Below are 56,658 nucleotides of genomic sequence, written 5' to 3'. Positions count from 1 at the left end.
TTCTGAGCTGTTTACGTGGCCTTCCGGGGTGAAAGTCTGCCCGGATCCAATCGCCTCAAGAGCGCGGCGGAACATATCGCGCTGGCTGTGCTTGGGGACAAACCCGGCGGCTCCCGCCTGAAGGGCGGCGTTGACCGTGCGGCTGTCAGCCATTGAGGAGACCACAAGAACGCGTGCTGAGGTGGCTTTGCCGAGACGAAGCAGGCCGTCAAAGCCGTCGACATCCGGCAGGTTGAGGTCAAGCACAACAAGGTCCGGTGCTGGGTTTGTTGACAGCCAGGTGATCGCATCGGTGAGGCACGGAGCTGTCGCAACCTGTTTGATGGGCGAGATGGCCTGCAGCGTCATCACAAGTGCGTCGCAAAAGAGCGGGTGATCGTCCACCACAAGGGCGCTGGAGAAGCGGGTTTGCGTGGTTGTCGCGTCAGAATGGAGCATAGGGGCAGGTTAGCAGAGAGATGCAGAAGGCCAAGAGGGCCAAAGGTCGTAAAAGGTAAAATGTGCTGCTTTGACTTGGCTTGATGGGCGATGGTTTGCCGTGCCGATCCCGTTGGCTTGGAAAGCGCAAGGGGCTGTGCTTAGGTTGTGGCGGAAGAGGTTGATTTCTCTCTTGGAAATTTTGTGCCACGTTGCGCTAGGAGGGTAGATTTTATGCTGTTTGGTCAAACAGTCGCAAAGTTGATTTTAGGTGCTGGGCTAGCGCTACCACTGATCGCCGGGAGCGCAGCGGCCGACATTCAGGATTTGCTTGGCAGTGTTTCTTATCGAGAGCGGGTGGCGCTGCCGCCGGAAGCTTTGGTGGAAGTCACGCTTGAGGATGTGAGCAAAATGGATGTGGCCTCCGTCGTTGTGGCACGGCAGGTTTTGAAGCCAGAGGGGCAGGTGCCGATTGCCTTTCGACTGGCCTATGATGACGGGATGGTCGCTGAGAACGGGCGGTATTCGGTGAGAGTAATTATTCGAGTTGGTGAGGATGTGCTTTGGCGCAGTACGCAGAGCTTTGCGGCCCTGACCCAGGATGCGCCGGAGGAGGTAGAGGTCATGGTGGAGCGAATGCCGTCTCGTGGAGATGTGGACCTGACCATCGGCAGCTGGCTGGTGGTGGTGATGAACGGCGAGGTGGTGCAAAGTGAGCGTGTGCCCCAGATTGAATTTGGCGCAGATGGTCGCGTGAGCGGGAGCAGCGGCTGCAATCGGTTTACCGGTAGCTACACACGCACGGTCGATCGTTTGAGCTTTGGCCCCTTGGCGAGCACGCGAATGGCGTGCAGTGATGAGCTGAACGCGCAGGAAACGGCTTTCTTCAAAACGCTGACGCAAGTCGCTTCTGTCGGCATCATGGACGGCGGCACGGTGTTCATGGATGAGCAGGGCGCGGTTGTGATGCGGTTTTTGGCGGAATGATCTGTTAATAGCGGTTCAAAGCTGATCCAAATCAAGGATTTGGGAGCTGCCTGTGATAGGTCATCGGGGAACGAGAGAAGGAGCTTTCCTGATGCTGAGACTGGCCACTATTTTGCATATTTTCATTGGCTCGACCTGTGCAGGCGTAGCCGTTATTGCCGCGCTGGTCGCCGGAATGAACACCGGTCTCGGGCTCTTTGGTGCTGCGCTGATCGGCTTTCTGGTGGCTTTTCCGGTGAGCTGGAAAGTTGCGCAGGCGCTTTACGCCCGCTGAGGCAAGGGCGGGCGCCTTGCGGTCAAAGATCCAGCCAGGCTTGCACTGAAGCGATAAACTCGCGGGGTTTTTCAGCGTGCAACCAATGGCCCGCATCGCGAATCTTTGCGAAGCGGGCTTTGGGAAATTTCTCCCGGATGGTTGGGCGATACTCGGTGGCGACATAGTCGGAGTCTGCACCGCTCAAAAAAAGAGTGGGGCCCTCAAAGGCGCCTGGAATGTCTGGAAAGCTGAGGATTTTCGGCATTTCACTGTCCAGAACATCGAGATTTAAGCGCCACCGCTGTTCTTTTACGTCCAGCGACTGGGTAAAAAAGGTCTGCAGCGTTGTGTCTTCAAGGTGCACGGCCAGCTGTGCGATCGCGTCCGCGCGTTTTGTGACCAAAGAAAGATCTACAGCGCGCATGGCTGCAATGTTTTGGTTCTGATCATGGGCATAAGCCACAGGTGCGATGTCGGCCACGATCAACCGGTTCACGAGCGTGGGCTGGCTTAGGGCAAGCAACATGGCCGCTTTGCCACCCATAGAATGGCCGAGCACATCCATTGGTGCGCCTTGGGCTTTGATCACCTCAGCCAGATCCGCGGCCATGTCTTCGTAAGAATGGCTGTCGTGCCATGGGCTTTGCCCATGGTTGCGCTGATCGACGCAGATCACGCGACGTGTGGCAGAAAGCCGTTTGGCGACCGCGCCCCAATTGCGGCCTGAGCCGAAGAGGCCGTGTACAATTAGCAAATCAGGTTCGTCGGTGGCGGTGCCATGGGTGATCAGATTCAACATGACCGCGTGATAGCGCGGCTTGGTCGCGGGTGCCAGCGCTGAGTGTGGTGGTGCAAAGCTTGGAAATTGTTTGTTGAGAGCTCTGTTGCCAAGGCGTCGCGATCTCATGCGCTTGTACGACCCACGCTGAAAATCGGTTTCCCCATCGGGAATTGCGATTTAGGCTAAGCCGATGATGACAGGTGATGAAATTGAAGCAAAGGTGGCCCGTCTCTTGGAGCTGGCGCGCGAGAAGTATGGCGTTCGGGCCAAATCACTTGAGCGTGCCATGCGCAAAATTGGCCGCCGGGCACCAGCCCGTCTGCATCGACAGGCAGGAGTGATCGCGGAGGCTCATAAGCTGGGTCAGCACCCCAAGCTTATGATGCAGGTTGATGGCGCGGCGGTGAAGCGGGCCTTTGTTGAGATTGAAGCGCATTTGAAGGCGGTGGACGTGCGTGAGCGGCGCATTCACCGCATTTTGGATGTGCTGGGTTCCGTGAGCTTCAACCTGATCCTTTTTGCGGCTTGCCTGATCGTATTCTTGCGTTGGCATGGCGTGCTTTAGGAGATTTAGGCGTTTGGCGTTTGGCACGTCCACTGAATGTCTGATGTTCCGATAAACCGACCCATGCGTGCAAGTTCCGCGTCCAATTTGCGCGCTCTCGCGTCCGTCCAGCGCACGCCGGGTTCGGCCCAAAGCTGCGTCACGGTCAACAAGCCTTTCTTTCGGTCAGCCTTGCATTCGATCCGGCCCACGAAGCGGTCGCATTCCAATAGGGGGTAGACATAGTAGCCCCAGATGCGTTTGGCGGCGGGAACGAAGATTTCGATGCGGTAGTCAAAGCCAAAGAGGCGCGAGAGCCTGTCGCGGTCCCTGATCACCGGATCAAACGGGTTGAGGAGGCGAAGGCGGCTCGTGGGGGCTGGTGCGCTATTCAGTTGTACCTCTATATCCGGCGTGGCGAGCATGGGGATCCAATCACGGTTGGCTGTCTGGATTTCGACGGGGATCAGATCAGATGCTTCGACCCAGGCGCGGACATCGGGTGTATCAACGGCCTCCCAAAAGCGCTTGATGTCGCCAGAAGTGGCAAAACCCAATCGCGCAACGGCCTCGCGGCAAAGCCAGTCAATTTGGTCTTCGTGCGGGATATCGCGGGTACGCAGCGCTTCAGGAATGACCCGTTCAGGTAGGTTGTAGAACTTTTTGAAATTCTGCCGATAGCAGGTCGCGAGTTCTCCCGCATACCACATGTAATCGAGTGCGCGTTTGTGTGGTGGGCGGGACCACATCTCCTTTGGGCCTTCGATTTTGGTGTCAAATGCCTCGGTGGAAAGCGCGCCTTCGGCTGTGATGCGGTCTTTGATGCCAAGATCGGCACAGCTGGCCAGCGCATCAGCATACCAGCCTTTTGCATCCATCTTTGCCTTTCGCCGGGCAAATTGCGCGCGCCAATAAGGGTATGTTTCAATCGGCAAAACAGAGGCATCATGGGTGAAATGTTCAAACACGGCGCGATCATCGGCGAGAAGCGTGTTGAGCATTGGCTCCCGATAGTTCTGATTGCGCGACCACAGGATGTGGTGATGTGCGCGGGACAAAACCTGAATGCTGTCGAGTTGCACAAAGCCAAGCTTGCGGATCGTGGCGCGCGGATCAGCGGGACCTGTCGGCGTTTCAGCCAATCCCTGCAAAGAAAGCCAGAGGCGGCGGGCGTCGCGGTTTGAGATGCGTAGAACCATGCGGCGACGCTAACGTGCAGATTGGAACAAAGAAAGAACAATTTGCGGATGGTCAGCTTTTTGCGACCTTCATCAGCCATTTGCGAAAAATGCGTAGGTTTGGGCTGTCACGGCCCGGAAGCGTGACGATGTGGTAGCCCAGCTCCTCACGCATCAAGGAGCAAATATGCGTGAGCGTGCCTGCGACGACGTCGCGCTCGACCAGCGATCTGGGGTGTACTGAAACGCCAAGGCCCGCCAGAGAGGCGGAGATAACAAGTTCGTTGGTTTCCAGAACGGTAAGGTCGATTGTCGAGAGGTCGAGATCCGCATCTTCGATGACGCGGCGCAGCTCCAGCATGTGGTTTTCCATCAGCCATGGAAGATGGCTCACGTCTCGCATGGTTCGGGGTGTTTGGCCTGAGAGGAGTGTCGGTGACGCGACGACCCAGAATTCGCCTCGTGTAAGTAGGGTGCTCTCCAGTCCTGGCCATTGGCCGTCACCAAAGCGTATCGCCATGTCAAACCCGTCGCGGCGGAGGTCAATCAGTGCAGAGTTGGGGGTGAGGCTGACGGTCACCTCGGGGTGCGCCTGCCAGAAACCGCCCATTCGCGGCATCAGCCAGTTGATCGCAAAAGACGGGGTGAGGCTGACGGCAAGCGGCCGTGCGTTGGTTTGTTGGCGCAGGGCGTCTACGCCCTCTGAAATGATGGAAAATCCCTCGCTGAGCTGGCGGGCCAGTTGTTGGCCAGCCTCTGTAGTGGCCACCCCGCGACCTGACCTGTAGAGCAGCGGTTCTGAAAGCTCAGCCTCCAATTGGCGCACGTGTTGGGCAATGGCCGCATGGGTGACGTTGAGTTCGCGTGCGGCGGCGCTGAAGCTTTGATGGCGCGCGGCGGCTTCAAATGCGCGTAGGGCGGAGAGAGAGGGGAGCGTGGACCAGTCCATATGTAATTCCAGCTTACAATATGGAAATCATATTGAATCGCATGAATTGCGAATGTCCAGCAATATCGGATGCAGGAGAACTCTAGGAGTGCATGATATGTTGGGAATTCTTTCAAATACGCTGCGAGTGGCGACACGGGAACAATCTTGGAGTGGGCAGGACGCTGCAAAAGAGGATGCGCCTGTTTTGCCGGATCATTGGCGTGAGCGAGAGACGTGCTTGCGAAAATGTGTTTCTGAGCGTCCAAAGCTTTTTGGCAAGTGACGCAGAATCGCCCGGCGATGCTGCCGGGCGTTTGAAATTTTGGGAGACCCCGAAGGAGCGTGATTAGACCGCAACCGGTGCGCCACTCTCCAGAGACTGCGCAGCGGCGTCTGCAAGAACCTGAGCGCGGAGCCCATCCGTGATGTTGGGCGAGGGTGTGGTGCCCTCTGAAACAGCTTGCACAAAATGGGCCATCTCAGCGCGGTAGGCGGCTTCGTAGCGTTCTAGGAAGAAGTGCTGTGCAGGGGCGCGGCGGAAGCCGCTCTCTGTTGCCACTTCCACGGTGGTTTCCAGCATGTTTTCCGCCCGCAACATACCTTTTGCGCCATGCACTTCGATGCGCTGATCATAGCCATAAGTCGCGCGACGGGAGTTGGATATTTGACAGATCTTGCCGCTTGCGGTGGTGAGTGTGACAGCCGCTGTGTCCACATCACCAACTGCGCCGATTTCCGGGTCCACCAGCGAGGAGCCGACCGCGAACACGCTGACTGGCTCTTCGCCAAGCAGGAAGCGTGCCATATCGAGGTCGTGGATCATCATGTCGCGGAACAGGCCGCCGGAGGTCTTGATGTAGGACAACGGGGGTGGGGAGGGGTCGCGCGACTGGATGGTGACCAGCTCGACGTTGCCGATTTCGCCCGCTGCGATGCGCGATTGGGTCTGTGCAAAATTTGGATCAAAGCGGCGGTTGAAGGCGGTCATAAAGGCGACCCCGGAGGTTTCGACAGCTTTGGCACACTCACGGATACGCTCGGCTGACATGTCCACCGGTTTTTCACAGAAGATCGCTTTGCCGGCAGCGCAGGCGGCATGGATCAGATCATAATGCGTGTCGGTGGGCGTGCCGATGACAACCGCGTCGACATCGGCGCTCTGGATCAGATCCTCAGACGACAGCACTCTGGCGTTGGCTTTGGAAGCCAGATCGGCGGCAGGAGCGTTAAAAGCGTCAGCAACGGCGGTCACTGTGACGCCGTCCAGTTGAGATACCGAGCGGGCGTGAACCTGACCGATGCGGCCACACCCCAGAAGTCCGATTTTGAGCATGTTAGGCCCCTTTGAAGGCGCGCAGCACAGTGCGGGTGGCTGTGACAAGCGGCTCATGTGTGTCCTTGAGGATTTGTACCCGGTCAAAGCGTGCGGAGTCTGCATTCACCGCGTCGCGCATGGCGGCGCCAAATGCCATGCGCAGCTCGGTGCCGATGTTGAATTTGCAGATTTTAGAACCTTGGGCGAGGGCTGTGCGTTGCGCGACAGGCACGCCGGAGCCGCCGTGAATGACCAGAGGCACCTCGGTCACGGCCTCGATTGCGCGGATGCGAGGCTCGTCAAGCCCGCCTTCTTTGTCTTGCTGCAAATGGACGTTGCCAACAGAGATTGCCATTGCGTCAACGCCGGTTTCACGGGCGAATTGCGCCGCTTCTGCTGGGTCTGTCCCGTCAGAGTTTTCGCCGCCGGAATAGCCTACAAAACCGATTTCTCCTTCGCAGGACACACCTGCGGCATGGGCCATTTCCACAATCGCGGCGGTTTCAGCGATGTTTTCTGCCAAAGGCTTGCGTGAGCCGTCAAACATCACGGAAGAAAACCCGCTGTCGATGGCGATCCGGCATTCCTCAGCCGTGTAGCCGTGATCAAGATGCGCCACTACGGGTACGGAGGCGCGCTCTGCAAGGTGGGCGAACATCTTGCCCAAAACCGGCAAAGGTGTGTGCTCGCGGCAGGACGGGCCAGCTTGCAAAATCACAGGCACGTTTTCCGCCTCGGCAGCCGCCACATAGGCGCGCATATCTTCCCAGCCAAGGGTCACGAGACCAGCCACAGCGTGGCCCTGCTTCAACGCCGGTTGAAGCACTTCAGAGAGAGAAACAAGGCTCATTTGAACTTGGCCACCATATCCATGATACCAGGGATTGTGTGCAGCTGTTCCGCGTGTGTTGGCTGGAAGTATTGCTTCAGGCTGCGCTGGGACAGGCCACCAAGGATGGTGAAGTAATACATCTCATAGCCCGGCAGAACCGCACAAGGGTGATAGCCTTTGTCTAGCAGGATCGTGGAGCCATCCATGATGTGATAGGCATCGCCCGGCTTGTTATCTTCGCGCTGAAGCATCTGCACGCCGGAGCCATAGTTGGGCCTGAAACGGAAGTTGTAGGTCTCGTCGTGGCGGGTTTCGATCATCTCGCCATCATCGCCTTTGCGGTCGGTGTCATGTTTGTGGCTTGGGAAGCCGGACCAGCCACCTTGGCCCACGGTGTAGAGCTCACTCACCAGAAGGCGGCCCACTTTGTCGTGGTGGTTCGCGCCAAGGATGTGCTTGATTTTGCGGTGGGTTTTGGTGTCGTCAGAGCCGTATTGCACGAGGTCCAGCTCTGGCACGCGCACGTCGAAAGGCTCAAGAACCTTGTCGTATTTGGCCCCGGCGATGAAGGTTTCTGTGGTGTCTGTTACGCAGGTGATGCGCACTTTGGCGCCGGTCGGAACGTAGACGCCCTCCGGCTCGCCGTCCCAGACATCAACCGTGCGGTTGCCAAGGTTTTCATAGCGAGCGCCTTCGACCTCCACATGCACGGTGCCGGTGGCCGGAACGATACAGGTTTCATAGCCCGGCACGGCATAGTCAAAGCTTTCGCCTTTTTTGAGTTTGACGATGTTGAAATAGTTCAGCGGCACCAGATCGTGTTCTGCGTCCACGATGGGTTTGTTCTTATTGTCATAAGGCGCGATATGCATGGGCCTCTCCTTCAGGGATGCGTGGGGCCGGCGTGCGCGGCGAGGAACGCCTCAAGCTCGGCTGGTGTGGGCATGGCCGGGGCGCAGCCCGGCTGAGAAACAACGATGGAGGCGCAGGCAGAGCCTTGCAGCACGGCGTCTTTTACGGACAGACCGTCCGCGATGCCCGCCAGCAGGCCTGCCATGAAGCTGTCACCCGCGCCGTTTGGTTTGACCGCGGTGACCGGATAGATGCCGGTGCGGATTTCTGCGCCATCTGCGAGGGTGATCGCGCCATCCTCGCCCATTTTGTAGATCACCATTTTGCCGGAGGCGGCGAGCTCGCGGGCTTTGCTAAGCCCTTTTTCGATGCCGCCTGCCATAAAGCCGAACTCCTCGTCATTGCCGACAATCAGGTCGCTGGCGTCGCCTGCGCGCGAGAGCACCTCGGCGGCGACCTCCGGTGAAGGCCAGGAATAGGGGCGGTAGTCGATGTCAAAGATCACCGGCATGCCAGCGGCGCGCGCGTTGTCAAAGGCACGGAAGGTGGAGCCGCGGGACGGCTCGGATGCAAAGACGGTTCCTGCGGTGATCAATGCGCCAAAAGCATTGTAATCCACGCGATCCACGTCGTCATTGGTGACCTGAAAGTCTACTGCGCCGTTGCGATAGATCACATTCTGAAAGTCTTCAATGCAGCTCTCGTAAACAGCGAGAGAGAGGCGATACTCACCTCCAACTGTCCGTAGGTATCGCGTGTTCACGCCGTAGCGCTCTAACCGATTTTGAGCGAAGCGACCCACAGCATCATCAGAGATGGAGGTCACCAAGGCGGCCTCGCACCCAAGTTTGACGAGGCCTGCGCAAATATTGGCGGAGGAGCCGCCGAGGTCGGCGCGAAAGGTCTCTGCCAGTTCCGATTTTGTGCCCACGGGGTCGGCAAACATGTCCATTCCCGCGCGGCCAAAGACCACAAATTTGCGGGAGATGATGGCGTCGATCAAACTCATGTGCGACCCTCGGTATTGCCCGCTTTGGCCACATCCAGCACTTCGGGGTAGGGGTAGTTGAGGCCCAAAAGTTGGCGCATGTCCGGGCTGGCGGTGTCGATAAATGACTGCTGCAAAGCAGCGGGCATATCCTCCATCGGTTTCACCCATTTGGGCAGATATTGGATCAGGATCGCGCTGCGGTCGTGATCTGCGTTGTTGGGCATGGCGCAGTGCCATGTGACGCCATAGAAAAGCGCGACATCCCCCGGCTCTCCGGTCATACGGGCGCAGGTGTCGTAAAACTTGTCTTCAGGCGTTGGGTAGCGCAGCTCTTTTTGGGAGCCGGGCATGTAGGCGGTTGCGCCGCTTTCTTCGGTGAAAGGGTCCAGCAAAACAGAGACCTGCGCGTTCATCGGGAAAGAGCTGTTCAGACCAATGGGATGGGTCTCAGGTTTGTGAAAATCCCAGTAAGGGTAGTCTACATGCGGTTCCTGACCCGGCCCACCGGGCAGGATACGGTTGGCCGCGATGGACCCCATGATGAACTCAGAGCCGAGGAATTGGCGCAGGATGGCCATCAGAGTTGGATGCGCGGCCATGCGCGAGAAAACCTCCCCTTTGGCCAGAAGATTCCAAACCCGCCGCTGCAGGTTGATCTTGCCGTCGTCTTCGGCAGCACCTTGAAAATGTGTGACCTTTGGCGCCTCTTGCTCTGAGTGCTCCATAACGATGGCGCGTGCCTCTGCGATGTCTTCTGGCGAGAACAGGCCAGAGATCCCGACTGCGCCGCCGCCATGCAGAAGCTCTTCAACAATTGTGGCCGGGTCCCCGTTATCTTTGGTGAAGCGGCGCATCAGACACCTCTGCGCTGCTTGGAGCGTTCGGCCTCGATTTCGAGGTGTTTCTCGCGGACCTTTGCGTTTTCGGTTACATGCGGCGTGCCAACTTCCCACCAAGCATGGCCTTCCGTTGTCCACCCTTCGTAGGCGTCCACATCCATGACAATCACATAGGTTTTGTCGCTGGCCTTGGCGCGTTTGAAAGCTTCGCCCAGCTCGGCGGGGTTTGAGACCTTTTCTGACGTGGCGCCCATCGATGCGGCGTGAGCCGCGAAGTCGACGCCGAAGGCTTCGGGGATTGTGGGGCAGTCTTCCAGAAGGTTGTTGAAGCTCTCGTTGCCGGTGTTGTTCTGCAGCTTGTTGATCACCGCAAAGCCGCCGTTGTCGAGCACCAGCACAATCATCTTTTTGCGGCTCAGTACAGATGAGTAGATGTCTGAGTTCAGCATCAAATAAGAGCCGTCGCCGCAGAAGGTGATGGTGTCTTGATCCGGCTCACGCTCGGACTGTGCAATGCGGGCACCCCAGGCGCCTGCGATTTCATAACCCATGCAGGAGAAGCCGAATTCCACGTCTACTGTGCCAATGTCGAGCGTGCGCCAATTGGCGGTGACTTCGGCCGGTAGGCCACCTGCGGCGGCAACAATGCGGTCGCGTGGGTCACAGAGGTCGTTCACCACACCAATGGCTTGGGCATAGGAATTGGGGCGGTTGCCGTAGGAGACATTGTCTTTCACATAGGCGTCCCATTTGGTGCGCTCTTCTTGTGCGAAGTCCAGCCAACTTTGGGGGGTAGACATAGTGAGTGCTGCATCAAGCGCCTCGAGAGCCAGTTTGGCATCGCCGACGACAGGCAAAGACATGTGTTTTCCGGCGTCGTGCCGGGCGGCGTTGATTGAGATGAATTGCGCGTCCTGAGCAAAGGCTGTCCAGCTGCCGGTTGTGAAATCTTGCAGGCGCGTGCCGACTGCGAGGATCACATCAGCCTTCGCCGCAAGCGCATTGGCGCTGTCAGAGCCGGTCACGCCGATGGGGCCGCAGTTGAGCGGGTGTGTTGCCGTCATATTGGCGCGGCCAGCGATGGTTTCGACCACCGGAATTTTATGTTTTTCTGCAAAAGCGGCGAGTTCTGCCGTGGCTTGGGCGTATTGTACGCCGCCACCTGCGATGATCATTGGGCGCTGCGCCTTTGACAGTGCGGCGACGGCATCTGCAACCTCCGCGCTGTCAGCAGCCTGTCGCCGGATGCGATGGACCTTTTTCTCGAAGAATTTTGCCGGGTAGTCGTAAGTCCAGCCCTGAACATCTTGTGGCAGCCCAAGGAAAGCCGGGCCGCAATCGGCCGGGTCCAACATGGTGGCAAGGGCATTTGGCAGTGATTGAATGACCTGCGCAGGGTGCGTGATGCGATCCCAGTAGCGCACAACCGGTTTGAAGGCGTCATTCACCCCGAAAGTCGGGTCGTTGAAGTTTTCCATCTGCTGCAGCACCGGGTCGGGCAGGCGGGTCAGGAACGTGTCACCGCAGAGCATGAGCATGGGCAGGCGGTTGGCGTGTGCTAGCCCGGATGCGGTGAGCAGGTTTGCGGTGCCAGGGCCGGCGGAAGCGGTGCAAAACATAAAGCGCTGGCGCAGCCATTGTTTGGCATAGCCCGCTGCAGCAAATCCCATGCTCTGCTCGTTTTGTCCGCGATACAGGGGCAGCTCTTCACGGACCTCGTTCAGGGCTTCACCAAGGCAAGTCACATTGCCGTGCCCAAAGATGCCAAAACCGCCGCCGCAGACGCGCATTTCCTGTCCGTCAATTTCGATGAACTGATGGGAGAGCCAACGAATAATAGCTTGCGCCGTGGTGAGGCGGATCGTGGAGTTTTTTGTCGTCATTTGAGCGCGAACCCTTTGGAGTTTTCGGGGAGAATTTTACGACCTCCCTCGAATGCAGCTTGCGAGCTTTCGATTCTCACGATACAAGTTTTGCAACCGGTTGCAAACTGAATTTCAAAACGGAGCGCCAAAGGTGACAGAGATTGGCATAGGCATATGTGGCGGTGGCTACATGGGGAAAGCCCATGCGGTTGCGATGTCCGCAGTCGGCGCTGTGTTTAATACGGCATTGCGCCCGCGGCTTGAGATGGTCTGTGCCTCGCGGTCTGAGAGTGCAGAGCGATATCGTGCTGCGTTTGGGTTTGCGCGGGCCACAGCGGATTGGCGGGAATTGGTAGCGGATCCGAAGGTGGAAGCAATTGTCATTGCGACGCCGCAAGAGACGCATCGTGACATTGCTGAAGCCGCTTTAGCTCTGGGCAAGCCTGTTCTTTGTGAAAAGCCCTTGGGTGCGTCGATTGAGGATGGCGCGGCTATGGTCGCTGCGGCTGAGGCGGCAGGTGTCGCCAATATGGTCGGTTTCAACTACGTGCGCACGCCTGCAACGCAATTTGCGCGCCAGCTGATAGCGGATGGCGTGATTGGGAATGTGACTTGGTTTCGAGGGGAGCACACCGAGGATTTCTATGCAGACCCGGAGGCGCCCGCGAGTTGGCGCACCGAAGGCATGGCCAATGGCACCATGGGCGATTTGGCGCCGCATATGGTGAACGCCGCACTCGCATTGTTGGGACCGATTTCAAAAGTTCTGGGGGAAGTCGAGACAGTTCATGCAGAGCGCCCGGGTGGTCGTGTGACCAACGACGATCATGCGCAGATCATGTGCCGTTTTCAGAATGGCGCCATGGGCCATATGTATTTCTCGCGCATCGCAACGGGTCGCAAGATGGGCTACGCCTATGAAATCACAGGGACAAAAGGGGCGATCCGTTTTGATCAGGAAGATCAGAATGCGCTTTGGCTTTATCGTATGGAAGGCCCTGAAGAGACGCGCGGATTTGTTAAAATCCTGACCGGCCCCGCGCATCCGGACTATGAGCCCTTCTGCCAAGGACCGGGGCACGGTACCGGATATCAGGATCAGATCATCATCGAGGCGCGGGACTTTCTGCGCGCGATTGAAACCGGGGAAGCGGTCTGGCCGACCTTTCGCGATGGACATGAGGTAAACCGCGTGATCGCGGCAGCTTTGGCGTCAAGCGAAGCCAAGAGCTGGAAAGATATCAAAGGCTTCTGATTTTCGGAGTGACAAGCAATGACGATGCGAATTGGCAATGCGCCCTGCTCTTGGGGTGTTGAATTTGCGGAAGATGACCGCAATCCAAGCTGGAAAACTGTTTTAAAGCAATGCGCTGAAGCGGGATATAAGGGCATAGAGCTGGGCCCGGTGGGCTTTATGCCAGAAGATCCTGCAATGTTGTCGGATGCTTTGGCGGAGCATGAGCTGGAGTTGATTGGTGGCGTGGTGTTCCGTGCCTATCATGATCCAAGCGCTTGGGAAGATGTGCTCGACGCCACCCATCGGACAGCTAAGGCTCTGAAGGCGCATGGTGCGCAACATCTTGTTTTAATTGACTCAATCTCTCCACGTCGGGCGCCAACTGCTGGGCGTGCGGGTGAAGCGGAGCAGATGGATCAGACTGAGTGGAGCGCCTATCGTGACCGTATTGCGGAAACGGCGCGTATCGGCTCTGAGGAATATGGGCTGACTGTTGGTATTCACGCGCATGCCGCGGGGTTTATGGATTTTGAGCCAGAACTTGAGCGTCTGCTGGATGAAGTGGATGAGAGCCTCCTGAAGATCTGTTTTGACACAGGGCATCATTCTTACGCGGGTTTTGATCCGGTTGCCTTCATGAAAAAACACGTGGGGCGCATTTCCTACATGCACTTCAAAGACATAGACCCGAAGGTCAAGGCTGAGGTGATCGCCAATCGCACGGGTTTCTATGACGCTTGCGGACAAGGGATTTTCTGCAACCTTGGTGATGGGGATGTGGATTTCCCGGCTGTTCGCCAGGTTCTGTTGGATGCCGGATTTGAGGGGTGGTGCACAGTGGAGCAGGATTGTGATCCGCTCTTGGATCCAGACCCTGTCGGAGATGCGCGTAAGAACCGAGAGTATCTGGAAACCATTGGTTTTATCTAAAATGTGGCGTCGGTATCGCGTCTGTAAGGCGTCGGTATCGCAACAGTATTGCGGGGGTGCGATGTCGGTGCATCTCCGCTGACATCATGGGGAGGAGAGAGCTCATGAAAAAGCTGAAATGGGGCATGATTGGTGGCGGCGAAGGCAGTCAGATCGGACCGGCTCACCGATTGGGGGCGCTGGCGGATGGGCGCTTTGAGTTTACCGCTGGCGCGCTGGATCATCGGCCTGACGTGGGCAAGGAATATGCGCAGCGCCTTGGTGTGGCTGAAGATCGTGCGTATGGCGACTGGACTGAAATGCTGGCGGGAGAGCGAGGTCGAGAGGATCGCGTCGATCTGGTCACGGTGGCCACACCAAACTCCACTCATTTTGAGATCACCAAGTCGTTTCTGGAAGCGGGTTTTAACGTTCTTTGCGAAAAGCCTATGACCATGACTGTGGAGGAGGGGGAGGAGATTGTGAAGATTGCCGCTGCCTCGGGCAAGATCTGTGCGGTGAACTATTGCTATTCCGCCTATCCGATGGTGCGTCAGGCCCGCGCAATGGTGCGTGCAGGTGAGATCGGCAAGGTGCGTTTGGTGGTGACAAACTTCAGCCACGGCCACCATGGGGATGCCGCGGACGCTGACAATCCGCGTGTGCGCTGGCGCTATGATCCTGCGATGGCGGGCGTGTCCGGGCAGTTCGCAGATTGCGGGATTCACGCGCTGCATATGGCGAGCTTCATTGCGGATGACGAGGTGGAAAGCCTGTCGGCAGATTTCGCTTCAACCATTGCAAGCCGCGAGTTGGAAGATGATGCGATGGTTAATTTCCGCATGAGCGGTGGCACCGTGGGACGGCTGTGGACTTCTTCGGTGGCCATCGGGCGGCAACATGGCTTTGATATTCAGGTGTTTGGTGAAACCGGCGGGCTGCGCTGGGCGTCTGAGCAGCCGAACCAGCTGATCTACACGCCTGTTGGTGGCCGCACGCAGGTTATCGAAAAGGGTGAGGCGGGGCTCTATGAGGATGCGCAACGGCTGAGCCGTGTGGCGATTGCCCATCCGGAAGGCTTCCCGTTGGCCGTTGCCAACATCTACTGCGATTTGGCCGATGCGATTGCGGGTGAGGTGCGTGACGGTTTGCCGGATGCTGCAGCCGGTGTGCGCTCCATGGCGGCGGTTTATACCGCAGTGGCCTCTGCCAAAGACGGTGGCGCCTGGATGGATGCGCGACCAACGATGTTTCGATGAGGCCTCTTTGATCTTTCTAGAGGTCAATAACGCTACATGTGTGGAGGGGCACGTATACCGCTTTCAATCGCCTTCAATAGGTGCGCGTAAGGTGCCTCTTTCCACAATCGAACAAGGGAAGATCCGCGTTTCCGGGTAGCGCTCTGGATCGTCGAGCATCGCGACCATCAGTTCAATTGATGACGTTACAATTTGTCGGATTGGTTGGTGGATGGTTGTGAGGTCGATGTTCTCCCAGCGCGACATTTCCATGTCGTTGAGGCCAATGAGGCCGATATCTTCCGGGCAGCTCAAGCCGCTGTCGTCAATAGCTGAAAGCGCGCCGATTGAGAGAACGTCATCCCCACAAAAGTACGCTTCTGCGGGGCTGTTCTTGAGCAGGCGAAGCATTTCACGCCGTCCGGCATCAAAGGAATATTGGTCGGCGAATGAATAGCTGACCTTCACATATGGGTGTGCCGACATCTCTGACATGAAGCCGGTGTAGCGATCTTGGGTCGAGGTTGCGCCTTCTGGGCCACCCATGAAGCCAACATGGGTGTAGCCGCGTTCAACAAGCTCGCGGGCGGCCATGCGACCGCATTCTGCGTTGTCGATTCCCACCACATGCACTTGGGGGGAGGAGGAGGCGCGGCCAAAGGAGTGCACCACCGGCACACCCGCATCGCGGAACGCTTTGGCAAAGCCTGGGGGTAGGGTGGAGGAGGCCACCACGACCCCATCCACAGAATACTGACGCAGCATACGCACGGAATTTTCCGGGTCGGTTTCGTCTGTGAGGTTCACCAGAAGGGGGCGTAGGCCGCGATCCTGAAGGCCGCGTGTGAAGAGATCAAAAACCTCCAAAAAAATCGGGTTGTGGAAGTTGTTGGAGATAAGACCGATGAGTTTTGTGCGGCCGGTGGTGAGCGAGGATGCCAGCGCATTTGGGCTGTAGCCCAGCTCGCGCGCTGCCTTTTCCACCTTGCGGCGCATCTTGTCAGAAACGGAAGCGCCGTCCGTGAAGGTGCGTGACACCGCGGAGCGGGAGACCCCGGCGCGTTCTGCAACCTCTTTCAATGTCACGGCCATAATGTTCTGATCCTAACTCTGCGTTTTGGCGTGTCTACTCTGTTTCCCCAGTGAATGCAGCATGAAATGGAAATTCACTTTTTGCAACCGGTTGCAAAGTGAATTGGGATGTGCTTAAACTTGTGTCGGAGAAGGCGGATTGGAGCCGCCTGCGTGCCATGAAGACGTAATTTTGGGAGGAAAACATGACTTCATTTACCAAGAAGCTGGCTTTGGCGGCTGCCGTTGTGGCCGCGCCTTTTGCGCTGGCCAACACTGCCGCCGCTGATGGCGAAAAATATATTCTGGTCAGCCACGCACCAGACAGTGACAGCTGGTGGAACACCATCAAAAATGGCATCGCGTTGGCGGGCGATCAGATGGGTGTCGACGTCGAGTATCGCAACCCGCCAACCGGCGATCTGGCGGATATGGCGCGGATCATCGAGCAGGCGGCGGCTTCTGGGCCAAATGGAATCATCACCACGCTGAGCGACTATGATGTGCTTTCCGGCCCTATCAAAGCGGCTGTGGACAGCGGTGTGGATGTGATCATCATGAACTCCGGTACGCCAGATCAAGCCCGTGAAGTGGGTGCGCTGATGTATGTTGGTCAGCCTGAGTATGATGCCGGCTATGCGGCGGGTGTACGTGCCAAAGGCGACGGCGTTGGCAGCTTCCTCTGTGTGAACCACTACATCTCCTCACCGTCTTCGACCGAGCGTTGTCAGGGCTTCGCAGATGGTCTGGGTGTGGATCTGGGTGACCAGATGATCGACAGCGGCCAAGACCCTGCGGAGATCAAAAACCGCGTGCTGGCGTATCTGAACGCAAATCCAGAAACCGACGCGGTTCTGACGCTTGGCCCAACATCTGCTGACCCAACTCTGCTGGCGCTGGATGAAAACGGCATGGCCGGCGACATCTACTTTGGCACCTTCGACCTCGGCGAAGAGATCGTGAAGGGCATCAAAGCGGGCGTGATCAACTGGGGTATCGACCAGCAGCCTTTCTTGCAGGCGTACCTGCCTGTTGTGGTTCTGACCAACTATCACCGTTATGGCGTGCTGCCAGGCAACAACATCAACTCCGGTCCGGGCTTTGTAACCGCCGATGGTCTTGAAAAAGTTGAAGAGTTTGCGGGCGAGTATCGCTAAGCCACTGGCTTGATAAGTAAAAATAGGCGAGGGGCGCCGCCACATCCGGTGCCCTTTCCCCACCCAGACAAACCAATCCAAAATTCACAGCAGATGGGAGATGTCGCATGACAAACGCGACGCAACCCGCGGCCAATGCCGATGAGCGCATCAAGGAAATCTCGCGTTTCCGCAAAGCGCTGATCCGTCCGGAACTGGGCGGGATCGTTGGCACCGTTGCCGTGTTCACCTTTTTCCTTTTGTTCGCTTTTGACAGCGGCATGTTCAACAGCCAGGGCATTATGAACTGGAGCCAGATTTCGGCGCAGTTCATGATCATTGCGGTGGGGGCCTGTCTGCTGATGATCGCTGGTGAGTTTGACCTCTCCGTCGGGTCGATGATTGGTTTTGCCGGGATGTTGATTGCGATCTTCAGCGTCACTTTGGGCTGGCCGGTCTGGATGGCCATTATCGTGACCTTTGCGATTGCGGTCTCTATCGGCGCGTTGAACGGTTTTATCGTGGTGCGCACAGGGCTACCGAGTTTCATCGTGACGCTGGCGTTTCTGTTTATTTTGCGCGGCTTTGCGATCTATCTGCCACAGACCATTGAGCGTAAAACCATCATTGGTGGCGTCGGTGAAGCGGCAGAAGGCGATTGGCTGGCGGCCGTGTTTGGGGGCAAGATCTTCACCGGATTCTTCCAGTGGATGGGTGATGCCGGGATCATTGCTGTGTTTGAGCGTGGCACCCGCAAAGGCCAGCCCGTGGTAGACGGCCTGCCGATGCTTATTGTCTGGGCGATCCTGCTTGTGATTGTTGGCCACATCATCCTGACCAAGACCCGCTTTGGCAACTGGATCTACGCGGCTGGCGGCGATGCGGAAGCGGCGCGCAACTCTGGTGTGCCCGTCGACAAGGTGAAGATCCTGATGTTCATGTTCACCGCTTTCTGCGCAACCGTCTTTGCCACCTGTCAGGTGATGGAGTTTGGCGGTGCCGGCTCTGACCGCGGCCTTCTGAAAGAGTTTGAAGCCATCATTGCTGTGGTGATTGGCGGCGCCTTGCTGACCGGGGGCTATGGCTCCGTGATCGGGGCTGCTTTGGGAGCGCTGATCTTTGGGGTGGTCCAGCAGGGGCTGTTTTTTGCAGGCGTGGAGAGCTCGCTGTTCCGCGTGTTCCTCGGAGTTATCTTGCTGGGAGCCGTGATCCTGAACACCTATATCCGTCGCATCATTACGGGGGAGCGTTGATATGAACCCGGAAAAAGCCCCCATCATTCAGATGCAAAACATCGCCAAGCACTTTGGTCGCGTGATTGCGCTCGCCGGTGTGTCCGTCGATGTATTTCCAGGCGAATGTCACTGTCTACTCGGTGACAACGGCGCGGGGAAATCCACCTTCATCAAGACCATGTCTGGCGTACACAAGCCGACCAAAGGGCAGATCCTGTTTGAAGGCAAGGAAATGCATTTTGCCGATCCACGCGATGCGATTGCGGCGGGGATCGCGACAGTTCACCAGCATTTGGCGATGATCCCGCTGATGTCGGTGAGCCGGAACTTTTTTATGGGCAATGAGCCGGTGAAGAAGATCGGTCCGATGAAGTTCTTTGACCACGACTATGCCAATCAGGTCACGATGGAAGAGATGCGCAAGATGGGCATCAATCTGCGCGGACCAGATCAGGCTGTTGGGACGCTTTCAGGCGGTGAGCGGCAGACGGTTGCCATCGCGAGGGCGGTGCATTTTGGCGCAAAAGTTCTGATCCTTGACGAGCCGACGTCCGCGCTTGGGGTGCGTCAGACGGCCAATGTGCTCGCCACCATCGACAAGGTGCGCAAGCAGGGTGTCGCGGTGGTGTTTATCACGCATAATGTGCGCCATGCTCTGGCCGTTGGCGATCGCTTTACGGTGCTCAACCGTGGTCAGACGCTCGGCACTTCGCAGCGTGGGCAAATCACGCCGGATGAACTGCAAGATATGATGGCCGGTGGTCAGGAACTAGTGGCGCTGGAAGACAGTTTGGGCGGCACGGTTTAAGCTTTCTGCCTAAACACTTCAGAGGCCCCGGCGCTATCGCGCTGGGGCTTTTTGGTTGGATAGCTCAGGTCAAAGCGACGACGAAACGATCGGGGATATCCACAATCGCGCCGGGTTGGGTGACCACATGGGCGGCGAGTTGGTGGCCCGTATGCATGGCTGCTTGAATGTCCTTGCCAAGGCAGGTGGCGGCGAGAAAGCCCGCGTCGAAACTGTCGCCTGCCGCGGTGCTGTCCTCCATTTTGGAAGCCGGGCTAGGGTTTGTGAGTGGAGCGCCTGTTGCGATTTCGCGTGGACCGTCGGGGCCACGCTTGAGGGCGCCATAGGTGAGTCCGTAAGACCGCAGGCGGGCGAGGGCTGCATTCTCGGAGGTGTCCTCAAAGAGCGCGATTTCGTCATCCACGGAAGGTAGGGCGATGTCCGTGCGTTTCCACATTTGTGTGTTGATGTCGCGGGCGACCTTAGTGCTTTCCCAAAGGCGAGGGCGGTGGTTGCTGTCATAGGCAACGAGTCCGCCATCCGCACGGTAGATGTCGATCCAGTTGAGGATCGCGGTACGCGTCTCAGGTGGCAGGATTGCCATGCTGATGCCTGTAAAAAGCACCAGATCAAAGCGATTGAGGGTGGAAAGCGGCACGTCACAAGGCTCGGAGAAAAGCGTGCGGGCGGCGGAGGCGGAGCGCCAATAGCTGAAGCTACGCTCCCCATTTTCGTCGGTTTCGATGGCGTAGAGGCCTGGCATCTGGCCTTTGCGGGTTTCGATGCAATCGGTTTTTATGCCGTGCCTTGCGATGGTGCTGCGGATGCGATCTGAAAAGGTATCATTCCCGAGGGCCGTGACATAGGTGGTCGATACCCCTGTATTTGCGAGAAGTCTGTTAAGATAATAGGCCGTGTTAAACGTGTCTCCTGCCACGCCGAGACGCGCAGTGGCTTGATCTTGCAGGGCCATTTCGATCATCACTTCTCCAACACAGGCGATGGACCGGATCGGGCGGTGGTGTGTGAGCATGAGTGGTTCCTGCGCAGCAAAGTGAGGCTGTGTGAAACGCTACGAGCAACCGCTGAGATGGCAAGGGTTTTGCGGTCCCTTTGGGGATGTTTCGCTGAGATGAGATGTTTTTAGAGCGCCTGAAAAACAGGAGGCTTTGCGCTTTTTGCGGCCAAAACTTGGGCTGAACGCATAAGTTCGTGCCCTGATATTGCTTGCCGAAACCGGTTTCGGAAAAAATAGTCATGCCATGTCAGCGATTCGAAACCCTTCCGAAAAAGATATGCGCGCACCGCAGAACCGCGCGGGCCGTCGGGTGACGATCAATGATCTGGCAGCGCATTTGGGCATGTCCAAAAGCACGGTTTCGCGCGCTATGAACGGCTATGCCGATATTTCTGAAAGCACCCGGAAGCGCGTGGCGAGCACTGCCCAGAAACTCGGATATCAACCGCTGAGCCATGCGCAGGCGATCCGCACGGGGCGGGTGCGGGCGTTGGCTTTGGTGCTGCAAATGGATGAGCCGGACCGGCACAATCCGTTTTTGCAGGAGTTCCTGATGGGGGCGTGTGAAACCGCAAGTGGTTTTGGCTGGACAGTGACTGTTTCGACAGCGACCTCAAATGCCGATATGCAAAACGTGCTTGGACGGCTGGTTGATGAGCGTAAAGCAGACGGATTTATTCTGCCCCGTACCGAAGTCAAGGACGCGCGGATTTCGCTGTTGCAGGCGCGGGGCGTGCCGCACGTTTTATTCGGGCGCACCGAACATGGCGTGCCAACCGCGCAGCAAAAAAGCTCCTGGTATGATATTCTCGGAGAGGCGGCGATGTGTAGCGCGGTGACGCGGCTTGCCGGGCTGGGCCACGAGCGCATCGGCTATGTTGGCAGCACTGCAAACTTTAACTACACCCATCTGCGCCGAGAAGGGTTCAAGGCCGGGCTCGCGGCTGCAGGGCTGACGTATGACGCCGCGCTTCTGCGGGAAGGGGCGCGGACACGCGAAGAAGGGGCTGAAGAAGTCCATGCGTTGATGCGGCTTGAGCGTCCCCCGACGGGCGTGGTGTTTGCCACCGATATGGCAGCGCTTGGCGGTTATGATGCCCTCAGCGATTTGGGCCTTCAGGTCGGGCGTGATGTGTCTGTCATCGGCTATGATGGGGTGCCTGAAGCGGATTATGTGCGACCTGGCTTGACCACCTATCACGTTGATACGCGAAAGGCTGGCGCGCGACTTGCGGAATTGCTGATCCGCCAGATCCGGGGGGAGTCTCCGGAGACACTTCGAGAGGTGTCTGATGCCATCCTGGTGGAGCGGCAGTCAGATGGGCCACCCGCGCTGCGCCCGGATCAACTCGCAGAAAAGATTAAAAATACCCAATAACGACAACACGGGAGGACAATCATGTCACGTCACTTTACTTCGAAACTGATGGTAAGCACCTCGCTTGCCCTGGCCTTGACGGCGATGTCGGTACAAGCCGATACGATCCGCTTCTGGACCACCGAAGAGCAACCTGAGCGGCTTGCCAAACAGCAAGAAATGGCGGAGCAGTTCAAATCCGCGACCGGCACCACTGTTGAAGTCATCCCTGTCACGGAAAGTGATCTGGGTACGCGTGCCACAGCAGCCTTTGCCGCGGGCGACCTGCCGGATGTGATCTATCACACTTTGCAATATGCGCTGCCTTGGGCTGAGGCGGGCATTCTGGACACAGAGGCGGCCTCTGAAGTCGTCGAGGATCTGGGTGTGAGCACCTTTGCACCTGGCGCGGTGGCGATGGCGGATTTCAATGGAGAAGTGGCCTCTGTGCCGGTTGATGGCTGGACGCAGATGGTGGTCTACCGCAAAGATCTATTTGATGCGGCAGGCCTTGAAGCGCCCAGCAGCTACGCCAATGTGCTGGCGGCACTTGAGAAGTTGCACAATCCGCCAGAGATGTATGGCTTTGTTGCTGCCACCAAAGTGGATGAGAACTTCATGAGCCAGGTGTTGGAGCATGTGTTCCTTGCAAATGGGGTCAGCCCGGTTGGCGCAGATGGGTTCCAACCGCTGGATGAAGCCAAGACCACCGAGGTTCTGGATTTCTACAAGGCAATCTCCAAAGCCTCGCCTCCGGGTGAACTGTACTGGAAGCAGTCACGTGAGCTGTATTTCGCGGGTAAAGCTGCAATGATCATCTGGTCCCCGTTCATTCTGGATGAGCTTGCAGGCCTGCGCGATAGCGCTCCGCCCACCATCACGGACGATCCAACCTCCAACAAGCTGGCGGGTATGACTGGTATCGTGACCAATTTCTCCGGTCCTTCCAACCCAGATGGGGCTGCTTGGGGTGACGTGCGCTACTTCGGTATTACATCGGATGCAGACACCGATGCGGCCATGGATTTTGTGAAGTTCGCAATGGATGACGGCTACACCCAAACGCTGTCGATTGCGCCTGAAGGCAAGTTCCCGGTGCGTCGCGGTACGACGGACAACCCGACTGCCTTTGCGGATGCATGGTCCAAACTGCCGGTTGGTGTGGATCGCAAAGCGCCGCTTGGTGAGCTTTACGATCAGGCGATGATCGACGAAATCGTTGGCGGCCTTGATGTGGCTCAGCGTTGGGGGGTGGCGGAAGGCCAGCTGTCTCTTGCGTCAAAGATCATCAATAGCCAAGCGATCAACCGCATTGTGCGTCAGTATATCGATGATGAGATCGACGCGGCCGCTGCGGTTGCCGCCATGAACGACGCCCTGTCCAAGGTTCAATAACCAAAGACATAATTGCAGCGGCCTGCCGATGTGCAGGCGGGCCGCTCGCGCTCTTTTCTCTTGAGGTTCCCCATGTCTACGGCTCTCCCGCCGACAGGCACGGGCGCATTAGCCAAACGCGAGGCACGGCTGGCTTGGGGCTTGTTGGCTCCGACGCTGATCAGTGTTGCTTTGGTTGTGGTGTTGCCCCTGCTGGCTGTCATTTGGATCAGTTTCAAACCCTTTGCGCTGTCTGACCTGCGCCCGCCTGCGCCGATTGTGCGTGAGAGCCTGCGCGGCAGTGGCGATGACCTGCGGATCGAATACCGTGTGCGGAACTCGTCGCAAGCAGAGACACTCAAAGGGGTAACCCTGTCCGATCGTCTGCCAGAAGGTGTTGCCCTTGTTGGGGATCTGCCTGAAGCCTGCACGGTGACCGGCCAGGATCTGTTCTGCGACTTTGGTGACATGGAAGGGGGCGAGCGGGAACGGCTCCGTTTGCCCATCACGTCCGAGCTGGACGAGGATGCGCTGGAAGCGGCGGTGGAAGACAACGAGCCGGTCATGTCCGGTGCCGGCAAGAGCGTTCTAACAACCCCGCAGTTGTCGATGGAGAACTACCAGCGTCTGTTTGATGGCGGCGAATTCTGGACGGTTTTTGGCGTGACCATGTTTTACACCGTTTTTGGCACGGTTGGTGCGTTGGTTATGGGGCTGTTTGCAGCGCTTCTGCTGAACAAGAGTTTCCGGGGACAAGGGATCATTCGGGGGCTTTACCTGTTCCCTTATGTCGCGCCGGTGATTGCGGTGGCCTTTACTTGGGTGACGCTGTTTGACCCGTTCTCTGGCTCTGCAAATGCGTTGCTCATTCAGATGGGCGTCACGGAAAGCGCGATCAACTTCTTTGGCGAGCGTCCACTGGCGCTGATTATGGTGACGGTGTTTGAGATCTGGCGCTATTTCCCGCTGTCGTTCCTGTTCATTCTTGCACGGATGCAGAGCATCGACTCCTCGATGTATGAGGCAGCGGATATGGATGGCGCGTCACCTTTCCAGAAGTTCTGGCTGCTGAGCCTGCCACAGCTGTTGGGCATTCTGTCGGTGCTTTTCCTGCTGCGCTTCATTTGGACCTTCAACAAGTTTGACGACATCTTCCTGCTGACTGGCGGTAATGCGGGCACGCGGACTCTGACGGTGAACGTCTATGAGCAGGCCTTTGCGATTTCCAACATCGGTGCGGGGGCGGCGGTGGCGGTGGTGATCCTGCTGTGTCTGCTGTGTTTTTCCTTCTTCTTCTTCAAATTCATCAGCCGTGAGGAGGGCCTCTAAATGCGTAAAGGGTTTATTACTGGCCCCGTGCTTGGGGCACTTTGGCTGATTGTTATGGCAACAACGGTTGCGGTGGCGATGTCATTTGCCACCGGGGCGGCCTTCCGTCCGCAGTTGTTGCTTTGTCTCGTGTGGGGGGCGGCGGCGGGGCTGATCTATGTGCGCTTCCCGTCGCAGTACGCGCCCGTGCGGTTTGCGATCAGCGCGCTTATGGCGATTGCCATGGCGTCGCCGGTTGGACCGGTTGTGACCGGCGAGGGTGTTTCCTTTTCAGCCATCATCGTGGCAATGGTTACTCTTGCGGCAGGTATGCATTTTGCCATGGCCGCGATCTTGCAGGACACGCCGTTTGGCGCGCTGACACGGCATGAGTATGAGGCGGCGGTGATCCGCTTCCTCACTGGCTTTGGCTATATCTTTTTCACCGCGATTGTGCTGATCCCATTCTACGTGATGGTGATGACAAGCCTGAAGTCGCAACAGGCCTTGCTGCAAAACCCGCTCGATTTCTCAATTGAAATCAGCAAGGGCGCAGAGCTGTTCCGGAGTTATGTGGAGCTGTTTCGCGACTTTAATTTTGGCACCTATCTCTGGACGTCCTTCTACGTGTCGGTGCTGACAGTGTTCATCACCTTGGCGTTCAGCGTGCCTGGGGCATATGCGGTGGCGCGGTTCCGGTTCAAGGGGCAGAAGGCATTCTCGCGTTCGATCCTGCTGATTTATATGGTGCCGATGATCGTTTTGGCGCTGCCGATCTACATCGCCTTTTCGATGACGGGGCTACGCAACTCGATCCTTGGCATCGTAATGATCTATCCGGTTACGACCATCCCCGTCGCGCTTTATATGCTGCAGGGGTATTTTCGGGGACTGCCAACCGAAGTCGAAGAAGCCGGTCTGATGGATGGGCTGTCGCGTCTCGCGGTGATCTGGAAGATCACGCTGCCGCTGAGCCTGCCGGCGCTGGCCTCCGTGTCGCTCTATGTATTCATGATTGCGTGGAACGAGTTCCTGCTCGCTTTCATGCTGCTGGATGATCCATCCAAATTCACGCTCACACGCGGTGTGGCGATGCTCAACTCTTCTGAAATTCCCAGACAACACCTGATGGCGGGTGCGGTGATCGCAACCTTGCCAATCATGGTGCTGTTCCTAGGGCTCGAACGCTTCATGACCAAAGGCCTGACGGCCGGGTCAGTCAAAGGATAAGAAAATGACTTCCGAAAACACACTTACCGATCAGGCCCAACAGATCCTGATCGACAACGATCGGGGCGGCTACACCGTGCCGACGGCGGGGCTCTACCCCTACCAGTGGAACTGGGACAGCGCCGTGGCAGCGTTTGGATTTGCACAGTTTGATGTCGAGCGCGCTTGGGTCGAGCTCGAGACCCTGTTTCAAGGTCAATGGGCCGATGGCATGGTGCCGCACATCCTGTTTCACAAGAATGATCCCGGCTATTTCCCAGGCCCGGATGTCTGGGCCTGTGAGGGGCCGATCCCGTCATCAGGCATTATTCAGCCACCAATCGCTGCCACAATGGCGCGGTTTGTCTGGGAGCGGGACCGGGAGGTTGGGCAGACGCGTATGGCGGCGCTTTATCCAAAGATGCTGGCTTGGCACAATTGGATCATGCGCTGGCGTCTGCATATGGGCGCGGTTTGCACCACTCACCCGTGGGAAACCGGTCGTGACAATGCGCCCGACTGGGACAAGACCATGGCGCGCATGGATGCGTCTGATGTGGGGGAATACACCCGGCGTGACACCGCCCATGTGAACAGCGAAGATCGCCCGACCAAATTTGACTATGACCGTTACATCAAACTGGTGCAGCTTGGTCGGCGGCTGAAGTGGGATCAGGCGGCGATGATGGCGGAAAGCCCGTTCCGTGTGGCGGATCCGACCATGACGTTTACCACTTTACGTGCGGCGCGTGACTTGCATGCAGTCGGCGAAGCGCTTGGCAAGGACGTGTCGCAGATCGCAGCGGATATCAAGCGGTTGGAGGCTGGTGTCTCAACGTTGTGGAACAAGGATCTTGGCGGGTTTGACAGCCGAGATGTGCACAGCGGCGAGTGGGCGGGGTGTGTATCAAATGCATCGTATCTCTGCTGGTTTGCAGGCGTCGAGAACCCGGCGATGCTGGCGCGGTTGCGTGATGTTCTGGAGCGGGTGCCGTATCCGGTGCCAAGCAATGATCCCGATGCGGAGACCTTTGATGCGCGGCGGTATTGGCGTGGCCCAACCTGGGCCATTGTGAACATGCTGATTGGTCTTGGTCTGAAGGACATGGGCCACGAAAAAGAAGCGCAGGCTTTGGCAAAGAAGACTGCCGATTTGATCGCGAAACACGGATTTGCTGAATATTTTGATCCATTTAGCGGCGATGCTGCGGGCGGCGGGTCCTTCACCTGGACCGCAGCGGTATGGCTTGCATGGGCGGGGAGAGACTGATGGGGAGTATCCATCTAAAAGCTGTAGAAAAGTGGTTTGGTGACATTCAGGTCATCAAAGGGATCGATCTGGACATTCAGGACGGTGAGTTCGTGGTCTTCGTTGGTCCGTCAGGCTGTGGCAAGTCGACATTGCTGCGGATGATTGGTGGCCTTGAGGATATCAGTCGCGGCGCGTTGGAGATCGACGGAAATGATGTCACCGATCATCCGCCAAGCAAGCGTGGTCTGACCATGGTGTTTCAGTCTTATGCGCTCTATCCGCATCTGACCGTTGCTGAAAACATGGGTTTTTCCCTGAAAGTTGCAGGGGTTAGCAAGGATGAGATTGCGCGTCAGGTTGGGCAGGCGGCAGAGATCCTGAAGCTGACAGATTATCTGGAGCGGCGCCCGAAAGACTTGTCTGGTGGGCAGCGGCAGCGGGTTGCGATTGGACGGTCGATTGTTCGGGATCCAACAGCCTTTTTGTTTGATGAGCCGTTGTCAAATCTTGATGCCGCTTTACGGGTCGAGATGCGCTATGAGATCGCCAAACTTCACCAGAGCCTGAAGCGCACGATGATCTATGTGACCCACGATCAGGTCGAAGCGATGACGCTAGCGGATCGCATTGTGGTGCTGGAGTATGGACATATCGCGCAGGTGGGCACTCCGCGCGAACTCTATGAAAAGCCTGGGAATTTGTTCGTGGCGCAGTTCATCGGTAGCCCGAAAATGAACATTCTGGACTGCCGCGCCGCCGCAGGGGATGCACAGTATCAGCTGGCAATCGGTGGCAGCGGCCCCTTTGGCAAAGCCAGTACGGCGGCCAAGGTTGGCGTGCGTCCTGAACACGTTGAGGTTTGCGCGACGGGTGCTGGCCAGTGTGACGGCACCATTGAGGTGGTCGAATACCTCGGCGCAGACACGTTTCTTATTCTGGACGTTGGTCAGGAAGAGAAGATCGTGGTGCGCGTGACGGGTGGAGATGTGCCTCATCATGTCGGAGATCAAGTGGGGTTGAGCTTCCCAGAAGCGGCGTGTCATTTCTTTGATGGCGACGGTCAGCGGGTGGGTGATTAGCGTTAACACTTGCCAAAATGGAGGGTCTGTATCGCGTCGGTATTGCGACGTTATCGCGGCGGTGGATTTTCGCGTTAACCAATTGGGGCGTGGCGGCCCATCGCTGGTGTCAACAACGCGTGGCTGAGACCATCACACAGGGGGCTTGGACATGGTATCCATCGGCCTCGTGTCGGCCCAGCATCTGGACGCGTTCTGCAAGTGAGGCCCGAATGGCGCCGCGGGTGTCTTCGGACTGTCCGCTCAATAGCACCGCGGCGCGCACGGCCCCTTTGTCAAAAACGTCAAAAATATCTGAGGGCGATTTTACCAACAGCTCTGAAGGGACATCTTGTGATGTGATGTCTTCAAAGCCTGCCGTTGTCAGCGTTTCTCTGACCAGGCCATGATCGGTGAATTGGTGTGCGTCTGGGCCGTCAGGCAGTTTGATGGAAGTGTCGGCCAATCGGCCATAAGCTTCAAACAACCACCCGAGGGCACCTGCGGAACCTTGGCCGCACCAGATCGAGAACGCGAGGCGACCGCCGGGTCTGAGAACGCGCGCGATCTCTGCAAAGCCGCGTGCCGGGTCGGGAAAGTGGGGAACGCCGAAACCGACAGTGACCGCGTCAAAGGATTGATCGGCGAACGTCATCTCCAGTGCGTTGCCTTGGACAAAGGTTGCGCTGGGCGCAGTTTCTTTGGCGAGTGCAAGCATGGCTTCAGAAAAATCCAACGCCACAACGGAAGCTCTGGCTGCGAGGAGTTCAGCGGCGACAATGCCGTGCCCGGTGCAAAGATCGAGAATATGTGTGTCAGGTCCAGCAACTACCGCAGCCGCAAGATGGCGCGCAGTCAATCGCGTGGCCGTGGCGAAACCGTCGGCGTAGCCGCGTGCGATTTTAGGGTCTGTCCAACCCTTAAACTCCATGTCTTCGAAGGTGCTTTGGTTGGGCATGTTCTTCCCTGACTGAGCAGCAGATGCTGTGCATTGCATGCCCGACTAAGCAGACCAGCCTCTTATTGAAGAGCGTGCAGTCGTCTGCTTGTTTTCATTCAGCATCTATACCTTTGCTTTAATATTCTACATTATCCGACGAAAGCGGCCAAGAAGGCCGTTTTCCCGCGAATTTTGCGGGTTGGTGGGGTGGGCAGTCCGGGAATTGGATGATATGCCCCCGCCAACCGCGCATGGCGCACCTCGATTTTGACCCGATTCTGGAGACCTTTTCATGACCCGGATGCATCGCCGCCGTTTTCTGACCATCGCCGCAGCCAGTGCTGCTGTGCCTGCTGGCCTGAGCCACGCTGCTACCGTTACCGAAACCGCCAAATGGCAGGGTGTGGCGCTGGGCGCGCCTGCTCAGATGTCTCTGGTTGGCCTGACCGAAGCACAAGCCGCGCCGATTGTAGCAGCCGTCACCGCAGAGCTTGATCGTCTTGAAGGCATCTTCTCTCTGTACCGTGACAGCGCGCTGACCCAGCTGAACCGTGACGGTGTGCTTTCCGCGCCTTCCGCTGATCTGCTGAACGTTCTTGAGCTGAGCGATGCGCTGAACAAAGCCAGCGGTGGCGCGTTTGACCCAACCGTTCAGCCGCTCTGGCTGGCGAAAGGTGGTCAGGGCGATGTGACCGATGCCAAGGCACGTGTCGGCTGGGACAAGGTTGCCTTTGACGCCAATGAGGTGCGTTTTGGTGCAGAAGGCATGGCGCTTACGCTGAACGGTGTGGCGCAGGGCTATGTTACCGACCGTGTTGCCGCGATCCTGCGCGATGCAGGTCTGAAAGACGTTCTGCTGGACATGGGCGAAGTCGCAGCGCTGGGTCACCGCGCAGATGGCGCCAAGTGGACCGCAGGCGTGAGCACTCCGGCAGGCGACGTTGTTGCACGTGTCAAGCTGACCGATCGCGCGCTGGCAACCTCTGCACCGATGGCGACCGTTCTGTCCGGCAGCGATGCACATATCTTCCGTCCTGACGGCCAGGAAGGTGCGCTTGATCTGGCATCTGTGTCTGCACCATCCGCAGCGGTTGCTGACGGCCTGTCCACAGCGCTTTGCCTGGTGGATGAAGCCACTGCACATGCCATGGTGGCCCAGTTTGCAGGCGCGCGCATCGAGACCGCCGCTTAAGAGACACTCGTCTGCAAAGACTGAGATTTCAGAACACCGCTTGCAGCTTCTGCAGGCGGTGTTTTTTATTGCAGCGGCTTCATTGCATTTGCGATTTTTTGCCCAGCTCCTGCTCTTTTCGTTTTGGTTAAGGTTTCTGTTAACCAACTCTCTTCTACTGAGGGAGAAGAGAAAAAGCGTCCGGGAAGAAGGGGCTCGCCGATATGGCCAACGCGTTGGAAGAATTCACAACAAATATGCGTTTGGATAAGGATGATCTGGCTCTGCTGGAAAGCATTGGTGCCAAGTTGGCGCCTGAATGGGATGCGGCGCTTGAGATTTTCTATCGCGAGACCGACGCGGAATTGACCGTGGTTGCGGCCGCCAAAGCGGCCATGAAAGACCATTGGCAACGCCTGTTGAGCAAAGATGCCGAGGCGTCCTTTGCAACGTCTGTTGAGCGACTGTGCGCCCTGCATTTTGAGCAAATGGCGCTGAACCTTGACGGCTACTTGGCGGCCCATGCGCGGGCATCGTCCTATTTGCAAAAAGTCTTGATCCAAAAGGCGGGCCTGATGATTTTTTGGGGCGACAAAAAGCGTCTCGCCAAGCGGGCAGCGCTGTTGTCGCAAATCATGCAAATGGATCAGGCCGCGGCAGCGGTGGCTTATACCGCTGCGAAGAAAAACCAGCAGACGCAGGCATTTGCCTATCTTGAGGCGGGAATGCAGCGGGTCGCGGGTAAGGATTTGTCAGAAGACATTCCCGCTCCGGGTGAAAGTGATTTCCCGGAAGCCTTTGACGGGCTTCGAGTGGCGTTTAATGAGTTGCAGCGCGGGCTGCGGTCGGTGATGAAGACCATCAAATACGCAACAGATGACCTGAACCTGACCGCGTCAGAAATGAATTCCAGCGCGGGTGATCTGGCGCGGCGCACGGAAACGCAGGCCGCGACCTTGGAACGTACGGCGTCGTCCATCTCGGAGATCAGCACGCGGCTGCAATCGTCTTCTGAGGCCACACAAAAGACTGATGTGATGATGCGCCAGACCCATGCGCAGGCCAAAACCGGTCAGGAAGTGATGGGGGAGACGGTCGGTAAGATGCAGGAAATCGCCCAGAGCTCGGCCCAGATTTCCCAGATCACCGGCGTGATTGACGACATCGCCTTTCAGACGAACCTCTTGGCCTTGAACGCCGGTGTTGAAGCTGCGCGTGCGGGAGACGCGGGGCGCGGCTTTGCCGTTGTGGCCTCTGAAGTGCGCGGGCTTGCGCAGAAGGCAGGGGATGCGGCGAAAGAGATCAGCGAGTTGATCAAGACATCGTCAGAGCTGGTGGAGACCGGTGTGACGCTGGTGGACAGAGCGGGGCATGTGCTTGAGGAAATCGTGGAGGACGTGGAAAACGTCTCGGCGCTAAGCTCTGAAGTCGCGCAATCGACCAGTGCCCAGTCAGACGGGCTTTCGGAGATCGCGCAGGGGCTTGGGCTTCTTGATGAGGCCACACAGCAGAACGCTGCGCTGGTGGAAGAGGTGGTCGCCGTGGTTGACAATATGCGGCGCGACACATCACAGGTGGCAGATATGGTGAAAGGGTTTGAGACCCGCATGTCACATGAAGAAATGCCTGTGGAGATTTTTGCAAGCATAAGAGCCGCTTAGAGCTCTTTAAGCATCAGCGCGGATTGGGAATGCAAAAGGGCGCGTGATGCGCCCTTCGTTGTGGTTAGAGTTTTTTGCGGTCATCCACGATGGTCATTTTCGCCAGCCCACTTTCCCCAAGCTCAATGGTGGTGAACGGGCCGCCAATGCACATCTGAGCCGGATCGCTTGGATCTGCAAGTGGCGCGGCAGCGAGGATTTCGGGCGCAAATTGTTCGGCATTGTCCTGTGGCCGATACCCGAGGTGGGACGCGCCGGCATTGTTGACGGGCATGCGGTCGTTGTTGGAGATGCCGTACACGATGGAAAAGCCCGTTGTCGGCGTATCAATTGCACGGGTCACAAGTCTGATCAGGTCGTCATAGCTGAGCCAAGTCGCGAGGGAGCGGGTGCTGACCACTTTGGCGCAGGAGAAGATGCGCATATGTACGCTTTCCAGTCCGCGTTTCTCCCAATAGAGGCGGCCGAGGTCTTCGGCGAAGCACTTGGCGAGACCGTAGAAGCTGTCGGGGCGGTGGGGGGCGTCAATGCCAATGCAATCGGCGGACGGGTACATGCCAACCGCGTGCACCGAGCTCGCGTAAACCACTCGGCGCACTCCGTGCCGATGTGCGGCTTCCCAGACGTTGTAAGCACCGATGATGTTAGGGCCGAGGATCTCATCAAAGGGGGCTTCATCCACGATTGCGCCAAAATGGACCACCATATCAGCGCCTTCTAAAACTGCGCTGATTTGCTCCAGCGAGGCAAGATCGGCCTGCATGTAGCTTTCGCCGGGATACAGGGTCCCGATGTCTTCGGCGATATCGGTGGAGACAAGCTCGTCTGCCATTTTGCTGAGCGGTTCGCGCAGATAGGAGCCTAGGCGGCCAGCGGCACCGGTGAGGACGAGCTTTTTCATGGTCAGGATCCTGTGTTTGGAGCTTTGAGGTCGGCGAGCCGCTGGTCTGCGGACTGGGCAAGAAGGCCCGTGTCAGATCCGCATGCGACAAAGGTGAAGCCTGCGCCAAGCAGGCGGCGGGCAAAGGCCAGATCAGAGATCACAGTGCCAACCGGGATCTTCTTGCCAATCAGGCGCATGGCTGCGGGCAGGATTTTTGCCCAAACCTGATCATGCATCGGTTGGCCGAGATGGCCCATATCTGCGGCGATGTCAGCAGGGCCAAAGAAGATCCCATCCACACCGTCAACGGCGGCAATGGCTTCGATGTTTTCCAGCGCTTCAAGGGTTTCGGCCTGCACAAGCACCGCAGTTTGGCTTTCGACCTCAGCAAAATAGCTCTTATCCCGGCCATAGGCGGTGGCGCGGGTTGTGCCGCCCACACCGCGCACGCCGCGCGGCGGATAGCGCGTGGCCGCAACAGCAGCCTCTGCCTCTTCGACGGTGTTGACCATTGGAAAAAGCAATCCGGGCGCGCCCATATCAAGCAGGCGCTTGACCTTCACGGGGTCGTTCCAATCCGGGCGGACAAGTGCTGTGGTCTCAAATCCTTCCAGCACCCGCAGCTGATCCATCACGGTGGAAAGCTCATTGGGAGAATGCTCCATATCAATGAGCGCCCAGTCATAGCCGGAATGCGCCACGATTTCTGTGGCCTGTGCGTTGGCCATGCTGAGCCAGATGCCGATTTGCGCATTGCCTGCGCGAATTTCGGCAAGGAAGGGATTGGGAGCTACCATCAGATCACGGCCTTTTCGACGATTGGTGTGTTTGTGAGCACACGTTCAAACGCAAAAGGCGACATGTCCAGAGCGCGGTATTCGCCGTAGGTGAGCCATTCCGCCATTGCGCGGCCCATTGCGGGGCTTTGCTGTAGCCCGTGGCCGGAGAAACCGTTTTGGAACAGGAAGTTGCTGATTTCTGGATGGGGGCCGAGAATAGCGTTTTGATCCAGGGTGTTAAAGGCGTAGTGCCCAGCCCACTCGGTGACCACTTTGATAGCCTCAAACTGGGGGATACGGGTGGCGATAATGGGCCAGACATGATCCTGCCAGCGGTTGTGATCCATGTGGAAGTCATCATAGGCAACGGCTGGGTCAGGGTCGGCAGCACATCCTGCGAGATAGGTCTCTGGTCCGTCCTGGCGGAAGTGAACCCCGCTTGGATCGATCGTGAGCGGCAGTTCCATTGGCAGGGGTTGCTCTGCGGAGAAAATCCAGGTGAAGCGCTTGCGTGGTTCTACCGGGAGCGCGATGCCTGCCATTTCGGCGGTGCGCGCGGCGCGCGGCCCTGAGGTGTTGACCACCTGACCACAAGAGATCACATCGCCGGAGGCTAGCGTCACGGATGTGATTTTGCCTGCTTCGCGTGCCATGGCGACAACTTCGCCCTGCACATATTCTACGCCGCGTTCGCGTGCGGAGCGGCGAAACCAGTCAAACACCACGCCGCCATCCCAATAGCCTTCGTCCTTGGTGTTGATGGAGCCAAGCTTGATGTCTTCGACGTTGTAAAACGGGTAGCGTGCGGCAATTTCTTCAGCAGTGAGCAGCTCGGTTTCGGCACCAGCCTTGCGTTGGATTTTCTGGTTTTCGCGCAGTGTTTGGGCAAAGGCGTCATTGTCGGCGAGATAGAGATAGCCGTAGCTTTGAATGTCGAGTTCGGGAACGCGGTCATCCCCGCCCATGTAGCTGCGCAGGTTTTTGACAAAATCTGCCGCGAATTGCGAAATCTCTACGTTCAGTTTGTTGGAGAACTGCTGCCGCATGCAGGAGTTGGTGTGGGCGGTGGAGGTGAATTCGTAAGACGGATCCTTTTCGACCACCAAGACGGACCCATTGAAATCGGGGTTGTCGGACAGAAACCACGCGGTGGAGGAGCCCATGATGGCCCCGCCAATGATCACGACGTCATAAGATGTTTTGGTGGGTTTGGTTGCCCAGGTGCCAGTCGCCATTAAAGAGTGTCCCCCCGTTTTGCCCGTGTCAGGGCCTCGGCAATATCTGCGTCCGAGATGTTGTAGTGCTGTGCGGCGTGCTCTGGTGTGATGTAGCCAAGGGCCAGATCGCGTTTCACCATGTCGGCATCGCGCGCTTGAGGGTTACCGTAGCCAGCGCCGCCGGGGAAGGCCATTTGCACAACTTCGCCGTGTGAGATGAAATGTTTGCCTTTGCCCGGGATCGGGGTGCCGTCATCGCGTTGGATGGTGGTTGCGCCCCCTGCAAGGCCGTCGCGGCGTCCAAGTGCCGGGTGGTCCACACGGTCCAACATGAGCGAAATGTCAAACTCGTGTCCTTCGCGGGCGCCGACGTCCATATATTGCCCGAGACCGCCGCGATACTGACCCGCGCCGCCGCTGTCCGGGCGCAGCTCCTTGCGCCAGATGATCACCGGGCCGACCTGTTCGGTGGCTTCCACGGGCATGGTCATCACACCAGATGGGAAGGCCGTAGCGCTCATGCCATCCAGCGCCGGGCGCGCGCCGGAGCCACCGGAGTTGAAAGTGAGCACTTCGGCGCGTGTGGCGTCTGGCGGGGCGGGCGCGTCCATTCGGGGCCGGAGGGACAGTTGGAAATTGCACAGGCACCCGGCGCCCTCGGCAGGAACCACACCGGGCAGGAGTTTGTCGAGCGCGTTGTAAACCGTGTCAGGCACCATATGGCCAATCACGTGGCGCAGGGCCACTGGGGCCGGGAACTTGGCATTTACAATACTGTTTTCCGGCGCAGCGATCTCAAACGGAGCCAGTGAGGCGGCATTGTTCGGGATTTCCGGTGCGATGGCGCATTTGAGCGCGTAGCAGGCGTAGGCCTTGGTGTAGACCAGAGGGACGTTGATGCCTTTTTTGTCGAGGCCGGACGTGCCGTCCCAATCACTGACAATACGGTCTTTCTCGATGGTCAGCGTAACATGCAGATCAATCGGTTTGTCGTAGCCGTCGATGCGCAGATGCCCGGAGGCGGTGCCGGGGGCGAGGGCGTTGATGCGCTCCAATGTGGCTTGGCGTGAGTTGGTCAGGATGAAGTCGGAGATGCCGGTCAGATCCGGCAGATCAAACTCCTGCACCATGTCGATCAGGCGACGGTGGCCGATATCGTTGCAATTGGCCAAAGCGTAGATGTCGCCGACCAGCTGATCCGGTTCGCGTACATTGCCGCGAATGAGCGCGATTAAAGTCTGGTCCACTTCGCCACGGTTGGCGAATTTCATGATCGGGATGTAGAGCCCCTCTTCGTGGACATCATTGGCATCCGCGCCAAAGCCACGACCGCCAATATCGGTGACATGGGCCGTGCAGGCAAAGAAGCCGATGAGTTGCCCTGCGTAAAACGATGGTGTGACCACCGTGATGTCATGTTTGTGGCCAGTGCCCTCCCAGGGATCATTGGTGAGGTAGACATCGCCTTCGCGCATGTTGTCGCGCCCGATACGGCGGATAAAGTGCCCCACAGCATCGGCCATGGCGTTCACATGGCCCGGGGTGCCGGTGACAGCCTGAGCAAGCATGTCCCCGGCGGCGTTGTAGACACCAGCAGAGAGGTCGCCCGCCTCACGCACAGACGTTGAAAAGGCTGTGCGCACCAGCGCCTGTGCCTGTTCTTCGACGACGGAGATCAAGCGGTTCCACATGACCTGATAGGCGACTTTGCTGTGCCCGGTTTCTGGACGGTTCATTGGGCGGTCTCCTTCAGGCGGACATCCAACGTGCCGTCGCTATGGGTGCAGACATCGCGGCTGCTTGGGACAACAACGGTGGTTTCATCCTCTGTGATCAGGGCGGGGCCATGCGCCATGTGGCCTGCAGGCAGATCAGAGCGCGCGAGCGCGGCGGCGTCTACCGTTGCGGCGCGTGCCGGATCAAAGAGGGGGCGTGTTGTGGTTGCGTCAACTTTGATCAGTGCGCCAAGTTCAGTGAGCGGTGTTGTGGCAGCTTGCGCGGTGTAGGCGTTGACGCTCCAGACCGTGATTTCGACCTCCATTCCCTCGACTGCACGGCCAAAGAGGGCTTCGTAGTCGGCCTCAAAAAGGCGGAGGAAGGTGGCAGCGTCAGGGGCAGCGGCTTGCTCAGCTGTCAGGGAGATTGGAATTTCCCAGCCCTGACCCGCATAGCGCATGTAGATCTTGTGATCGCGCAGGATTTCGGCATCTGCATCGCAGGAGCGCACAAATCCTGTGGCTTCTTCAGACATCTCGGCAAAGAGGGTTTTGACCTGCGTCGGATCAAAGGCGTTGAGGCGCATGAACACAGAGCGGTTGGCCTCAAAACTAAAGGGCGCGCGCAGGAAGCCGATGGCCGATCCAACACCGGCCCCTTTGGGTACGAGGCAGCGGGCGACACCGAGCTTTTCGCAGAGCCTTGCTGCGTGAAGCGGGGCTGCGCCTCCAAAAGCGATCATGGTATATTCGCTGAGGTCTTCGCCGTTTTCGACCGCATGGACACGGGCGGCATTGGCCATGTTTTCATCGACAACCTCGGCCAGCCCAAAGGCGGCCTCAATCGCGTCCATGTCCAGAGTATTGCCGATGACAGTGTCCAGAGCCTTTGCAGAATTGCTAGGGTGTAGCGGGATTGAGCCGCCGGCGAAATTGTTGGGATCAAGCTTGCCAAGGATCAGATCCGCATCGGTCACAGCTGGGTTTTCACCGCCACGCCCATAGCAGGCCGGGCCGGGCTCTGACCCTGCGCTTTCGGGGCCAACGCGGATCTGGTTCATGCCGTCGACATGGGCGAGCGAGCCGCCGCCCGCGCCGATTTCCACCATGTCGATCACGGGAATCGAGATGGGCATGCCTGATCCCTTTTTGAAACGATAGGTGCGGGCCACTTCAAACACGCGGGCGGTTTTTGGGGTTTGATCCTTGATCAGGCAGATTTTGGCGGTGGTGCCGCCCATATCGAAACTCAGGACCTTGGAAAGCCCGTGTTTGGCGGCGATGTCTGCGGCGAAGATCGCGCCACCCGCCGGGCCGCTTTCCACCAGCCGCACAGGGAAGTCAGCCGCGCTTTCCAGAGACATGATGCCGCCACCTGAGTGCATCAAAAAGACAGGGCAAGCCGCGCCTTCGTCTGCCAGGCGGGATTTCAAACGGCCGAGGTAGGACTTCATCAGCGGTTTGATGTAGGCGTTGGCGATGGTGGTGTTGAAACGCTCGTATTCGCGCATCTGTGGCGACACTTCGCAGGATAGCGAGACCATCACGTGGGGCAGCTTTTCCGCCAGAACTTCGGCAATCAGGCGCTCGTGGGCATCGTTCACGTAGGAATGCAGCAACCCAACCGCGATGCTTTCATATTCCGCTTCGGCAAGCTCATCGGCGAGTTGTTCGATCTCTGCGCGGTCCAGCGGGATCAGAGGGTTGCCGGTTGCGTCCATGCGTTCGCTAACCACATAGCGTCGGTTGCGCGGCAGCAGTGGTTCGGGGAGCGTGAGGTTGAGATCATATTGTTCAAAGCGGCTTTCGGTGCGCATTTCGATGACGTCGCGAAAGCCCTTGGTTGTGATCAAAGCTGTCTTTGCGCCGCGCCGTTCGATCAGAGCATTGGTGGCCAGCGTGGTGCCATGGATGATCTGCGTGATAACCGCTGGGGTGACACCTGCTTTGGCGCAGACCTTGTGCATCCCGTCCACAATGGCGTTTTCCGGGGCGGCGTAGGTGGTCAGCACCTTTGTGGAGTGCCGATCTTCGCCGATCTCGAGCACCACGTCGGTGAATGTGCCGCCAATATCTACGCCCAAGCGGGCCGCTGGTGTGGGCATGATGCGCCTCTTTGCTGTCTTACTAAGATCAGCCTAGTGGCAGGCGGGTCATGAAATCCAATTATTAGATTGAATGTGAACGATAAAGAAAATTTATCCTTTGATTGCGCGCGCGTGAGTTTTAGCCTCAATCTGGGCGAGCTCTGCAGCGGCGCTGACAAAGCTGGGGCAGGTGTCCGCATCAAAGCGGGCAAAGAATTGCAGGGCGTCTGGCACCCAGAGATAGCGCAAGGGCAAGAGCGTGCCTTGGGCGAGATCATCGCGCACCATCGCTTCGGGCAGGCAGGCCACGCCAAGGCCGTCGCGCGTCATCTGGTGGCACGCCGCAAGGTTGGATGACGACACATGACGGACCGATATGTCGGGGAAGGCGGCAAAGTGCTCCTGCATCTGGCGGTAGGGAATGGTGCCGCGGGCGTGGGTCAGGACGGGATGTTGCGCAAGGTCGCGCAGCGAGAGAACTTTGGTGCCCATCTCCAGCTTCGGCGATCCCACCCACATCATCGGCAGTGGGCCTAAATCGGTGTTGCCCGTTGTCTCGTAGTGAAAGGGGCCGTTCTGCAATGCAAGATCAATGCGCCGCTCCAGCAGGGCATCAGACAGATTGAGGGAGAGATCGACGGTGAGGTCGACGTCGATGTTGGGGAAGCGGGCCTTCAACGCGGCGAAGAAAGCGCCCAGCCATGTGTGTACGATCATTTCGGTGACACCAATGCGCAGGGTGCCATCAAACAGGCTATCGTCTTCTGCAGACAGTAAAAAACCATCCATTGCCTGTAAAACTGCGCGCGCCTGTATGAGAAGCTTCGTTCCTATTGGCGAGAGGCGCACGGAGCCTGCGTCGCGGGACATCAAGCGGTGACCAATTTGCGCCTCAAGCGTGGTGATACGGCTGGAGATATTGGGCTGCGTTGTGTTGAGTTTGTCCGCTGCGCGGCGGAAGCTTTGCAGGTCGGCCACGGCCACGAAGGCCTGAAGCTGTTTGAAGCTGATCTGAGCCACGTGCGTGTCCTGTCGGCATGTTCTTGTGGAACTTAGTGCCGCGCAAACTGCGTGGAAAGCAATGGGGTTTTTGAGGGCTTTGCTGCTGGCTGAGAAAAGTCTCAAAAAGGGGATTGTCAAATTTAGAACGTTCCAATTATGGTGTGACTCGGAAATTAGATCGTTCCAATTTGGTTGCGAGTGATCTGACAGGGAGGCGAAGTTTCTATGCGTTGGGTTTTTGTCGGGGCGAGCACGATCGCATCTCAATACATGTTGGGAGCGGTGCGCGCTCAAAAGGGCGGTGACGTCGCTTGGGTTGTGAGCGGTTCGGCGCAGCATGGCGCGGACTGGGCGTCGGCCCACAATGTGCCGAAATCCACGACGGATCTTGCCGAAGCGCTGGCTGATGAGAGCTGCGATGCGGTTTATATCTCCTCCACCAACGAGAAACACTTGCCTCAGGCCATGGCGGCCATTGCCGCGGGCAAACATGTGCTTTGTGAAAAACCTCTGGCGATGAGCGTTGCGGATGCGGCGGATATGGTGAAGGCCGCTGAGACGGCAGGCGTTACCTTTGCAACGAACCACCACCTGCGTTGCTCCGGCACGCATCGCGCGATGCAAGCGCTGATTGCGGAGGGCAAGATTGGCAAAGTGCTGTCGCTGAGGATTTTCCATGCGGTGCATTTGCCGCCGCATTTGCAGGGATGGCGGATCAATGACGCCACTGCGGGTGGCGGTGTGATCCCCGACATTACGGTACATGATGCGGATGTGGCGCGGTTCTTGCTGGGTGAAGACCCTCAGCGCGTGGTGGCACAGGTGGCGGCCTCGGGCATGGGCGAGGGTGTGGAGGACAGCGCCATGTCCGTCTGGACCATGCCAAGTGGTGCCATGGTGATGAGCCATGAGAGTTTTACCCATCCTTTTGCGGGCAGCGGATTGGAGGTGCATGGCACCGAAGGGTCGATTTTCGCAAAGGACGTGATGACACAGGAGCCGGTTGGCGATGCGGAGCTGGTTACTGCTGCAGGACGTGCAGCTGTCGAGGTGTCTCGACACAACCTTTATGAACAGGGGCTTGCAGATTTCTACAGCGCTGTCGCCGGGACCGGGCGCGCCGCAGCGGATGGGCAGGATGGCGTGAAGTCTTTGGCGGTTGCCATGGCGGTGCGCGACGCAGCACAGACCGGTCAGGCAGTGGATGTGGACTACGGAGATCTGGCATGAGCAAACTGGTTTCCGCAAGCGATGCAGTCGCACGTATCAAAGATGGGGCTGTTGTGACGGTGTCCTCAAGCTCGTCGCTTGGCTGCCCTGATCTTGTTTTGAAAGCCATCGGAGCGCGGTTTGAAGCCGAGGGACATCCGCAGAACATCACGTCAATCCATCCGATTGCCGCCGGTGATATGTATGGCGTCAAAGGGATGGATTATCTGGCGCAGGATGGACTGCTCTCGCGTGTGATTGCAGGGTCTTATCCGTCTGGTCCCTCAAGCCTTGAGATGCCTGCGATCTGGGAGATGATCGTTGAAGATCGGGTGGCGGCCTACAATGTGCCATCAGGTATCCTGTTTGACATGCATCGCGAAGCGGCGGCGAAACGGCCCGGGGTGCTGACGCAGGTTGGATTGCAGACCTTTGTCGACCCCGTGCGCGAAGGCTGCGCGATGAACGACAAGGGCGCGGCAGCACCGATTGTGAGCCGAGAAGATTTTGGCGGGCAAACCTGGCTGCATTTCCCAAACATCGCACCGGATGTTTGTATCTTGCGGGCGACCACAGCGGATGAGCGCGGCAACCTGACCTATGAGCACGAAGGGGCCTATCTTGGCGGCCTCGAACAGGCGATTGCCGCGCGTAACAATGGCGGGCTGGTGATTGCGCAGGTGCAGCGGATGACCGCGCGCGGCAGCCTGCGGCCACATGATGTGCGGGTGCCGGGACATCTTGTCGATCTGGTGGTGATTGACGCGGACCAAAAGCAGACCTGTGAGACTCCTTACGATCCAGCGATCAGCGGGCAGATCATGCGCCCGTGGGACAGCTTTGCTTTGGCAGACTATGGCGTTGAGAAAGTGATCGCGCGCCGGGCGGCGATGGAGCTTGCCAAGGGACAGACTGCCAATCTCGGCTTTGGCATCAGCGCCATGGTGCCGCGTATTCTGCTTGAGGAAGGCCACCCGGAGGCGGTGACCTGGGCGATTGAACAGGGTGCTGTTGGTGGCGTGCCATTGACCGGATTTGCCTTTGGCTGTGCGTCCAATGCAGATGCGTTTGTGCCAAGTCCGCAGCAGTTCATCTACTTCCAAGGGGGAGGGTTTGATATGTCCTTCCTTTCCTTCCTTGAGGTTGATGTGGAGGGCAATGTGAATGTCTCCAAACTGGGTAAGAAGCCTTATTTGACAGCAGGTTGCGGTGGCTTTGTTGATATCACCGCGCGGGCGAAGAAGATCGTCTTCTCGGGCTGGTTCGAGGCCGGGGCGCAGATGGACCTGTCTGAGGATGCGCTGAAGGTGGCAACGCCCGGTAAGTTTACCAAGATGGTGGATCAGGTTGAACATGTGACCTTCTCCGGTACGCGGGCGCGGGAGACAGGTCAGGAGGTGCTTTACATCACCGAGCGCTGTGTGATCCGGCTCACTGATCAGGGACTTGTTGCTACGGAGATTATGCCCGGCATTGACGCTCAGGCGGACATCGTGGGGCCAACCGAGGGCCGTGTGACGGTGGCGGAGAACGCTGTTGTCATGGACAAAAAGCTGTTGAGCCAAGCACCTATGGGGCTGTCGCTGTGAGCGGGGTCGCGCTTGAGGTCAAGGGCGGGGTCGCCACGCTGACGCTTCAGAATGACGCGAAATACAACGCGTTGGATGTGCCCATGCTGGAGGCTCTTGAGACCCATATTGGCGCGATTGAACGAGACAGCGCCGTGCGTGTGCTGATTTTGACAGGCGCGGGGCAAAAGGCCTTTTGCAGCGGTGCGGACATTGCGGCCTGGGGCATCCTGAGCCCGGCCGAGTTTGCGCGCCATTGGGTGCGGGACGGGCATCGTCTGTTCGATCGCATTGCGAGACTGTCCAAACCAACAATCGCTGCGATCAATGGCCATGCTTTTGGCGGCGGCTTAGAGCTGGCAACGGCCTGTGATCTGCGGATCGCGGCGCCCAAAGCGCTGCTGGCGTTGCCTGAGGCGCGTGTGGGGATTATTCCCGGCTGGTCGGGCACCCAGAGGTTGGTGCGGCTGATCGGTGAGGTGCTGGTTAAGGAAATGGCGTTGTTTGGGCGCCGTATTAGTGCTGAACGCGCTCAGCAGGCCGGATTTTTGGCGGAGATTGCCGAGGATCCGCTGCAAGCGGCGCAGGCATTGGCAGAAGAGCAGATGGCGCTTTCGCCGCGCGCGGTTGAGATCACAAAATCCATGATTTTGGCGGGAAGCGGTGAGGACAGCGGTGCGATGATTGAGGCGCTGGGCAGCGCCGCCATTGCCGCGAGTGACGACAGAGACGAAGGCGTGGCGGCCTTTATGGAAAAACGCGCTGCGCAGTTTACGGGGAAATAGAGAATGAACGAGCTTGCGATACGGCCTTCGGTTGGCTTTGTGCCCGCAGCGGATCCTTTTGAGGGACGTCATCTGATTGATGGCATCTGGCAGGGCAGCGCAGATGGTGGGACGTTTGAACGGGTGTCTCCTAGCCATGGCGTCGTGGTGAGCCGTTCCGCGATGGGTGGTGAAGTCGAAGCAGAGGCAGCGATTAAAGCGGCGCGCAAGGCTTTTGATGCAGGTGTCTGGAGCCGTATTTCCGGCAAGGAACGCGCCACCGTTTTGCTCAAAGTGGCGGACCTGATTGAAGCCAATGCAGATCGTATGATTGAGCTTGAGGTGCTGGAAAGCGGCAAGCCGATTGCGCAAGCGCGGGGCGAAGTGACCGGAGCTGCGGATTTGTGGCGCTATGCGGCAAGTCTTGCGCGGAGTGTTCACGGTGATAGCCACGATACGCTTGGCGAAGACATGGTGGCGATGGTTTTGAAGCAGCCTATTGGGGTTGTGTCGATCATCACACCTTGGAACTTCCCTTTCTGGATCCTGAGCCAGAAACTGCCTTTCGCGCTCGCGGCGGGCTGTACCTGCGTGGTTAAGCCCTCTGAGATGACGCCAAGCACAACAGTGATGTTGGGGGAGCTTTTGATTGAGGCGGGCTTGCCTGCGGGTGTGTGCAACATCGTGTTGGGGCACGGGGAGCCGGTTGGCAGCGTGATGGCTGCACATAAGGACGTGGACATGGTCAGCTTCACCGGGTCCACCCGTGTGGGTAAGCTGATCAGCAAAGTTGCAGCGGATACACTTAAGAAAGTGGCGCTGGAACTTGGAGGAAAAAACGCGCAGGTTATTTTCCCAGATTGTGATCTGGACGAAGCCGTGGACGCGGTGGTGTTCGGCACCTACTTCAACGTCGGACAGTGCTGTAACGGCTCGAGCCGCGTGATTGTGCATAAGGATATTGCGGAAGAGTTCGTTGCCCGCGTCGTCGCGCAGTCTCGCAACGTGCGCTTTGGCGACCCGATGGATGAGGCCACTCAAGTCGGTGCGATTGTGACAGAAGCGCATAAAGCGCAGATTCACCAGCATGTGGAGGCCGCACAGGCCGCCGGCGCGAAAGTTGCCTTGGGTGGCGGACCGCTGTCTGTGGACGGATTGGACGGTCAGTTTTACCAACCAACTGTTTTAACTGATGTGAGCGCTCACATGGGGGCTGCACAAGACGAGATTTTTGGTCCAGTGTTGTCTGTGATGACATTTGACACGCTTGAGGAGGCGGTCACGTTGGCCAATGGCACGGATTACGGTCTGTCTGCTGGTGTGTGGAGCAACAATGTCCACACCTGTCTGGCGTTTAGCCGTCGTGCCGAAGCGGGCACCGTTTGGACGAACACATGGATGGATGGATTTCCTGAGGTCACATTTGGAGGGGCCAAGCAATCCGGTCAGGGGAGAGAGATCGGACGCTATGGCTTTGAAGAATTTATGGAGGTGAAATCGGTTGTGATGCGGATCGGGAATACCCGGGCGCGTTGGGTGACCGACACAAACGACGAATAACGAAAGAAACTTCGCAGATTGGGAGGATAACATGCGAATTTTTACAAAAACTAAGGCCGCCGTTGTGGGCGCACTTCTGGCCAGCACCAGCATGGTGCAGGCGGCAGACGTAGAGGTGCTGCACTGGTGGACGTCCGGTGGTGAAGCCGCCGCGCTGAACGTGCTGAAGCAGGATCTGGAAGGCCAGAGCGTGGGTTGGCAGGATATGCCGGTCGCCGGCGGTGGTGGTGAACAGGCGATGACTGTTCTGCGCGCACGGGTTACTGCGGGAAACCCGCCAACCGCCGTACAGGCGCTGGGCTTTGATATTCTTGACTGGGCCAACCAAGGTGCGCTTGCAGATCTTAATGAGGTTGCGGCGAAAGAAGGTTGGGACGAGGTTGTCCCTGATGCGTTGAAAGCCTTTGCCAAGGCAGACGGCAAGTGGGTCTCCGCGCCGGTGAACGTGCATTCGACCAACTGGGTCTGGGCCAATAAGGCCGTGCTGGACGCCAATGGCATTGCGCAGCCTACCTCATGGGATGAGTTTGTGTCCGCGGTTGAAGCTCTGAAAGCTGCAGGCGTGACTCCGATTGCGCATGGTGGTCAGGCTTGGCAGGACGCTACCGTATTTGACGCGGTCGCAATGGGTGCGCTTGGTCCGGATGGCTACAAAGCGGCCTTCATCGATCTGGACAGCGAGACCCTTGGCAGCGACGCCATGAAAACAGCCTTTGATCGCATGGCCTTCATCCGAGACAACGTGGACGACAACTTCTCCGGCCGCGACTGGAACCTCGCGACTGCGATGGTGATCAACGGTGAAGCTGGTTTCCAGATGATGGGAGACTGGGCAAAGGGTGAATTCCTGAACGCGGGTAAAGTACCGGGCGAGGATTTCCTGTGCTTCCGCTTCCCTGGTACGGCGGAGCAGGTCACGTTTAACGCCGACCAGTTCATGATGTTTGACCAAGGCGGCGAAGTTTCTTCGGAGCAGGCGGCGCTTGCAAGCGCCATCCTGTCGCCAAGCTTCCAGTCCGCATTCAACGTGGTTAAAGGCTCTGTACCAGCGCGTACCGATGTGTCTGACGCGGACTTTGACGCCTGCGGCAAGCAAGGCATGAAGGATCTGGCTGCGGCAGCTTCCAGCGGCAATCTGTTTGGTTCCATGGCGCATGGCCACGCGGCACCAGCCTCTGTGAAAAACGCGGTTTATGACGTGGTAACGGCGCATTTCAACGGCGAGTATGACAGCGAGACCGCTGTGCAGGAACTCGTCGATGCGGTGGATATCGCGAAGTAATCCAAAGGGTTACCTCCCCAGGCGGGGCTGTCACTTTAGGCCCCGCCACCTAAAACGGACTTATCTACTTTCCCAATGGAGGTCGCGTCATGGCGCAGACTGCTGAGGCGGATTTCAAAACCCGTCTACAGAATTGGATTCCCAAACTGGTGCTTTCGCCCTCGTTGGCTGTGATCCTGGTGTTTGTCTATGGGTTTATCCTGTTCTCCGTTTATCTGAGTTTCACCGACAGTCGTCTGTTGCCGTCTTATGGCTGGGTTGGCTGGGAGAACTACTCCAAGCTATGGCGTCTGAGCCATTGGGAGATTTCGCTGACAAACATGGGCATATTTGCCCTGCTTTACATCACGCTTTGCACAGCGATTGGCTTGGGGCTTGCGATCTTTCTGGATCAGAAAATCCGCGGCGAGGGTCTTTTGCGCCCCCTCTACCTCTATCCGATGGCGTTGAGCTTTATCGTGACCGGGACGGCCTGGAAATGGTTCCTTGATCCGGGGATCGGGTTGGAAAACGTGATGCACACTTGGGGCTGGGAAAGTTTCAAGTTTGACTGGATCAAGAACCGGGACTTTGCGATTTACACAGTGGTTCTGGCCGCTGTCTGGCAGACCTCCGGGTTTGTGATGGCGATGTTCTTGGCCGGATTGCGCGGGATCGACAATGAGATTCTGAAGGCGGCGCAGATGGACGGCGCGAGCAATTGGAACCTGTATCGCCGCATCATTATTCCGCAGCTCCGGCCCGCGTTCCTGTCAGCCTTTGTGATCCTGAGCCACCTCGCGATCAAGACCTTTGACCTGGTGATCGCGTTGACAGGTGGTGGACCGGGGCGAGCCACGGAGCTCCCTGCGACCTTCATGTATTCCTACACGTTTACGCGCAACCAAATGGGAATTGGCGCGGCTTCGGCCACCATCATGCTGATGGCGATTGCCTCTATCATGATCCCCTATCTTTACTCTGAACTGCGGGAGAAACGGTGATGTCTGTTGCGACCCAAGACACTGCAATCCGCACTGGGCGTTTCACGCGCACGCTGATCTATGTGGTGCTGATCCTGTTTGCCTTGTTTTACCTGCTGCCGCTTTACGTGATGCTGGTGAATTCAGTGAAGCCGCTTGATGAGATCACCGGCGGCGGCATGATGAGCCTGCCTGATGCCTTCACGCTTGAGCCTTGGAAGCAGGCCTGGGCGAGCGCGCAGATTGGTGTGGAGCCAACGGGCCTCAAGCCTTACTTCTGGAACTCGATCAAGATGGTGGTGCCTGCGGTGGCAATCTCCACCGTGCTTGGCGCGCTGAACGGCTATGTCCTCACCAAATGGCGCTTTAAAGGGGACACGATCCTTTTTGGACTGATGCTCTTTGCCTGCTTCATCCCGTTTCAGATCGTTCTGATCCCAATGGCGCGTATGCTGGGGCTGATGGGGCTGGCGGGATCGACCTATGGCCTGTCCTTTGTCCACATCGTTTTTGGTATTGGTTTCACCACGCTTTACTTCCGCAACTACTATGCGGTGTTCCCAACCGAGCTGATCCGTGCTGCACAAATCGACGGGGCGGGCTTCTTTCAGATCTTCTGGCGCATTCTGTTGCCAAGCTCCGGCCCTATCGCGGTGGTCAGCGTGATCTGGCAGTTCACAAACATCTGGAATGACTTCCTGTTTGGGGCTTCCTTCGCGGATGCGAGCAGTCAGCCAATGACCGTGGCACTCAACAACCTCGTGCAATCGAGCACAGGTGTCAAAGAATACAACGTGCATTTTGCCGGGGCGATCCTGGCGGCGATGCCCACTCTCTTCGTTTACATCGTGGCTGGACGGTACTTCGTGCGCGGCCTGATGGCGGGCTCAGTTAAAGGATAAGACGTCATGGGCTTTCTCGACATTGATAAGGCAACCAAATCTTACGGGGCCATCGAAGTGCTGCACAATGTGGACATCTCGATTGAGGAGGGCGAGTTCCTTGTGCTCGTAGGGCCATCGGGGTGCGGTAAATCCACCCTGCTGAACATGATTGCTGGACTGGAAGATATCACCGGAGGCGAAATCCGGATCAAAGATCGGGTGATGAACGGGGTTCATCCCTCCAACCGCAACATCGCGATGGTGTTTCAGAGCTACGCGCTTTACCCAAACATGACCGTTGGGCAGAACATCACCTTTGGCCTGGAAATGCACGGAGTGCCAAAGCCAGAGCGTGAAAAGGCCATGAATGATGTGGCCAAGCTTTTGCAGATTGAGCAGCTGCTGGATCGCAAGCCGGGTGCACTTTCGGGTGGTCAGCGGCAGCGGGTCGCCATGGGGCGCGCATTGGTGCGGGATCCGGATGTGTTCCTGTTTGACGAGCCGTTGTCAAACCTTGATGCAAAGCTGCGCGTGGACATGCGCACGGAGATCAAGAAGCTGCACCAGAAGCTTGGTACGACTATTGTTTATGTGACGCACGACCAGATCGAGGCGCTAACACTGTCTACCCGGATTGCGGTGATGAACGGCGGCTATGTTCAGCAACTTGGCACGCCGCAAGAGATCTATGACAACCCTGCCAATATCTTTGTGGCAACATTCATGGGGTCTCCCGCGATGAATGTGGTGCCTGCCAAGGTCGTCATGCAGGATGGGCGCCCCGCGGCGCAGGTCGCGTTGGCTGACGGAAGCCCGGCAATCCTGCCATTCAGTCAGGACAATCTGGCCCCTTTTGAAGGGCGCGAGATCCTGTTGGGCATACGGCCAGAAACCATCACTGATCCGGACAGCGCAGACCGCAAGTCCAGCAATATCGCGGAGCTGACCAACCGCATTGATGTGACGGAGCCTGCGGGATCTGACACATTTGTGTCGATGCAACTTGGCGGGCGCGATGTGATTTCTCGTATGCGGTCAGATGTGCCGGTGGCTGCGGGGCAGCAGTTTGCTTTCGCCGTCAACATGGAGAAGGCGGTTGCGTTCGATCCTGATACCGAGATGCGGATTGCCCCCTGATGGACGCGGATGTGGTCATCATCGGCTCAGGCATTGGCGGGGCAAGCATGGCGGCAGCTTTGGCGCCGAGCGGCAAGCGCATTGTTGTGCTGGAACGTGGCGAAAGACTACGCCCTTGTCCGCAAGATAGGGACGCCAAGGCCATCTTTGGTCAGGGGTACTTTCGGCCGGATGAAACCTGGCTTGATGGCGCGGGCCGCGCCTTTTCGCCGGGGAATTACTACAATGTGGGAGGCAATTCGAAATTTTATGGCGCGGTGATGCTGCGCTACCGGGAGTCAGATTTCCGCCCCATTGTGCACATGGAAGGTACCACGCCGGGATGGCCGATTTCTTATGCGGATCTGGCGAAAGACTATGCTGCCGCCGAAGCGCTCTTTGACGTGCGTGGGGCGGCGGATGAAGATCCAACCGATCCGGGGCGCTCAGGCAATCTGCCCTATGGAGCGGTGCCGGACGAAGCTGACATTGCCGATTTGCGTCGCCGCCTGAAAGGCGTTGGGTTGAAGCCGGCTTCGCTGCCTTTGGCGGTGGATATTGAGACTTGGCTGGCCAATGGGCAGACCACTTGGGATGCCTATCCCAATACGTGCTCAGGCAAGCAGGATGGTGAGACCGTGCTGATGAAAGCCAGCGCCAAGGGGCGTATTGCGCTTTGGACGGGTTGCGATGTGCAGCGACTGGAGATCGGCACGGATGGCCGCGTTTCAGCCGTACACTATAGGCAGGAGGGCAGAGAGAAGCGGATCGCCGCGCCGGTGGTTGTGCTGGCGGCAGGTGCCGTGCGCTCGGCCGCGCTGTTGCTTTCGTCGGCTAATTGCAATTGCCCCACGGGTGTGGCGAACCGATCTGACCAGGTTGGGCGTAACTTTATGAACCACAATTGTAGTGCGGTCTTGGCATTGCATCCGCTGCGCCGCAACCGGTCGATCTATCAGAAAACGTTGATGGTGAATGACTACTACCATGATGATGGGGAAGGGGGCGCCCCTCTGGGCAATGTGCAGTTGCTTGGCAAAATCACCGGGCCGATTTTGTCAGCGACGTCGGGACTGCCCAGTGTTCTTGCCAATTGGATCGCCGCGCGCAGCTTTGATTTCTATGCGATGAGTGAAGATCTTCCCCGTTCTGATAGCCGCGTCACCGTCAAGAATGGGCAGATTAGCTTGGTGTGGCAACGCTCCAACTGGGCGGCGCATGAGGCTTTGGTGAAGCGGTTGAAAGTGAAGCTGCGGCAAGCCGGGTTTCCCGTGGTGCTGAGCCGCGCCTTTGACCGGTCTACGCCCTCCCACCAATGCGGCACAGCCCGCATGGGATCTGATCCGAAGCAATCCGTTGTGGACAGCTTTGGGCGTAGCCATGACCACCCCAATCTCTTTATCACGGATGCTTCCATTCTGCCGACCTCTGCGGCGGTGAACCCGGCGCTGACGATTGCGGCCCTTGCCCTGCGTGCCGGTCGGCATATCGCGGAAACGGAGTTTGCGGCATGAGTGGCGTTGCGCTGATAACAGGTGGTCAACAGGGTATCGGACTTGGCATTGCTCAAGCGTTGCAGGGGGCTGGTTTTCGCATCGCAATTGCGTCTCTGCCTGAAGCAGATGCGCCAGCGGTGCAGGCTGGACTTGCGGCGCTTGATGGAGACGCTGTCTATTTCCTCCATGATGTCAGTGACATCGTGGCCATCCCGCAACTGCTTGATCAGGTGGAGGCGGCGCTGGGGCCGATCACCGCATTCGTGAACAATGCGGGTGTCGGGGCGCCCGTACGCGGTGATTTGCTCGATTTGCAGCCAGAGAACTGGGATTTTGTGCAGAGCATCAACCTGCGCGGGGCGTTCTTTCTCGCGCAAGAGGTTGCGCGGCGCATGGTGACACAGGACGGAGAAAACTATCGCTCGATCAGCTTTGTCACCTCTGTAAGTGCCGAAATGGCCTCTCCTGAACGGGCAGAATACTGCGTCTCCAAAGCAGGGGCGTCGATGGTTGTGAAGCTGTTTGCAGCGCGTCTGGCGGCAGAGAACATCGGTGTTTTTGAGATACGCCCAGGCGTGATTGCCACGGAAATGACGGCGGGCGTGAAAGACAAATATGACGCGCGGATCGCAGATGGGCTGATCCCGGCGGCGCGGTGGGGCAAGCCTGCAGATATCGGCCAAGCGGTGGTGCCGCTGGCGACGGGGCAGATGGCATATTGCAGCGGATCGGTGATCGCCGTGGATGGCGGTTTGTCGATTGCGCGGCTTTGAGGAACGGACATGAAGACGGACTTTGATTTCATCGTTGTGGGCGGCGGCTCCGCCGGGTCGGTGATTGCCGCGCGGTTGAGTGAAGTGGCAGACGTCTCGGTGCTGCTGCTTGAAGCGGGGGGAACCGACCGCCATCCGTTTTTCCACCTGCCAGCCGGATTTGCCAAAATGACCAAGGGCATTGGCAGCTGGGGATGGACGACCGTTCCTCAGAAACACATGAAAAATAAAGTGTTTCCCTATACGCAGGCCAAAGTGATTGGCGGCGGGTCTGCCATCAATGCGCAAATCTATACCCGGGGTGCGGCGCAGGATTATGACGATTGGCGTCAGATGGGATGTGAGGGCTGGGGCTATGACGATGTGCTGCCCTACTTCCGAAAGTCTGAGGACAACGATACCCATAACAACAAGTTTCACGGGCAAGGTGGCCCGCTTGGCGTAAGCCAGCCCGCCGCGCCGCTGCCGATCTGTGATGCGTTTATTGCTGCGGGTGGTGAATTGGGCATCCCGGCAGCGGGTGACATGAATGGCGAAAAGCAGGATGGGGTCGGCTACTACCAGCTGACACAGCGCAATGCGCGGCGCTCTTCTGCGGCGATGGCCTTTCTGGCGCCCAATCGCAATCGACCCAATTTGACCATTCAGACCGGCGCTCAGGTGCGTCGCTTGAGTGTTGAGAGCGGGCGAGTGACCGGGGTCGAATTGATGGATGGCACCAAGCTGCGTGCGGCACGCGAGGTTGTGCTGTCTTCTGGCGCTATTGGGTCGCCACGATTGTTACAGCTGTCCGGTATAGGGCCGGCAGATGCGCTGTCTGAATTGGGTATTGAAGTGCAGCTGGATCAACCCAATGTAGGAGCGAATTTGCAGGATCATCTTGATCTCTATGCGATTTGCGAGGTGAGCGGACCACACACCTATGACCGGTTTGCCAAGCTGCATATGTCTGCCTTCGCTGGGCTGCAGTATCTGTTTGCGCGCAAGGGGCCGGTGGCGAGCAGCCTATTTGAGACCGGTGGATTTTGGTACGCCGATGAAAATGCGCGCTCACCTGATATTCAGATGCATCTCGGGCTGGGCACCGGCATTGAGGCGGGTGTGGCGGCCATGCCCAACGGTGGTGTGACGCTGAACGCCTGTTTCCTGCGTCCGCGCTCGCGCGGATCGGTGCGCCTGCAGAGCGCTGATCCGAATGATGCTCCTCTAATCGATCCGAATTATCTGGCCGACCCTTATGACCGGGAAATGTCGCTGCGCGGTTTACAGCTTGTGCGGGACATCCTCGCACAGGATGCGCTCCAGCCATATATTCTGGCGGAGCGATTGCCGGGGCCGGAAGTGCGCACCGAGCAGGACGCGTTTGAATTCATCTGTCAGCATTCCAAAACCAGCCATCATTGTGCGGGCACGTGCCGCATGGGGCCGGATGACGCGGCCGTTGTGGATATTCGTCTGCGATTTAATGGGCTGGAGGGGCTGCGTGTGGCAGATGCCTCGATCATGCCCACCGTCAACTCATCCAACACCAATGCACCATCCATCATGATCGGCGAGAAGGCCGCCGATATGATCAAAGAAGATCAAGGGCTTACAACATGATCAAACATATCGTTCTGACCCGGTTCCGTTCCGACGTGTCTGAGGACACCATTTCGGAAATCTACGCGGGGCTTGCAGGTGTGACAGCGCGGCTTGAAGGGGCCTCAGGCTTTCATGGTGGTCGCTCAACCAGCCCGGAGAAAATTGAGCGTGGTTACATGCACGGTTTCACCATCGATTTCGACAGTTTTGATGATCTGGCAGCCTATTCCGAAGATGCAGAACACAAGCGCTGGGGTGCGGAGATTGTTGCGCACGCAGAGGGTGGGCTCGATGGGGTTCTGGTGCTGGATGTGGAGGCCTGAGCCGATGATCGGAGGAGTGATGTCATGCTGAAGCTGCCAACACAGGATGGGCGCATTGAGGACTATCGCCTTCATGGCACGCCGCTTGTGCCACGCGCGCCTAAGGTTGCGCTGACCCGCACGGCCTTTGCAGCGGCGCATGTTGTGTCAGATCCGGTCGCGGAGCGAGATCCCTGGACAGGCCGTCCGGCGGTTGATTGGGACACCACCTTGGTGTTTCGTCAAGGTCTCTGGGATCAGGGACTCGGTCTGGCAGAGGCCATGGATACAGCGCAGCGTGGCATGGGCGTGGATTGGGCCACTGCACGTGAGTTGATCGAGCGCACAATGGTGGCAGCCAAGGCGCATCCGCAAAAGCCACGTGTGGCCTGTGGTGCCGGGACCGATCATTGTGAGCTGTCTGAGCTGACCACTTCGGAGGCCATCACCGCGGCTTACGAGCATCAGGCAGAGGTCATTGAGGCGGCTGGGGGGCAGTTGATTTTGATGGCGACCCGGGCGTTGCCGGCAATCGGCGCAGACAAAGAGGTCTATCGCAAAGTTTATCGCCGCCTGATCGATGGGGCTGCGCAGCCTGTGATCCTGCATTGGTTGGGTGACATGTTTGATCCCGCGCTAAAAGGCTACTGGGGCTGTGACTCTGTTGAGGCTGCCAGCGACTTTGTTCTGGAGCTGATTGCCGAGAAACCCAACCAGGTTGATGGCATCAAGATCTCTCTGCTGGATCAAGCGCATGAGGAGGCATTTCGGGCGCGGCTGCCTGAAGGCGTGCGTCTCTACACGGGAGATGATTTCAACTATGCGCCACTGATTGAGGGAGATGGCACAAATCATTCCCATGCGTTGCTCGGCATTTTCGCCGCCATAGCTCCGGCGGCCAGTCAGGCGCTTGAGGCTTTGGCGATGTGCGATATGCATCGTTACCATGCTTTGCTGGCACCGACTGTTCCTTTGTCTCGTGAAATCTTCCGCGCACCGACGCGATTTTACAAGGCTGGCATTGCCTATCTTGCCTGGCTCAATGGCGCGCAGAGCCATTTCATTATGCCGGGCGGATTTCAGGCGAGCAGAGATATCACGCATTATGCTGAGGTGTTTCGCCTGGCCGATGCTGCAGGGCTGCTTTCGCAGCCGGAATTGGCGGAAACCCGCATGAAAGCCTTGCTTTCCCTGCATGGTATCTGACACCTAGCGGCCATGGAGCGCAGACCGACGATCAAAGATGTGGCCCGCGAGGCTGGGGTGTCCAAATCCACCGTCAGCCTCGTGTTGCAGGGCAGCAGTTTGGTGAAGTCCGAGACGCGCGAGCACGTGCAAAAGGTAATGGCCGAGATCGGTTATGTTTATAACCGTGCCGCGGCGAAACTGCGTTCGGGGTCAACCGGTCTGATTGGGCTCGTGATCAATGATCTGCGCAACCCGTTTTTTTCTGAGCTTGCAGCGTCCTTGCAGCGAAGTCTGAGCCAGCAGGACTATGCGGCTGTGGTTGCCAACACCGAAGAAGATCCCGCCCTGCAGCAAAAGATGATCAACGCGTTGATTGAGCATGGTGTGTCTGCCTTTGTGATCTGTCCTACCTATGACGATAGTGGGCAGGCCCTAGAGCCGATTGCGCGCGCAGGGCTTCCTGCGATGCAGGTGTTTCGGCGCGTAGACAATAGGCTGGATCAGTTTCCCTTTGCCGCCCCAGACTATGCCGAAGGCGGGCGGCTGGCGACCGAGCATTTGCTTTCGCAGGGGGCGAAGCAGATCGCCTTCGTTGGCGGGCTTGACGGGCGACCTGTCACGCAGGAGCGCGTGTCGGGATATCTCAAAGTGATGGACGAGCGTGGTCAGCAGCCGGTGGTCTTGACCGGTGCTGCCACAAGACAGTTTGGACGCGAACAGGCACAGGTGCTTCAAGAACGGTTTCCGGAGGTTGATGGGGTCATTTGCTTCAATGACTTGGTCGCGCTTGGGCTGGTTGCATCTGCCTCAGCGCAGGGACGTCTGATCGGAGCGGAATTAAGGGTTGTCGGCGTCGATGACATCGAAGAATGTGCACATAGTGCACCGCCGCTGAGCTCGGTGAGCTGCCGTATCCCCGAATTTGCCACCCATATCAGCGATACGTTGCTTGGATGGCTGACCCAAGGTCCGGCGCCTGCGCCGGACGTGCGCACACCCGTGTCATTGATGGTGCGGGCCTCCAGTGGAGAAAGCTAAGTGATTGATGACCCGAATGACTTCCTGAGAGCGCTTTTTGCCAAAGCTGTGGCTGTTGCCGATCCTATGGCGGCGCTGCCGGATGCATTGCCTCCAAAACCTACAGGTCGTTTGATCGTCGTAGGTGCTGGCAAGGCGAGCGCACGGATGGCGGAGGCTTTGGAAGCGGCTTGGGGTCCCTGTGAAGGGCTGGTGATCACGCGCTACGGATATGAGCGCCCCTGTGCGGGCATTCGGATCGCCTCTGCCGCCCATCCGGTGCCAGATGCCGCCGGTGAAGCGGCGACGCTCGAAATGCTGGAGCTGATGCGCGGACTTGGGGCCGACGACACAGTGATCTGTTTGATTTCCGGGGGTGCGTCTTCGCTCTTAACAGCGCCTGTTCCGGGGGTGACTTTGGACGAATTGCAGCAGGTGAACGCGGATTTGCTGGCGTCGGGTGCGCCAATTTCAGCGATGAACGCGTTGCGTAAGCATTTGTGCCAAGCCAAAGGCGGTCAGTTGGCTGCGGCGGCCTATCCCGCCAAGGTGGTGTCTTTCCTGATCTCAGATGTACCGGGTGATGAGCCGGGTATGATTGGTTCTGGCCCCACGGTTGGAGAACCCTCTGATTTGGATGCCGCGTTGGCAGCGGTTGCGCCCTTTGGCGTGACTTTGCCCGCGCATGTTGAGGCGGCGGCACGTGCGCATGGTGGCGTTGTGGCGTTGGATGATGCGCGTCTTTCGACCACGGAGAATGTGCTCTTTGCCTCGCCGATGCAGTCGCTTCTAGCAGCGAAGGCGATGGCGGAAGACGCAGGATGTGCGGTGGAAATTCTGGGCGATGCCTTGGAAGGCGAAGCGCGTGAAATTGCCGCAGATCATGCCACGCTGGCAAAAGAGCGCGCCGCGACAGCCAAAGAGCCTTTGCTTTTGTTGTCTGGTGGCGAGCTCACAGTGACCCGACGCGGTGACGGCGTGGGTGGCCCAAATGCGGAATATGCGATGGCACTTGCCTCAGCTTTGGACGGCGCGGCAGGCATTCATGCGCTGGCTTGTGACACGGATGGTGTCGATGGGGCTGCGGAGGTGGCCGGGGCGGTCATTTCGCCGAACACTCTGAAAGAGGCAGAGGCGCGTGGTGTTGATGTGGCAGAGGCCTTGGCGATCAATGATGCGCATAGCTTCTTTGCCAAGCTGGATACACAGGTTGTACCGGGGCCGACCTTGACCAATGTGAATGATTTCAGGGCGATTTTGATCACCCCGTAATGAAAAAGCGCCGCAGAGAGGTCTGAGGCGCTTTCTGTTTACTTGAGGTAGTCCAGCCAAGGGCTTTGTTCGGCGATCATGTGATCCACCAAGGCCCCCATGCCTTTGGATTTGGTCACCACTGGATCCACAAGCAGGGCCTGCACCACGAGATCCCGGCTGCCTTGCAAGATGGCTTCGGCGGTCATGTCGTGGATGCCAATCTGGTTGGACAGAAGGCCGCGCACGCCGACTGGGATGTCGACCGAA

The 56,658-nt window shown here is 58.0% G+C and carries 52 protein-coding genes (2 of these 52 only partly in view); 32 read left to right on the top strand and 20 right to left on the bottom strand.

Annotated elements, in window-relative coordinates; translation table 11 throughout:
* On the bottom strand, positions 1-438 hold the 5' portion of the coding sequence (locus ACO07T_RS01070; protein ID WP_422047893.1) for a LuxR C-terminal-related transcriptional regulator. Its footprint begins 249 nt before the window's first position; only the first 438 of its 687 coding nucleotides appear in the window; it begins with the start codon at positions 436-438; its stop codon lies beyond the left edge, outside the window.
* 213 nt (positions 439-651) lie between these two features.
* Here ACO07T_RS01070 and ACO07T_RS01065 point away from each other — a divergent pair, with 213 nt between their 5' ends.
* The gene (locus ACO07T_RS01065; RefSeq protein ID WP_422047892.1) at positions 652-1,404 is read left to right on the top strand and encodes an META domain-containing protein; all 753 of its coding nucleotides are present in this window, start codon (positions 652-654) and stop codon (positions 1,402-1,404) included.
* A gap of 91 nt (positions 1,405-1,495) precedes the next feature.
* The gene (locus ACO07T_RS01060; protein WP_209065079.1) at positions 1,496-1,678 is read left to right on the top strand and encodes a CTP synthetase; all 183 of its coding nucleotides are present in this window, start codon (positions 1,496-1,498) and stop codon (positions 1,676-1,678) included.
* Between the two features lie 22 nt (positions 1,679-1,700).
* On the opposite strand, the gene ACO07T_RS01055 is transcribed toward ACO07T_RS01060, so the two are convergent.
* A complete protein-coding gene (locus tag ACO07T_RS01055; RefSeq protein WP_422047891.1) occupies positions 1,701-2,459 on the bottom strand; it encodes an alpha/beta fold hydrolase in 759 nt (252 codons plus the stop codon).
* A 172-nt stretch (positions 2,460-2,631) separates the two neighbouring features.
* Here ACO07T_RS01055 and ACO07T_RS01050 point away from each other — a divergent pair, with 172 nt between their 5' ends.
* Positions 2,632-3,006 (top strand): hypothetical protein, encoded by a 375-nt coding sequence (locus ACO07T_RS01050; RefSeq protein ID WP_422047890.1) that lies wholly within the window; start codon positions 2,632-2,634, stop codon positions 3,004-3,006.
* A 5-nt stretch (positions 3,007-3,011) separates the two neighbouring features.
* Here ACO07T_RS01050 and ACO07T_RS01045 read toward each other — a convergent pair whose 3' ends face one another.
* The 8 genes from ACO07T_RS01045 to iolD form a co-directional block, all read right to left on the bottom strand.
* Positions 3,012-4,184, bottom strand: coding sequence for a winged helix-turn-helix domain-containing protein (locus ACO07T_RS01045; protein ID WP_422047889.1), 1,173 nt, complete (start codon positions 4,182-4,184; stop codon positions 3,012-3,014).
* Positions 4,185-4,236: 52 nt separating this feature from the next.
* A complete protein-coding gene (locus ACO07T_RS01040; RefSeq protein WP_422047888.1) occupies positions 4,237-5,112 on the bottom strand; it encodes a LysR family transcriptional regulator in 876 nt (291 codons plus the stop codon).
* A gap of 328 nt (positions 5,113-5,440) precedes the next feature.
* Complete coding sequence (gene iolG / locus ACO07T_RS01035) at positions 5,441-6,427, bottom strand: inositol 2-dehydrogenase (RefSeq protein WP_422047887.1); 987 nt, start codon at positions 6,425-6,427, stop codon at positions 5,441-5,443.
* A 1-nt stretch (position 6,428) separates the two neighbouring features.
* Positions 6,429-7,259, bottom strand: a complete 831-nt coding sequence (locus ACO07T_RS01030; protein WP_422047886.1) for a class II fructose-bisphosphate aldolase — start codon at positions 7,257-7,259, stop codon at positions 6,429-6,431.
* Positions 7,256-8,113: a 5-deoxy-glucuronate isomerase gene (locus ACO07T_RS01025; protein WP_422047885.1), complete on the bottom strand. Its 858-nt coding sequence runs from the start codon at positions 8,111-8,113 to the stop codon at positions 7,256-7,258. Before ACO07T_RS01025 ends, ACO07T_RS01030 begins: the two co-directional genes overlap by 4 nt.
* 11 nt (positions 8,114-8,124) lie before the next feature.
* Positions 8,125-9,102 carry a PfkB family carbohydrate kinase gene (locus tag ACO07T_RS01020; protein WP_422047884.1) on the bottom strand — a complete coding sequence of 326 codons (978 nt, stop codon included), beginning with the start codon at positions 9,100-9,102 and terminating at the stop codon, positions 8,125-8,127.
* Positions 9,099-9,938: a phytanoyl-CoA dioxygenase family protein gene (locus ACO07T_RS01015; RefSeq protein ID WP_422047883.1), complete on the bottom strand. Its 840-nt coding sequence runs from the start codon at positions 9,936-9,938 to the stop codon at positions 9,099-9,101. Before ACO07T_RS01015 ends, ACO07T_RS01020 begins: the two co-directional genes overlap by 4 nt.
* Positions 9,938-11,806, bottom strand: coding sequence for a 3D-(3,5/4)-trihydroxycyclohexane-1,2-dione acylhydrolase (decyclizing) (gene iolD, locus ACO07T_RS01010; protein WP_422047882.1), 1,869 nt, complete (start codon positions 11,804-11,806; stop codon positions 9,938-9,940). The genes ACO07T_RS01015 and iolD overlap by 1 nt, the downstream gene beginning before the upstream one ends.
* 133 nt (positions 11,807-11,939) lie before the next feature.
* On the opposite strand from iolD, the gene ACO07T_RS01005 reads away from it, so the two are divergent.
* From ACO07T_RS01005 to ACO07T_RS00995, 3 genes are all read left to right on the top strand, one after another.
* Positions 11,940-13,043, top strand: a complete 1,104-nt coding sequence (locus tag ACO07T_RS01005; protein WP_422047881.1) for a Gfo/Idh/MocA family protein — start codon at positions 11,940-11,942, stop codon at positions 13,041-13,043.
* 18 nt (positions 13,044-13,061) lie between these two features.
* The gene (locus ACO07T_RS01000) at positions 13,062-13,955 is read left to right on the top strand and encodes a TIM barrel protein (protein WP_422047880.1); all 894 of its coding nucleotides are present in this window, start codon (positions 13,062-13,064) and stop codon (positions 13,953-13,955) included.
* Between the two features lie 104 nt (positions 13,956-14,059).
* Entirely contained in the window at positions 14,060-15,193 is a 1,134-nt protein-coding gene (locus tag ACO07T_RS00995; RefSeq protein ID WP_422047879.1) for a Gfo/Idh/MocA family protein, read from the top strand.
* A gap of 63 nt (positions 15,194-15,256) precedes the next feature.
* Here the strand turns inward: ACO07T_RS00995 and ACO07T_RS00990 are convergent, their stop codons facing one another.
* Entirely contained in the window at positions 15,257-16,264 is a 1,008-nt protein-coding gene (locus ACO07T_RS00990; RefSeq protein WP_422047878.1) for a LacI family DNA-binding transcriptional regulator, read from the bottom strand.
* A 185-nt stretch (positions 16,265-16,449) separates the two neighbouring features.
* On the opposite strand from ACO07T_RS00990, the gene ACO07T_RS00985 reads away from it, so the two are divergent.
* The 3 genes from ACO07T_RS00985 to ACO07T_RS00975 all read left to right on the top strand — a co-directional run bounded on the left by ACO07T_RS00985 (position 16,450) and on the right by ACO07T_RS00975 (position 19,422).
* Positions 16,450-17,400: a sugar ABC transporter substrate-binding protein gene (locus ACO07T_RS00985; protein WP_422047877.1), complete on the top strand. Its 951-nt coding sequence runs from the start codon at positions 16,450-16,452 to the stop codon at positions 17,398-17,400.
* A gap of 107 nt (positions 17,401-17,507) precedes the next feature.
* Positions 17,508-18,632 carry an ABC transporter permease gene (locus tag ACO07T_RS00980; RefSeq protein WP_209065061.1) on the top strand — a complete coding sequence of 375 codons (1,125 nt, stop codon included), beginning with the start codon at positions 17,508-17,510 and terminating at the stop codon, positions 18,630-18,632.
* A gap of 1 nt (position 18,633) precedes the next feature.
* Positions 18,634-19,422, top strand: a complete 789-nt coding sequence (locus tag ACO07T_RS00975; protein WP_422047876.1) for an ATP-binding cassette domain-containing protein — start codon at positions 18,634-18,636, stop codon at positions 19,420-19,422.
* A 64-nt stretch (positions 19,423-19,486) separates the two neighbouring features.
* Here ACO07T_RS00975 and ACO07T_RS00970 read toward each other — a convergent pair whose 3' ends face one another.
* Entirely contained in the window at positions 19,487-20,434 is a 948-nt protein-coding gene (locus ACO07T_RS00970) for a sugar kinase (RefSeq protein WP_422047875.1), read from the bottom strand.
* Between the two features lie 262 nt (positions 20,435-20,696).
* On the opposite strand from ACO07T_RS00970, the gene ACO07T_RS00965 reads away from it, so the two are divergent.
* The 6 genes from ACO07T_RS00965 to ACO07T_RS00940 all read left to right on the top strand — a co-directional run bounded on the left by ACO07T_RS00965 (position 20,697) and on the right by ACO07T_RS00940 (position 27,998).
* Positions 20,697-21,797, top strand: a complete 1,101-nt coding sequence (locus tag ACO07T_RS00965; protein ID WP_422047874.1) for a LacI family DNA-binding transcriptional regulator — start codon at positions 20,697-20,699, stop codon at positions 21,795-21,797.
* 21 nt (positions 21,798-21,818) lie between these two features.
* A complete protein-coding gene (locus ACO07T_RS00960; protein WP_422047873.1) occupies positions 21,819-23,171 on the top strand; it encodes an ABC transporter substrate-binding protein in 1,353 nt (450 codons plus the stop codon).
* Positions 23,172-23,243: 72 nt separating this feature from the next.
* Positions 23,244-24,479, top strand: coding sequence for a carbohydrate ABC transporter permease (locus tag ACO07T_RS00955; protein WP_422047872.1), 1,236 nt, complete (start codon positions 23,244-23,246; stop codon positions 24,477-24,479).
* Entirely contained in the window at positions 24,480-25,688 is a 1,209-nt protein-coding gene (locus tag ACO07T_RS00950; RefSeq protein WP_422047871.1) for a carbohydrate ABC transporter permease, read from the top strand.
* 4 nt (positions 25,689-25,692) lie between these two features.
* Positions 25,693-26,937: an MGH1-like glycoside hydrolase domain-containing protein gene (locus ACO07T_RS00945; RefSeq protein ID WP_422047870.1), complete on the top strand. Its 1,245-nt coding sequence runs from the start codon at positions 25,693-25,695 to the stop codon at positions 26,935-26,937.
* The gene (locus ACO07T_RS00940; RefSeq protein WP_422047869.1) at positions 26,937-27,998 is read left to right on the top strand and encodes an ABC transporter ATP-binding protein; all 1,062 of its coding nucleotides are present in this window, start codon (positions 26,937-26,939) and stop codon (positions 27,996-27,998) included. Before ACO07T_RS00945 ends, ACO07T_RS00940 begins: the two co-directional genes overlap by 1 nt.
* A gap of 109 nt (positions 27,999-28,107) precedes the next feature.
* Here the strand turns inward: ACO07T_RS00940 and ACO07T_RS00935 are convergent, their stop codons facing one another.
* Entirely contained in the window at positions 28,108-28,935 is an 828-nt protein-coding gene (locus ACO07T_RS00935) for a class I SAM-dependent methyltransferase (RefSeq protein WP_422047868.1), read from the bottom strand.
* 274 nt (positions 28,936-29,209) lie between these two features.
* On the opposite strand from ACO07T_RS00935, the gene ACO07T_RS00930 reads away from it, so the two are divergent.
* Together ACO07T_RS00930 and ACO07T_RS00925 are read left to right on the top strand one after the other, a co-directional pair.
* Complete coding sequence (locus ACO07T_RS00930; RefSeq protein WP_422047867.1) at positions 29,210-30,109, top strand: FAD:protein FMN transferase; 900 nt, start codon at positions 29,210-29,212, stop codon at positions 30,107-30,109.
* A gap of 203 nt (positions 30,110-30,312) precedes the next feature.
* A complete protein-coding gene (locus ACO07T_RS00925) occupies positions 30,313-31,749 on the top strand; it encodes a methyl-accepting chemotaxis protein (protein ID WP_422047866.1) in 1,437 nt (478 codons plus the stop codon).
* A gap of 64 nt (positions 31,750-31,813) precedes the next feature.
* Here the strand turns inward: ACO07T_RS00925 and ACO07T_RS00920 are convergent, their stop codons facing one another.
* The 6 genes from ACO07T_RS00920 to ACO07T_RS00895 form a co-directional block, all read right to left on the bottom strand.
* The gene (locus ACO07T_RS00920) at positions 31,814-32,650 is read right to left on the bottom strand and encodes an NAD-dependent epimerase/dehydratase family protein (protein ID WP_422047865.1); all 837 of its coding nucleotides are present in this window, start codon (positions 32,648-32,650) and stop codon (positions 31,814-31,816) included.
* Between the two features lie 2 nt (positions 32,651-32,652).
* Positions 32,653-33,429 carry an HpcH/HpaI aldolase family protein gene (locus ACO07T_RS00915; RefSeq protein ID WP_422047864.1) on the bottom strand — a complete coding sequence of 259 codons (777 nt, stop codon included), beginning with the start codon at positions 33,427-33,429 and terminating at the stop codon, positions 32,653-32,655.
* On the bottom strand, positions 33,429-34,646 hold the full coding sequence (locus ACO07T_RS00910; protein WP_422047863.1) for an NAD(P)/FAD-dependent oxidoreductase: 1,218 nt from the start codon (positions 34,644-34,646) through the stop codon (positions 33,429-33,431). The genes ACO07T_RS00915 and ACO07T_RS00910 overlap by 1 nt, the downstream gene beginning before the upstream one ends.
* Entirely contained in the window at positions 34,646-36,364 is a 1,719-nt protein-coding gene (locus ACO07T_RS00905) for a hydantoinase B/oxoprolinase family protein (protein WP_422047862.1), read from the bottom strand. The genes ACO07T_RS00910 and ACO07T_RS00905 overlap by 1 nt, the downstream gene beginning before the upstream one ends.
* Positions 36,361-38,448, bottom strand: a complete 2,088-nt coding sequence (locus tag ACO07T_RS00900) for a hydantoinase/oxoprolinase family protein (RefSeq protein ID WP_422047861.1) — start codon at positions 38,446-38,448, stop codon at positions 36,361-36,363. Before ACO07T_RS00900 ends, ACO07T_RS00905 begins: the two co-directional genes overlap by 4 nt.
* Before the next feature lie 93 nt (positions 38,449-38,541).
* Positions 38,542-39,450 carry a LysR family transcriptional regulator gene (locus ACO07T_RS00895; RefSeq protein ID WP_422047860.1) on the bottom strand — a complete coding sequence of 303 codons (909 nt, stop codon included), beginning with the start codon at positions 39,448-39,450 and terminating at the stop codon, positions 38,542-38,544.
* 207 nt (positions 39,451-39,657) lie between these two features.
* On the opposite strand from ACO07T_RS00895, the gene ACO07T_RS00890 reads away from it, so the two are divergent.
* The 15 genes from ACO07T_RS00890 (at position 39,658) to ACO07T_RS00820 (ending at position 56,409) form a co-directional block, all read left to right on the top strand.
* Positions 39,658-40,662, top strand: coding sequence for a Gfo/Idh/MocA family protein (locus ACO07T_RS00890; RefSeq protein ID WP_422047859.1), 1,005 nt, complete (start codon positions 39,658-39,660; stop codon positions 40,660-40,662).
* Entirely contained in the window at positions 40,659-42,230 is a 1,572-nt protein-coding gene (locus ACO07T_RS00885; protein WP_422047858.1) for an acyl CoA:acetate/3-ketoacid CoA transferase, read from the top strand. Before ACO07T_RS00890 ends, ACO07T_RS00885 begins: the two co-directional genes overlap by 4 nt.
* Positions 42,227-42,994 (top strand): enoyl-CoA hydratase/isomerase family protein, encoded by a 768-nt coding sequence (locus ACO07T_RS00880; RefSeq protein ID WP_422047857.1) that lies wholly within the window; start codon positions 42,227-42,229, stop codon positions 42,992-42,994. Before ACO07T_RS00885 ends, ACO07T_RS00880 begins: the two co-directional genes overlap by 4 nt.
* Positions 42,995-42,997: 3 nt before the next feature.
* A complete protein-coding gene (locus ACO07T_RS00875) occupies positions 42,998-44,533 on the top strand; it encodes an aldehyde dehydrogenase family protein (protein ID WP_422047856.1) in 1,536 nt (511 codons plus the stop codon).
* A 31-nt stretch (positions 44,534-44,564) separates the two neighbouring features.
* A complete protein-coding gene (locus tag ACO07T_RS00870; RefSeq protein ID WP_422047855.1) occupies positions 44,565-45,815 on the top strand; it encodes an ABC transporter substrate-binding protein in 1,251 nt (416 codons plus the stop codon).
* 89 nt (positions 45,816-45,904) lie between these two features.
* Complete coding sequence (locus ACO07T_RS00865; RefSeq protein WP_209061973.1) at positions 45,905-46,798, top strand: carbohydrate ABC transporter permease; 894 nt, start codon at positions 45,905-45,907, stop codon at positions 46,796-46,798.
* Positions 46,798-47,679 carry a carbohydrate ABC transporter permease gene (locus ACO07T_RS00860; RefSeq protein ID WP_209061972.1) on the top strand — a complete coding sequence of 294 codons (882 nt, stop codon included), beginning with the start codon at positions 46,798-46,800 and terminating at the stop codon, positions 47,677-47,679. Before ACO07T_RS00865 ends, ACO07T_RS00860 begins: the two co-directional genes overlap by 1 nt.
* Before the next feature lie 6 nt (positions 47,680-47,685).
* Positions 47,686-48,798, top strand: coding sequence for an ABC transporter ATP-binding protein (locus tag ACO07T_RS00855; protein WP_422047854.1), 1,113 nt, complete (start codon positions 47,686-47,688; stop codon positions 48,796-48,798).
* Complete coding sequence (locus ACO07T_RS00850) at positions 48,798-50,291, top strand: GMC oxidoreductase (protein WP_422047853.1); 1,494 nt, start codon at positions 48,798-48,800, stop codon at positions 50,289-50,291. The genes ACO07T_RS00855 and ACO07T_RS00850 overlap by 1 nt, the downstream gene beginning before the upstream one ends.
* Complete coding sequence (locus ACO07T_RS00845) at positions 50,288-51,046, top strand: 3-ketoacyl-ACP reductase (RefSeq protein WP_422047852.1); 759 nt, start codon at positions 50,288-50,290, stop codon at positions 51,044-51,046. The genes ACO07T_RS00850 and ACO07T_RS00845 overlap by 4 nt, the downstream gene beginning before the upstream one ends.
* Positions 51,047-51,055: 9 nt before the next feature.
* Positions 51,056-52,648, top strand: a complete 1,593-nt coding sequence (locus ACO07T_RS00840) for a GMC family oxidoreductase (RefSeq protein ID WP_422047851.1) — start codon at positions 51,056-51,058, stop codon at positions 52,646-52,648.
* Positions 52,645-52,953, top strand: coding sequence for a Dabb family protein (locus ACO07T_RS00835; protein ID WP_209077572.1), 309 nt, complete (start codon positions 52,645-52,647; stop codon positions 52,951-52,953). Before ACO07T_RS00840 ends, ACO07T_RS00835 begins: the two co-directional genes overlap by 4 nt.
* Positions 52,954-52,977: 24 nt before the next feature.
* Positions 52,978-54,138: a dihydrodipicolinate synthase family protein gene (locus tag ACO07T_RS00830; RefSeq protein ID WP_422047850.1), complete on the top strand. Its 1,161-nt coding sequence runs from the start codon at positions 52,978-52,980 to the stop codon at positions 54,136-54,138.
* Positions 54,139-54,150: 12 nt separating this feature from the next.
* The gene (locus ACO07T_RS00825) at positions 54,151-55,158 is read left to right on the top strand and encodes a LacI family DNA-binding transcriptional regulator (RefSeq protein ID WP_422047849.1); all 1,008 of its coding nucleotides are present in this window, start codon (positions 54,151-54,153) and stop codon (positions 55,156-55,158) included.
* A gap of 3 nt (positions 55,159-55,161) precedes the next feature.
* Positions 55,162-56,409 (top strand): glycerate kinase type-2 family protein, encoded by a 1,248-nt coding sequence (locus ACO07T_RS00820; protein ID WP_422048588.1) that lies wholly within the window; start codon positions 55,162-55,164, stop codon positions 56,407-56,409.
* Between the two features lie 38 nt (positions 56,410-56,447).
* On the opposite strand, the gene ACO07T_RS00815 is transcribed toward ACO07T_RS00820, so the two are convergent.
* Positions 56,448-56,658: the end of a hypothetical protein gene (locus ACO07T_RS00815; protein WP_422047848.1), read on the bottom strand. Its footprint extends 1,145 nt past the window's final position; 211 of the gene's 1,356 nt are visible here — the last part of the coding sequence; its start codon lies off the right edge, out of view — the gene reads right to left on this strand; its stop codon occupies positions 56,448-56,450.

The organism is Shimia sp., assembly GCF_965227725.1.
Lineage (GTDB): Bacteria > Pseudomonadota > Alphaproteobacteria > Rhodobacterales > Rhodobacteraceae > Shimia.
This window is presented reverse-complemented; position numbering and strand designations above follow the sequence as displayed.

Bases quoted from the DNA above. Each gene is read 5' to 3' on its own strand.
- ACO07T_RS01065 (WP_422047892.1), top strand. From the start codon at position 652: ATGCTGTTTGGTCAAACAGTCGCAAAGTTGATTTTAGGTGCTGGGCTA.
- ACO07T_RS01060 (WP_209065079.1), top strand. From the start codon at position 1,496: ATGCTGAGACTGGCCACTATTTTGCATATTTTCATTGGCTCGACCTGT.
- ACO07T_RS01055 (WP_422047891.1), bottom strand. From the start codon at position 2,459: ATGTTGAATCTGATCACCCATGGCACCGCCACCGACGAACCTGATTTG.
- ACO07T_RS01050 (WP_422047890.1), top strand. From the start codon at position 2,632: ATGATGACAGGTGATGAAATTGAAGCAAAGGTGGCCCGTCTCTTGGAG.
- ACO07T_RS01045 (WP_422047889.1), bottom strand. From the start codon at position 4,184: ATGGTTCTACGCATCTCAAACCGCGACGCCCGCCGCCTCTGGCTTTCT.
- ACO07T_RS01040 (WP_422047888.1), bottom strand. From the start codon at position 5,112: ATGGACTGGTCCACGCTCCCCTCTCTCTCCGCCCTACGCGCATTTGAA.
- iolG (WP_422047887.1), bottom strand. From the start codon at position 6,427: ATGCTCAAAATCGGACTTCTGGGGTGTGGCCGCATCGGTCAGGTTCAC.
- ACO07T_RS01030 (WP_422047886.1), bottom strand. From the start codon at position 7,259: ATGAGCCTTGTTTCTCTCTCTGAAGTGCTTCAACCGGCGTTGAAGCAG.
- ACO07T_RS01025 (WP_422047885.1), bottom strand. From the start codon at position 8,113: ATGCATATCGCGCCTTATGACAATAAGAACAAACCCATCGTGGACGCA.
- ACO07T_RS01020 (WP_422047884.1), bottom strand. From the start codon at position 9,102: ATGAGTTTGATCGACGCCATCATCTCCCGCAAATTTGTGGTCTTTGGC.
- ACO07T_RS01015 (WP_422047883.1), bottom strand. From the start codon at position 9,938: ATGCGCCGCTTCACCAAAGATAACGGGGACCCGGCCACAATTGTTGAA.
- iolD (WP_422047882.1), bottom strand. From the start codon at position 11,806: ATGACGACAAAAAACTCCACGATCCGCCTCACCACGGCGCAAGCTATT.
- ACO07T_RS01000 (WP_422047880.1), top strand. From the start codon at position 13,062: ATGACGATGCGAATTGGCAATGCGCCCTGCTCTTGGGGTGTTGAATTT.
- ACO07T_RS00995 (WP_422047879.1), top strand. From the start codon at position 14,060: ATGAAAAAGCTGAAATGGGGCATGATTGGTGGCGGCGAAGGCAGTCAG.
- ACO07T_RS00990 (WP_422047878.1), bottom strand. From the start codon at position 16,264: ATGGCCGTGACATTGAAAGAGGTTGCAGAACGCGCCGGGGTCTCCCGC.
- ACO07T_RS00985 (WP_422047877.1), top strand. From the start codon at position 16,450: ATGACTTCATTTACCAAGAAGCTGGCTTTGGCGGCTGCCGTTGTGGCC.
- ACO07T_RS00980 (WP_209065061.1), top strand. From the start codon at position 17,508: ATGACAAACGCGACGCAACCCGCGGCCAATGCCGATGAGCGCATCAAG.
- ACO07T_RS00975 (WP_422047876.1), top strand. From the start codon at position 18,634: ATGAACCCGGAAAAAGCCCCCATCATTCAGATGCAAAACATCGCCAAG.
- ACO07T_RS00970 (WP_422047875.1), bottom strand. From the start codon at position 20,434: ATGCTCACACACCACCGCCCGATCCGGTCCATCGCCTGTGTTGGAGAA.
- ACO07T_RS00965 (WP_422047874.1), top strand. From the start codon at position 20,697: ATGCGCGCACCGCAGAACCGCGCGGGCCGTCGGGTGACGATCAATGAT.
- ACO07T_RS00960 (WP_422047873.1), top strand. From the start codon at position 21,819: ATGTCACGTCACTTTACTTCGAAACTGATGGTAAGCACCTCGCTTGCC.
- ACO07T_RS00955 (WP_422047872.1), top strand. From the start codon at position 23,244: ATGTCTACGGCTCTCCCGCCGACAGGCACGGGCGCATTAGCCAAACGC.
- ACO07T_RS00950 (WP_422047871.1), top strand. From the start codon at position 24,480: ATGCGTAAAGGGTTTATTACTGGCCCCGTGCTTGGGGCACTTTGGCTG.
- ACO07T_RS00945 (WP_422047870.1), top strand. From the start codon at position 25,693: ATGACTTCCGAAAACACACTTACCGATCAGGCCCAACAGATCCTGATC.
- ACO07T_RS00940 (WP_422047869.1), top strand. From the start codon at position 26,937: ATGGGGAGTATCCATCTAAAAGCTGTAGAAAAGTGGTTTGGTGACATT.
- ACO07T_RS00935 (WP_422047868.1), bottom strand. From the start codon at position 28,935: ATGCCCAACCAAAGCACCTTCGAAGACATGGAGTTTAAGGGTTGGACA.
- ACO07T_RS00930 (WP_422047867.1), top strand. From the start codon at position 29,210: ATGACCCGGATGCATCGCCGCCGTTTTCTGACCATCGCCGCAGCCAGT.
- ACO07T_RS00925 (WP_422047866.1), top strand. From the start codon at position 30,313: ATGGCCAACGCGTTGGAAGAATTCACAACAAATATGCGTTTGGATAAG.
- ACO07T_RS00920 (WP_422047865.1), bottom strand. From the start codon at position 32,650: ATGAAAAAGCTCGTCCTCACCGGTGCCGCTGGCCGCCTAGGCTCCTAT.
- ACO07T_RS00915 (WP_422047864.1), bottom strand. From the start codon at position 33,429: ATGGTAGCTCCCAATCCCTTCCTTGCCGAAATTCGCGCAGGCAATGCG.
- ACO07T_RS00910 (WP_422047863.1), bottom strand. From the start codon at position 34,646: ATGGCGACTGGCACCTGGGCAACCAAACCCACCAAAACATCTTATGAC.
- ACO07T_RS00905 (WP_422047862.1), bottom strand. From the start codon at position 36,364: ATGAACCGTCCAGAAACCGGGCACAGCAAAGTCGCCTATCAGGTCATG.
- ACO07T_RS00900 (WP_422047861.1), bottom strand. From the start codon at position 38,448: ATGCCCACACCAGCGGCCCGCTTGGGCGTAGATATTGGCGGCACATTC.
- ACO07T_RS00890 (WP_422047859.1), top strand. From the start codon at position 39,658: ATGCGTTGGGTTTTTGTCGGGGCGAGCACGATCGCATCTCAATACATG.
- ACO07T_RS00885 (WP_422047858.1), top strand. From the start codon at position 40,659: ATGAGCAAACTGGTTTCCGCAAGCGATGCAGTCGCACGTATCAAAGAT.
- ACO07T_RS00875 (WP_422047856.1), top strand. From the start codon at position 42,998: ATGAACGAGCTTGCGATACGGCCTTCGGTTGGCTTTGTGCCCGCAGCG.
- ACO07T_RS00870 (WP_422047855.1), top strand. From the start codon at position 44,565: ATGCGAATTTTTACAAAAACTAAGGCCGCCGTTGTGGGCGCACTTCTG.
- ACO07T_RS00865 (WP_209061973.1), top strand. From the start codon at position 45,905: ATGGCGCAGACTGCTGAGGCGGATTTCAAAACCCGTCTACAGAATTGG.
- ACO07T_RS00860 (WP_209061972.1), top strand. From the start codon at position 46,798: ATGTCTGTTGCGACCCAAGACACTGCAATCCGCACTGGGCGTTTCACG.
- ACO07T_RS00855 (WP_422047854.1), top strand. From the start codon at position 47,686: ATGGGCTTTCTCGACATTGATAAGGCAACCAAATCTTACGGGGCCATC.
- ACO07T_RS00850 (WP_422047853.1), top strand. From the start codon at position 48,798: ATGGACGCGGATGTGGTCATCATCGGCTCAGGCATTGGCGGGGCAAGC.
- ACO07T_RS00845 (WP_422047852.1), top strand. From the start codon at position 50,288: ATGAGTGGCGTTGCGCTGATAACAGGTGGTCAACAGGGTATCGGACTT.
- ACO07T_RS00840 (WP_422047851.1), top strand. From the start codon at position 51,056: ATGAAGACGGACTTTGATTTCATCGTTGTGGGCGGCGGCTCCGCCGGG.
- ACO07T_RS00835 (WP_209077572.1), top strand. From the start codon at position 52,645: ATGATCAAACATATCGTTCTGACCCGGTTCCGTTCCGACGTGTCTGAG.
- ACO07T_RS00830 (WP_422047850.1), top strand. From the start codon at position 52,978: ATGCTGAAGCTGCCAACACAGGATGGGCGCATTGAGGACTATCGCCTT.
- ACO07T_RS00825 (WP_422047849.1), top strand. From the start codon at position 54,151: ATGGAGCGCAGACCGACGATCAAAGATGTGGCCCGCGAGGCTGGGGTG.